Below are 56,545 nucleotides of genomic sequence, written 5' to 3'. Positions count from 1 at the left end.
ATGACGCCAAAGTCATGAAAACCGCCCACTTGCAAGCGGCCGAGGACTTCTTCGCGCGGCGTGGCGGCCCGGCCATCGTGCTGGCCCGCTTCGTTCCCGTGGTGCGGACGTTCGCCCCGCTGGCTGCCGGTGCTGCGCGCTATGGCTACAAGTCCTTCACCTTGTGGAACATTGCGGGGGCCGTGATTTGGGGAACATCCGTGACCCTGCTCGGCGCGTGGTTGGGCCACTTCGAGTTTGTCGCCAAGAACATCGACGTCATCGCCGTGATCATGGTCCTGGTCTCGGTGCTGCCGTGGGGAGTCGAGTTCCTGAAGCGCCGGAAGGCGGCTGCAGCGGCCGCTGCCGATACTGAAGACAACACCGTGGGCGCCGTGGACGGGCGTGCGGGCGAGTAGTCCCGCACGTCGGGGAAGAATGGACCCATGACAACAGCTGAGCGTCCTTCCATCCTCCTGGTTGAAGACGACGCCGCCCTGGGTCCACTCATCGCCGAACTGCTTGAGGACGACTTCTCGGTCCACCTTGCCGTCAACGGCCAGGACGGCCTCCACCTTGGCCTGACGCAGGTGTGGGACGCCATGGTCATAGACCGCGGGCTTCCCCTCCTGGACGGTATCGCGTTGGTGTCGGCCCTGCGGTCCAAGGGAATTGCCACCCCCATCCTCATCCTGACCGCCTTGGGCGCCACCGAGGAGAAGATCCGCGGGCTCGACGCCGGCGCGAACGACTACATGAGCAAACCGTTCGACGCCCTGGAACTGGCCGCACGCTTGCGCGCCCTCACCAGGACGTACGGCCGGCCGCCCGCGACCCTCGGCATCGGGGATTGGGAGTTCGACGCCGGTGCCCGCTCCATGCGCTCGACGTACGGTCCCGTAGTCACGCTGACGGCGAAGGAAGCGTCCCTGTTGGAGGCGCTGGCGAGCGAACCGGAGCGGGTCTTCACCCGCGAAGAACTCATCAGTACCCTGTTTCATCCGACGGACCAACCCGGCGTCATCGACACTTACGTCCATCATTTGCGCCGGAAAATATCCAAAGCGGTGATCCGCACCGTCCACGGCCTCGGCTACCAGATCGGCGAGCCCCATGACTGAGAACCTCCGCCATGAGTGAGAACACTGACCAGGTGACGCTCCGCAAGGCGTCACTGAAGATCGCCGCCCGGATCAGCGCAGCCTGCGCGGTCCTGGTGCTCATCCTGCTGGCGGCCGCCGCCATCTACCTCTTCAACAGGCCGCTCCAACCCGGAGTTCGCGGTTCCTCGGACCCCGACTCGGTCTATGCCTTCCTGGACACCAAGGACCTTTTGAAGGCCATGATCGTTGCGGGCGCTGTAGGGATTGTGCTCGCCGGCGCGATCGGTTGGCTCAGCGCACGGAGCGCCATCCGGCCCCTCGGTGACGCCTTGGCATTGCAACGGCGGTTCGTCCAGGACGCGAGCCACGAATTGCGCACGCCCTTGGCAATCCTCGACGCCCGCGTCCAACTCGCCCAACGCGGCACCGCGCCCGACTCCGCCACCGGACAGGCCCTCGCACGCATCCGCAGCGACACCGCCACCCTCACCGGAATCGTCAACGAGCTGCTCGTGGCCGCCACCGGTTCGCCCCGGGGAGCCGCGGTCGAGCCGAGCGATCTCGCCGCCGTCGCGTCCGCCGTCGTCGACAGTTTGCAGGAACTCGCGGGGGAGCAGGGCGTCAGCGTCACTCTGACGCAAACCTCGCGGCCGCTCGCGGCGATCGACGGCAGCGCGTTCAGGCGGGCGCTCCTCGCACTCGCCGACAACGCGCTCGCGCACACGCCGCGGGGAGGCCGGGTGGAAATCACGACGGCGGCACTCGGCAACAGGGCCGTGGTCACCGTCGCTGACTCGGGACCCGGCATCAAGGGAGTTGACCAGGCCCGGATCTTCGAGCGCTTCGTGCGGACGCCCAGGCCGGAAAGTTTGCGTGGCGAAGGCTCCCGCGGCCAACGCAGCTTCGGAATCGGCCTCGCGCTGGTCCGTGAAATCATCACCGGCGCCGGTGGAACCGTGGGCGTCGAGAAGAGCGGACCACGGGGAACCGTCATGAAGATTTCCCTGCCCCTAGCCGCATCCGGAGCGCCTCGAAAGGGAACGCCTCCAACAGGAGCAGCGTCGTCATGAATGCCGCTGCGGCAAGCCCCCGAGTATTACGGCAGCCGCGAGGGCCGAAGCAGCTTGGCCTCGCCCGCCTTCGCGGGTTCGAGGGGGACCGGGCTGATGAGTAACGCCGGACCGCGGTGGAGGACGCCGCTCGATAACGGTTGGCACCGCACACCTCCGCGTCCGCGCATGGCGGCGTGCGCTCCTGGGGCGAGGACTTGGTCCATCCAGGCACATGGGTGGGCAGGCCGACCGCCCCGCAACAGCACCCTGCTGCCTGGCCCGCCGCTCCCGGACTCCAGCGCGAATTCCTGCCCGACCAGCGGTGCCAGATGCGCGCCGCGGAGGACAATGTTGCGGCGGGTGAGCAACGGATCGAACGGCGCGGCGCCCAGCTCCGCCGCGATGGCTTCCAAGGCCTCGACGGCGAAGAGCGTCACCGCGGCATCCATGTGCGCGGCCTTCCCGAAGAAGCGGTCACCAACGATGCCCTTTCCCTGGACCACTTCCACACTCCCGGCATCGGTAGTGGGCACATCGGCAGCACCGTCGCGGGCGCGTCCGAAATACGCGTGACCTGGGGAGACGAGGAGGTGCAGTATCTCGACGTCGTAGCGATAGCTTTCCGTCATGCAACTACCGTAGTCCCGGCTTTGACGATTGCGCCTCCGCGACGAAGCCTGCTAGGCTCCAAGCGATCGTGATCCAGACGCAGGAGGTGAGACCCATGTACGCAGTATCCACAGTGGGCGCTCCCTCGAAGTCCACGGTCTCGCGACTGAAGTAGTCGCCATCGGGAGCGCCTGTCCAAAGGCAAATCGCGAAAGGCGACTCCCATGAACACAACTTCTTCTTCGAATCGGCGGGCCTTGGTGCTTGCCGGTGCCGGATCGTCAGGCAACGCCTGGGAAATCGGCCTCATCGCCGGCCTCTTCGATGGCGGCGTGGATGTGACCGAGGCCGACGTCATTATTGGGACTTCGGCAGGTTCCACGGTCGCGGCCCAAATAACCAGCGGAACGCCGCTGACGGAACTGTATGCGCCGATCCTCGCCGAGACGCCTCATCCGCCAGCCGGCAGCGCCGAATCGCGCCGGAGACCGGCTTCAAATGTTCCACCGCCAAACTACATGGACTGGTCGAACCGGATCATTGCTTCGGCCGTGGACGCGTCCGACATGAGACGCCGGATGGGTGCTGCGGCGCTCGAAATGGATGAGTCCAACGGGGCAAATGGGGTGCGCTGGCGGTCAGTCGTCGCCAGTCGGCTTCCCAGCCAGCACTGGCCGGCCCAAGCTGTCCTCATCACGGCGGTCAACGCCCGCACGGGAGAGCCGGTGGTGTTCGACAGCAGCAGCGGAATCGATCTTGTGGACGCCGTCGCTGCCAGCACGTCTTCGATGGCCCCGTACAGTATCGGTGAGAACCGTTACATCAACGGGGGCTACAGACGCAGTGAAAATGCCGATCTCGCTGCCGGATATGGACGGGTGCTGGTGTTGTCACCGTTTGGCGGCCGGACGCGCATGCCACTGGAGTGGGGCATGGATCTCGCCGCGCAAGTCCATGAACTGCAGGCGGGCGGCAGTGCGGTTGAAACCGTCTTCCCGGACAGTGATGCCGAGCATATGTTTGGCGCCAACGCGATGGATCCGACGCTGCGTCCGCCAGCCGCGCGGGCCGGTTACGAACAAGGCAAAGCTATCGCCGGACGTCTCTCCGCGTTCTGGGGCTGATTCGTCCACCAATGTGACGCCGGCTGGAAGCCAGGCCCCTCTACTCCTCCACGGGGAAAGCCACGCCTTCACCCACCACTCGGAGCGACAGTTCGGTGCCGGGGCGGGTGATGGAGGCGTTCCAGTGGCGGATGGTGATGACTTCGCCGCCGCCGGGGTATTCAACGGCGCCGGGGGTCGGAACGCGCGGGGCGAGCTTGATCCGCACGGTGGTCTCGGGGCCGAAGTAGTCTGTATCCACCACCACGCCCCGGATGGGCCCGTCCGGGGCGATCCGGATCTGTTCGGGCCTGAGCATCAATTGCACAAGGCCTTGGGCCGGGGGACGCCGCACAGGGATTCCACCCAGCGAACACGTGGCGAGGGAACCTTCCATCCAAGCGTCCAGGATGACCGCGTCGCCCAGGAATTCGGCTGTGGCGCGGTCGGCGGGACGTGTGTACACCACGAAGGGGTTGCCGATCTGGGCCAGTTTCCCACCACGCATGATGGCAACCTGGTCCGCGAAGGACAGTGCCTCGGCTTGGTCGTGCGTGACAAGGATGGTGGTCACCCCGGCCTCGCTGAGGACCTTCGCCACGGCGCGTCGGGTGGCAACGCGGAGGCCGGCGTCGAGGGCGGAAAACGGCTCGTCGAGCAGCATGAGCTCCGGCTCGCGGGCCAAGGCCCGGGCGAGCGCCACGCGTTGCTGCTGGCCTCCGGAAAGTTGGTGGGGGCGCCGCTTGGCCATGTCCGAGTCGAGCGAAACCATGTCCAGCAGTTCTTGGACCCTCGACTTAACGGCGCGCCGACCGCCGTCGAGCGCTGAACGGTCCAGCCCGAACGCAATGTTCTGCCCCACCGTCAGGTGCGGGAAGAGCGCGCCGTCCTGGGCCACGTACCCCACCTGGCGTTTGTGGGCAGGGACCCAGACGCCGTTGCCGGCCACGGTCTTCCCGTTGAGGCTGATCGAACCCGTGGCGGGGTGTTCGAAGCCGGCGATAAGCCGGAGCAGGGTGGTCTTACCCGAGCCCGAAGGACCCACGATGGCGGTGGTGCCGCCCTTGGCCACGGACAGGTTGACGCCCTTCAATACAGCCTGCGCACCGAAGTTCTTAGTGACCTCGGCGATGTCCAAATGGGGATTGGTGGTGGGAGCAACCGATGCCGCGATCCGCGGAGCCGGAAGCCTTGAAGGGGATTGTTCGGTCACTGTCCGGCTACTTTCTTGGACTGTTGGAAAAGCAAGTACGTCATGGGGGCGGACAGCAAGATCATCAGCAGCGCGTAGGGGGCCGCGCCTGAGTAGTCGATCTCGCTGCTCTTGCTCCAGAATTCGGTGGCCAGGGTGTGCGTGCCGTTGGGGGAGAGCAGCAGCGTGGCCGTCAGTTCATTGACGATGGCGAGGAATACCAAGGCGGCACCGCCGGCGGCCGCGGGCGCGGTGAGCCGGAGCGTGACCTTGAGGAAAGAGACGAGCGGGGCCTTGCCGAGCGATTGGGCGGCTTCGTCCAGTTCCTTGGGGGCCTGGGCAAGCCCGGAGCGGATGTTGACCAGGGCCCGCGGCAGGAACAGCAGCACGTAGGCGGCGATGAGCACGCCCGAGGTCTGGTAGATCCCCGGGACCAGGCGGATGCTCACGGTCACGAAGGCGAGGCCCACCACGATGCCGGGCAGGGAGCTGGTGATGTAGTTGGAAAGTTCCAGCATCTTGCTGAACCAGCTGGGGTGCCGCACCGCGAGATACGCCATGGGGAATCCGACGACGACCGTCGCCGCCGCGCCGACGGTGCCGTAGCCGAGGGTCTGGAGCAGTGCGGGAAGGAATTCATCCGCCGACCAGATTCCTGCGCCTCCCGCGAAAATCCAGCGGAAGACGAATAAGATCGGCAGTCCGAAGGCAAGGAGCGTCAGGGCCAACAGGGCAAGCTGGGACGGGATTTGGTAGTGGTGCAGCGCGAGCTTGGTGGGCCTCGCCTGGGCGCCCGAACCGACGCGGGCATAGCGTGCGGTGCCGCGGCTCCTGACCTCCACGAGCAACAGGATGAGGCAAAAGAACACCAGGACGCTGGCGAGCATGTTTCCGGCCGTGCCGTTGAACGTCGACTGGAACTGGGTCATGATCGCCGTCGTAAACGTATCGAAGCGGATCATGGCAAAGGCGCCGTACTCGGCCAGCAGGTGCAGGGACACCAGCAGTCCGCCACCGGTCATTGCGATTCGCAGTTGTGGCAGGACCACGCGGAAGAAGACCGCCCACGGACCCAAACCGAGGGACGCGGCCGACTGCTCAATGGCGGGGTCGAGGCGGCCCAGCGTGGCCGCCGCCGGAATGTAGACGAGCGGGAAATACGACAGCGTGGCAATGAGCACGCCGGACCAAATGCCCTCAAGCGACGGGACGGCAGACACCCACGCGTAGCTGTTCACGAACGCCGGGATGGCCAGCGGGGCAGCCAGCGCCACGGCCCACCAGCGGTGCCCGCGCAGCTTGGTGCGTTCAACAAGCCATGCGCCCCCGACCCCCAACACGAGGCATATGGGCACCGTGAACACCACCAGCATGATGGTGTTCAGGAGCAGCTCGCCGACGCGCGGCCGGAAGATGAGTGCGACGGCGGTACTCCAGCCGGTCGCGCCCGTCATGAAGGCGACGTACCCCAGCGGGACGAGCGCGAACAGCGCGATAAGCACCGCGAGGATGGATATAACGGAAACGCCGAAAGGCGGGCGGGGGCGCGTGCCCCTGCCCGCCGTCGTCGTGCTCTCCGATGTCGTTGAACGAACGCGAGCCGATAGATCAGTGGTCACAGATTTAAAGCAGTCCTGCCTTGGTCATCAGGTCGGTGACCTTCGAAGAGTTCAACTTGGCAGGATCCACGGTGGGAGCCTGCAGGTCTTTGATGGGAACGAGCTTAGCGTTCGAGTCTACGTTCGAGGCAATGGCGTATTCGTAGGAAGTGCCGTTCTTCAGGACTTCCTGGCCCGTCTTGCCGGTGATGAACTTGATGAAAGCCTGCGCGGCCGCGGCGTTCTTCGAGGACTTGAGCACGCCGCCGCCCGAGATGGACAGGAAGGCTCCAGGGTCCTGGTTCTTGAAGAAGTATGGCGTGACCTTGTTGGAGTTCTCGCCCGTCTTGGCCTGGTCGCCGTAGTAGTAATAGTGGTAGATCAGGGCTGCGTCCACTTCGCCGGCATTGACTGCCTTCATGGCCGTGCTGTTGCCCTTGTAGGCCTTGGAGTTGTCCTTCATTCCCTTGAGCCACTCAGTGGTGGCGGCTTCGCCCTTGAGTTCGAGCAGGGCGGCGACGATTGCCTGGAAGTCGGCGCCCGACGGGGAAGCAGCCCACCGGCCCTTCCATTCGGGCTTGGCCAGGTCAAGCATGGACTTGGGCAGCTTGTCTTCGCTGATCTTGTTCTTGTCGTACACCAGGACGGTGGAGCGGGCGGCGATGCCCGTCCACTTGTTGGTGGAGGGACGGAAGTCGGCGGGGACCTGGTCCACGGTGGCCTTGTCGATGTCCGCGAATAGTCCTGCGTTCTCGACCTGCGCCATGGCGGGGGAGTTCTCGGTGAGGAAAACGTCGGCCGGGGACGCCGCGCCTTCCTGGATGATCTGGTTGGAAAGTTCGGAGTCCGAACCCTGGCGGATCGTGACCTTGACGCCGGTTTCCTTGGTGAACGCGTCCACCCATTCCTTGGTCAGGGTGTCGTGCTGGGCGTTGTAGACCGTGATTTCACCGGAGACCTTCGCGTCTGCGGAGGAGGATGAGGGATCGGAGGCTGCGGAGGACCCGCCGTTGCCGCACGCGGCAAGGGTCAGGGCCGCGCTGGCGGCGATTGCTATGCCTGCCAGCGCGTTGGCGCGAATCTTCATGGGGAGCTTCTTTCTGCGAGCAAATCTAGGGGAGCCTCGCGAAAAGCGGCGGGCTCACAGCTTGAAACTTTAGGTTAGCCATACCTAAATTTCCATCCAGAATGGGGTTTGGTGACGCGAATCACATGCATTACGCAAGATTTACGTGACCTAATACAGGTTAGCGCCTCCCGGTCGAACACCCGGGCAGGCGGATAGTCTGGCTCCATGCCCGGTATTGCCGAATTCCTGCCGACCTTCCTTGGCGTCGGCATCCTCGTGGCAGGCACCCTGGCCCTCCTCATGGCATTCCGGGCTCCGCACCCGTTCGCTCCGGCATTGGCAATCCTCCGCGGTGCCGTGCAGCTCGCCGCGATCAGCTTCGTCCTCGGGGGAGTGATCACGAGCCCGCTTTGGGTCGGTGCCGCCTTGCTCGTGATGTTCGGCGTAGCCGCGGTGGTCGCCGCCCGAAGGATCGGCTGGAGCTTGCCGCATCTTGGCCTGGTAGCGGGTTCGATGGCAGGCGGGATCGCGACTACCCTCGCCATCATTTTCGCCACGGGAGCGATCTCCTTCACCCCGCGGTACGCCCTCGCGATCGGCGGAATCGTGATCGGGAACGGAATGACCATCGCGGTCCTGGCCGGCCGGCGCTTCAAGGAATCCGTCCACGAGCACTGGGAAGAAGTGGAAGGCTGGCTTGCCCTGGGTGCAACGCCGAGGCAGGCAACGCTGGACCTCGCGCGGCGGGCCGTCTATTCGGCGCTCATTCCGTCCACGGACCAAACGAAGACCACCGGGCTTGTCACCTTGCCCGGTGCGTTTGTCGGCGCCATTTTCGGCGGGGTCTCGCCCCTTGAGGCAGGACGCTTCCAAATCGTGGTGCTCGCTGCCATCATGGCCGCCGGTTCCATTACGGCCATCATGATCATCGGAATCCTTGCCCCGGTCCGGGTGCGGCCGGCCCCGCTGCGCTGACAGCCGCGCGCTGACGGTCGCCGGGGCGCGGGCGGGCAACGATCGATTCCGCGCCCGAGCTAACGCACAAACGCCCATGGCCGACAGTAAGGGGTGAACCGCTTTTCCACCAAGCAGCGCTTCACTACTCCGAGCAGAAACGGCCCATGCCCTGATTCCTGAGGCACTCAAGGCTCGCGCCGGCCAGTGATCCCGGGCAATGAGATGACGACGGCGGTCGGCGGCCGCCGTCCGTGGAAAAGCCTTGCTGCCCGCGGTACGCTCAAGGCATGACCCCGGAAGACCTCGCCAAGCTAACGTACTTGCGCCGGGCCCGTGACCTTATCGACCGCGAGTTCGCGAAGCCGCTGGATGTGCCCACAATGGCGAGCCACGCGTTCATGTCCCCGGCGCACTTTTCCCGGCAGTTCCGGGCGACGTATGGCGAGACTCCGTACAACTACCTCATGACCCGCCGGATCGAGCGCGCCATGGCCCTGCTTCGCGCCGGGATGAGCGTGACAGACGCGTGCATGGAAGTCGGTTGTACTTCCCTTGGTTCTTTCAGTTCGCGATTCACTGAAATCGTGGGGGAGACGCCCAGCGCTTACCGCGGCCGCGAGCACCGTGCCGTGGACTTGATGCCTCCGTGCGTGGCGAAAATCCGGACCCGGCCCTCGCGGTACGAAATGAGCAGGATCCAAGAAGCGCTCGCCATGGCCGCTGATTAGCGTTATGGCATGACCATTTCACTGCAGTACTCGCAAATCACTGTCAACGATGTCGATGAAGCCCTGGGCTTCTACCAAGGGGCCCTCGGACTCGAGGTGCTCAACGACGTAGCGCAAGGCGGTTTCCGCTGGGTGACGCTCGGCAGCACGGCGCAGCCCGGCGTCGAGATCGTCTTGTCCGAACCGCACGCCGGCCGTTCCCAGGCCGACGGCGATGCCCTCCAGGAGCTCGTCACGAAGGGCGTCATGGGCCCAATCGTCTTCCGTTCCGAAGATGTGGATGCCTTGTTCGAGAAGGTCCGGGCTTCCGGCGCGGAGGTCATGCAGGAACCGATCGACCAGCCGTGGGGTCCCCGCGACTGCGCCTTCCGCGATCCTTCGGGCAACATGGTGCGGATCAACCAGGCGCCGGCCGCCTAAGCAATCGTCAACGGACCCGGGGCGCCCAGGCCGGGCGTCCCGGGTCTGTTTTGTTTCCGCGGCAAACCACTTACGCCGGTTCTTTCCGTGCCGATAGTGCCAACCGTGAGTGAACAGGAAGATCAAACGGCTCCACGGCGCACCGTGGATGTCTACGACTTCCGCCGACCCACCACGTTGCCGCGCCAGCACAGCCGGGTGCTGGAGGTCGCGTTCGAGACGTTCGCCCGGCAATGGGGAACGCAGCTCACGGCCAAGGTCCGGGTGAAGTCCACCGTAACCTTGGAACAGCTCATCATGCAGAGCTATGACGAATACGCGTCGTCCCTCCCGTCGGCCTCCGCCCCCGGCAGCGCCAAAACACCCCACGCCAAACCAACGCCCCTAACCCCAACGCCCGCTCACGCCCGGCGGGTTTTTCCTGACGCTCGCGCAGGTCTGGCGGGTTTCTTCCTGACGCTCGCTCACATTACGCCCGTTTTTCCCTGACGCCCGCTCACATAACGCCCGTTTTTCCCTGATACTCGCGCAGGTTTGGAGGAACATCGGTCCTCCGGGAATCTGGCCTGTGGATAACTTTTCGACGCATTGCCGGTACTTCAGCTACCCTGATGCTCAGGCATACAACTATTGGGGGATAGCACGCCATGATTTCACGCACGTCCACTTCTTTTCGCGCCCGGTCCTTTGCCATTGCTGTAGTCGGGGTGATGTTTGGTCTTACTGGCTGTGCTCTTGACGGTTCATTGGGAGCATCGGGCGATCCTTCCGTCAGCGTCACGGCCACCCCGACGCCGACTGCGACAGCGGTCTACAGGCTCGCCGATGCCACAGGAAAGGCCCAAAATGTCCGGATTCCGATGCTGCCGGAGGAGGCCAATGCAAATAGCGAAGACGGCGTTGAGGCATTCGCTCGATATTGGTTCCAGACTCTTTCGTACGCCTATGAGACCGGGGACGTAACCGCATGGTCGGCCAACATGTCCCCGCACTGCAAGTTCTGTACTCGTCTGAAGGAAGGGTTGGATTCCGCCTATTCCAACGGCCGTTGGCTTGTTGGTGGCAAAATCCTGACTCCGTCAATCGAATCAAAATACAAACCTGAGGCTCCGACGCAGCAGGTGGTGATCAAGGTCGTCCAGGACAAGATTGATGTCCTTGAAGCCGACGGAAGCATTAGTCAACCGACAACCTCGGCGTCGAAATCCGAGTCAGTGATGATTGCTTCATTCGAATCAGGATTGTGGAAAGTCAAAGATCTTGGACTGATTCGGTAGCTCACCGTCTGGACGCTTTTTAGGTAGTTCACATCTGAAAAATATTGGGGGAAATAAAATTATGTATTTACTGATTTCTGGTTCATTACGTTCTCGCCTGACACTTGGCGCCGTCTTCGCAACAACGACGGCCGTCCTACTCGGGTGTTCTTCAGGGACGCAGGCCGGAGGGGGCGAATCGGTTTCGCCGAGTGCCTCGGTCAGTGCCTCTGTCACGCCAACTCCAACGCCGACACCTGTCTACAAGCGCGGGGACGCCACGGGGAAAGCGCAGAATGTCCCGATTCCCGTGCTGCCGGAGGCTGCAAAGGCGAACAGCAAGGAAGGCGCCGAAGCGTTTACGGCCTATTGGTTTCAAGTGATGGGGTACGCATATGAAACCGGTGACATTGGTCTGCTAACGAAGCTCACTGGACCGAATTGTGAGATGTGCGAGGGAGTGAAGGAGGTCGTTCCCAAAGCGTATGCCGGGGATCGTTGGCTCAGTGGTGGATCATTTTCGACTCCGACTTTCGAGTCCAACTTCACTCCGCATAATGACGGTAGGATCCCCGTGATTGTTCAGGTTATCCAGAGTGAGATTCGCTATTGGGGACCCGGAGGGATTGAATACCGACAGCCCGGCGAGGAGACTAACACTGCGAATGTCGCCTTCTTAAGGTTTATTGACGGTGCATGGATGCTTGACTCAGTTAATCCACTGGCATGAGCAACGAACGTTGGCTCTCGCGCTTTTCCCTGATAGGAGTTATTTTCCTTTTGACGAGCCTTTGTGGACCGCCTGCGTCGGCTGCCACCGAAAATGGCGAAGCGCGTTGGAGTAATACGGGGGTAAAGCCGCTTATCTATATTCGTGATGGGGAATCGGGTGGTCTTGTTCGAGCCGCCCCCGGTGTCGTCAATGATGACCCGAACCAGTACAAACCGGTTTTGCAGTGTCAGGTCGGGGACGACTTGGATAAGAAGTGTCTTCCGGGTCAGTTGCAGTGTCCGCCGCGGGAGCCGGGCGGGAAGCCCGGTTCGGCGGTGATCTGGAAGGTCGCTCCGCGCGCGCTGGAGAATCCGACCTGGACCGATTGGAAGTCACCCAGTGATGGTCCGTCGTGCTTGTACGACCAGAAGCCGGAGGATCTGTTGGCCAGGCTCGCCGGGAGGATTCTGTCGGATTTCCGGACTCTTCCTATCAAGCCGGCCGCTCTGGGTATTCAGCCGAGTCCGCACACTCTCAGGGGTGCTGAGACGAACGTGTTCGCTGATGCGGTGGAGCAGCGGTTCGATGTGGTGATCCTCGGTCAGAAGGTGCGTGTGGTGGCGACCCCGACCGATTACACGTACGGGTATGGGGATGGCGGTGGTTTGGGGCCGACGATGTTTGCCGGTGGTCCGCTGCCGGAGGAGCGGTGGGGTGAGAAGACGCGTACGAGCCACGTGTACAAGCAGACCGGTGATTTCCAGGTGTCGGTCTCGACGATGTTTCGTGGCACGTATTCGGTGAATGGTGGCCCGGATTTGCCGATCCCGGGCACGGGGGAGTTCGCTTCCCCGGCGCAGACTGTGAGCGTGTGGCGCTCGGTCACGCGCAACTATGCCGATAACTGCCTCCAGAACCCCCAAGGCGAAGGCTGCCCCGGCGTGCCCTCAAAATAGGACCCGCGAATTCACCAAGCCACGCCGACACCCGAAACCCAAAAACCCAACCAGCCCTAACCCAGCCCCAGGAACTCTTCGAGCAACGGCAGCGAGCAATCCCGCGTCGCAGCCAAGGCACGTTCGATGTTTGCGCTCCCGGCTAGGAACATCACGTCGTCCTCAGTCGAGGGGTCGCGCGGCGGGACGACCACTGCAACGCCGTCGCCGGTAAGTGCACCGTTAGGCAATGGGTCGCCGGTCCTTTGTTGGCCCACGGACAACGCTTCGATGTTGGCCGCGGCCGTGACCTCAACACGCTTGACCAACTCGACCAAGGCTTCATGGTGTTGCCGGAGCAGGTCTTCCCAGAGGCCGGATGACGCCACCGAGATGATCATTGGCAGGGTGGAGCTGGCGGGGAGCCTCCATTCGACGGCTACGGCCGAAGATTCGATGTTCCGGGCAAGGGTATCGAACCGCAGGTTTTCGAGGACGCCCTCAATGTCGGCGGCCGTGAACTTCAGCCACTGCCAATTGCCGGCCCGCACATGCAGCAACTGCGATTCGAGCCGGAACAACAACAGTTCCAGCTGTTTCCGTTCACGCCACAGCGTTGCCGATAACTCGTCCGCCCCCACGGTTCCCCAATCCACGGTTCGACCTCCGAAAATGATTCCGCGGCCCGTTTTTAGATCTTTTTCTTGAGCGTACACGGATTGTTAGCTACTAGGTGGTGTGTTCACTCAATACACGTCTGTACCAGGCAACTTTTGGCAAGCTGAAGGGTCTCTGCAGCTTGCCGCTCGTTTGCGCGCGGGGGTCACATTTGTCACGCGACGATTTCGCGTCGGTAGGGTCCGTGGCGCTCATTACGTCCGCTGATTCCTTCGACCCGGATCTCGGAGTCCCCTTCGGTGCCTTTGCGCGTCGCCGGATCGTCGGAGCCTTCGCGGACGAGATGCGTTCAAGCGACTGGGCCACGCGTTCAGCCCGCAAGCGCATCAAGGAAACCATGTCCGTCCAGGAAACGCTGGCCGGCGTCCTGGGCCGCACGCCCACAGTGTCAGAGACGGCGTCGGCACTGGGCGTCGAACGCAGCGTCGTGGAAGCCGCCTTGGCGGACGCCGCACGCACGCTCACCCCGCTCGACGACGTCGTGGTTGATACCGTCGCCGCGGAAACCGTCTCCCCGGAGCACTCAGTCCTTGCCGACGAGCGCATTAAGTACCTTCGAGCCGCAGTCCGGCATCACCGCCCGACGCCGGCACGACTACCTCTCGACACTCGCCACCGCGACGTTGGGCGGCATCACCCGCGGATTCGCGGCCCATGATCCGGCCCTTAACCAGGCGGTCTAGGGAAATACTTACCGGCGCCTCAGGCGACGGACGACGGCGACACCGCCGGCGGCGAGCGCGGCCCCCATCGCGATCCCGACGGCGGTCCTGACCTTCGATGGTCGGGCGGACGACGCTTCCGGCGGCTCCTGTGCGTCGATCTTGAGCGTGACTGTGCCTGCATCGCCGTCGACCCGGATCAGCTGCCCGCTTTCGATGCGGCTCGTCGCGACAGCGGTGCCCAAGACCGCCGGAATGCCGTATTCGCGAGCGACGATCGAACTGTGGCTCAGCGGCCCTCCGACGTCGGTGACCACAGCGGAAGCCATGGCGAACAACGATGTCCAGGCCGGCGTCGTCATGCGCGCCACAAGGACGTCGCCGGGTTCCATCCGGTCGAAGTCGGCTGGTCCGCCAAGGACCCGGGCGGGGGCCGTGACCTTGCCGCCACTCGCGCCGACGCCGGTGATCGTGTCGCCCGACTGCTCGCGCGAGTTCGCGGGCATCATGCTGCCGAATGCCCGGTTCGCCCACGTGATCTCGGGCAACATCTGGGGCGGGTTTGCCTTGCGTTGTCCCCGCCACGCCATTTTTCGCTGTTCGACGGCGTCGGCGAGAGAGTCGGCGAGGGAGCCGGCGAGGGAAGTGCGGGCAGCGGTGACCTCCTGGGTGCGAAGCCAGAAGACGTCGTCGGGCGCAGCGATCACTCCGGCTTCTGTCAGCCGCCGGCCCAATTCGAGGAGCACCCGGCGAAGGAGCGGCCACGCGAGGCCGATATCGGCAAGGGCATCTTCCCGGACCGGGACGGTGGCTTGGGCCCAGCCCAAAAGGCGGTCGAACGCGGCGCGGCGGGCGGGGTCGAGCCTGCGCCGGACGATTCGCGTTTGTTCCTCGCGCCGATTCTTCGCCTTTTCCTGGCGTTCGTGCGGATTGTTCCCTTGGCCGCGCAGGTAGAACTTCAAGGTGCTGAGCAGGGGAGATGGGTCGTCTGCGGGGACAGGGTTGAGGAAGTCCAGGTTGAAGACGGCGTGGCCGTAGCGGTCGAGGTGGGTATGGAATTTTGCGGACCATTCCTGCCACAATTCAGGGTCCGCGCCTGGAATCCCGACGTCGGATCCCTCGCCGGTGCGCGTGAGCGCTCGGGCGATGGCCTGGATCGGAGCCGAGGTGATCGCACCGGCAAGCCCGGGGTGTTTCCTGGTCCACGTCGCGAGGTCGTAGAGCGATTTTTCGGCGCGGATCGGCTCGCTGTCGAATCCCAGGAGGAAGGTCAGGGCAGGCGGGTCGCCGGCACGGCGCACGAAGGTTTCGTAGTACCGCCCGAAGACGATCTCGCTTGTCGCCGCGAGCGGAATGACGGACTGCACCGCTGTGTAGTAGACGGTACCGCCGTCGAGTAGTTGTGAGACGCCGTCGAACAGTTCAGCGTTCGAGAGCTCACTGAGATTCTTCGCCGACCAGTCGCGGACGAGTTTCGCGTAGAGGGGATGGGAGTATTCCCGCCATCCCTGGACGCCCATGTGTGCCTGGCCGCGGGCGAGGGAAACCATGGCGCCGGGGAACTTGGCCATGACCCGCCACATGCCGGAGTTCCGGTAGTAGTAATAGGCGTAGCCGTTGATGGTGGGCAGCGCCACGTCGCCTTCCCGCACGGCCTTGCCCTTGAAGGCCTCGCCGAGGAGTTTGGTGATGGACTTCGAGACCGAGCCGTCAATCATGTCGGCGAACAGGGTCGAGAGCGGGTCCGGCAATTGTTCGACGATGCTGGCCCGGAAATACAGCCCGTCCGGGTAGGGCACGGTCCAGTCTGTGGGGGCATCGCCGGCGGGTTCGGGCAGGGCTGTGATCGGCCGGGATTGGACAACATGGACATGTCCCGAGGCCAAAGCCCATTCGATGTCTTGGGGAGCGCCGAAATGGTCTTCGATCTCTTTGCCAAGCGCGGATAGTTGGGTGAGTTGTTCGTCGTCGAGGGCAGCGCGCCGGCGTTGCGCATCCGGAACAGGATGTTCGGCGGTACCGCCGGGAGTGCTGTCCGGCGTGCCGGTGGCATAAACGGTCATCACGTCCTTGTCCGCGATGAAACTCGATTTCGCCTTCGCCGACGATTTGTCCACTACGTAGTCGTCAGTGCTGACAGCGCCGCTGACCACGGATTCCCCGAGCCCCCATGCGGCGCTCACCATGATTTCCTCGCGGCGCCCGGTGCGCGGATTGGCCGTGAACATGACCCCGGAAACCTCGGACTCGACCATCACTTGGATCACCACGGCGAGGCTCAACCCCTCCGTGCCTATTGCCCGGCGCGCCCTGTAATCCATGGCCCGCGCCGTCCACAGGGAAGCCCAACAGTCCTTGATGGCGCCTTCGAGGCCGGCGGGATGGATATTCAGATAGGTATCTTGCTGGCCCGCGAAACTGGCGTCGGCCAAGTCTTCGGCCGTGGCGGATGACCGCACGGCGAAGGTCGCCTCAGGCCCGGCGCCCAGGCTGAGCAGCGCCGCCTGGATCTCTTCCGAAATCCCTTCCGGAACGACGCCGGAACGGAACAGGGCGCGGATCTCCCGTTCGGCGTCGTCGGAGGATCCTCCACCGGCCAGTTCCGCCACGCGGGCCGTCAACCCGTTGGACTCCAGGAACGCCACATAGGCGTTCGTGAGGATCACGAAGCCCGGCGGAACGGGGAACCCGGCGCGGGTCAGCTCGCCCAGGTTCGCACCCTTGCCGCCTGCGCTCGCGACGTCTCCGCCGTCGATCTCCTCAAACCGTTGCGTGAAAACCATCGCCGATGCTCCCTCGATCCAGTTTCCTGTGCTCATGTGGGCCGGTGCCGCATCACACGCTACGCCGGGCATCTCCTGAGCGAAAGGCACAAGCCCATTGACTTCGCAACACTTAAGCAGATACTTAAGTGTGTGCCTAACAATCAATCCGGCGTGGACCTCGATTCCGTCTTCCACGCCCTCGCAGACCCGACGCGACGGGCGATCGTCGCCCGGCTATGCGAGGGGCCGGCGTCGGTCTCGGAACTGGCGAAGCCCTTCGCCATGAGCCTGCCGGCGATTGTCCAGCACCTCCAGGTCCTGGAGAGCAGCGGGCTGGTCCGTAGCGAAAAGATCGGACGGGTCCGCAGTTGCAGCGTAGTTCCGGGAACGGTCCGCGAGGCGGAGGCCTGGCTGGGCCTTCGCCGCACCTCGGCCGAGCGGCGCCTGGACCGCTTGGAGAATTTCCTCAACCACAAACCCGAGCAGGAGTAGCCATGAGCAGCACCCCCATCACCCACGCAAGCTTCACCCTTGAGCGCAAGCTCGACGCGCCCGTGTCCCGCGTCTGGGCGGCGTTTTCGGACTACGGCAACAAGAAGAAGTGGTTCCACGGTCCGGACGAGTGGACGCAGGGCGAATCCAGCCTCGACTTCCGTGAAGGCGGCACGGAGACCGATACTGGCGGTCCCGAGGGCGGATTCGTGTCCACGATGAAGTCCGTGTACCACGACATCGTCGAGAACGAACGGATGGTCTACACCTACGAGATGTATCTCAACGGCGAGCGGATGTCCGTCTCCCTGTCCACCATCGAATTGGAATCCGACGGTGATAGCACCCGGCTCACGCTCACCGAGCAGGGCGCCTACTTCACTGCGGAAGACCACGTCGAAGGCCGCAAAGAGGGCACCGAAGGACTCCTCGATGCCCTGAAGGCCTTCGTGGAAGGCAACTGAACGGCTACTTCGCAGCCGGTATCCGGCGGAGTACGACGGCGGCAAGGACCGCCGCTCCTGCCATCAGTACCAGCCCGATCGCCGCGGTGATGTGCACGCCGGATTCAAAGGCGGAACGCGCCGCGGCGGTCAGGGCTTCGGCCATCGGCTGGGGGAGTGTCGCAGCGGTATCCACTGCTCCGGCAAGGGTTTCGCGGGAACGTTCGGCCGAGTGTCCGGACAAGCCGCCAGGCAGCAGGAGGTGCTGCTGGTAGGACGCCGTGAGGATCGAGCCAAGCACAGCCGTCCCGAGGAGGGATCCAAGTTCGTAGCCGGTCTCGGAGATCGCCGAGGCCGCACCGGCCTTGTCTGCGGGCACGGCGCCGAGGATGAGGTCGTTGGAAATGGTCTCGGACGAACCGACTCCCACGGCGAGCAGCAAGAGCGCGGTCAATAGGTATCCCGGCCCTTGGCCATGGTTCCCGACAGCCGCCACGAGGTAGCCCACCGCGTTCAGGGTCAGGCCTGAAGCGACCACCAGTCCCGGCCGGATCTTCTTGACCACGGGAACCACCACGAGCCCCGCGAGGATCGTCGCGAGCAGCGCGGGGACCATCGCGATTCCGGCCTCCATGGGAGTCTGTCCCTCCACAAGCTGCAAGTGCTGCGCGAAGAAATAGATGAAGCCCGTCATGGAAAACAAGGACAAGATGTTGGCGGTAATCGCCGTGCTGAATACCTTGTTCCTGAACAGCCGCACGTCCAACATGGGCGAAGCCAAGGAGCGCTGCCGGCGGACAAAGACGACTCCCATGGCCAGGCCGAACACGATGAACGCCGCAGGGCCGGGGCCGAAACCGTGCACGGCGGCTTCCTTGATGCCGTAGACAACGGGCGCCATGGCCAAGATGGACAAAGCGACGCTTGGGACATCGGCTTTGCCTGGATTGCTGTCCTTGGATTCCGGGATGAGGAACGGGCCAAAGGCAAGCAAAGGCAGCAGGAGCGGCACGGCCACAAGGAATACGGCTCCCCACCAAAAGTGCTCAACGAGCCAGCCGCCGAAGATCGGGCCGAGCGCCGCACCACCCGAGAAGCCGGCAGCCCAAATTGCGATGGCAAGCCGACGCCGGTTGGGGTCCGGGAAGATGTTGCGGATCAGGGACAGCGTTGACGGCATGAGCATGGCACCGAAAATGCCCAATCCCGCACGGCCCGCAATGAGCCATTCAGGCGATGGCGCGAACGCCGAGGCCGCGGAGACGGCAGCGAAGCCCGTGCTTCCGAGCAACAACAGTCGACGGCGGCCGATCCGGTCGCCGAGATTCCCCATCGAGACCAGCAATGCCGCCAATACGAGCGCGTACGAGTCCACGATCCACAGCAACTGGACGCCCCCGACGTCGAGCTTCCTGGCGATTTCCGGCAAAGCGAAGGTCAGCGCGGTGTTGTCCACCGCGACCAGCAGTACCGGAAACATCAAAAGGGCCAGGGCTGCCCAATCGCGCCACGGCGCAGTGTTAGGCGCGGAGGGAGTGCGGGAGAGCTGGGTTGTGGACGGGCTGAACATGGAAATAACTGTACCGTCTGGACGGTATAGTTTCAATTGACATCGAGACCTAGGGAAAGATGGACACCATGCCTCGAAAACCTGTTGCCCGGGACGCCGTCCTGGACGCCTATGAAGCCCTGTTGATCGACGTGGGGGAGCGGGGGGCAACGCTGGACGCCGTCGCCAAGCAAGCGGGGGTGTCCAAAGGCGGCCTGCTTTACCACTTCCCCAACAAGGAAGCGCTGATCGCGGCCCTCCTGGAGCGCATGGATACCTTGGCCGCGAAGGACGTCGCGGAAATGAAGGCCGCGCCCGAAGGACCCGCGGCTTTCTTCATCAAATCTTCCCTGTGGGCGAACTCTCCCTTGGATAGGGTCTTCGTGGCCGCCGCCCGCCTTGTGGAAGTCGCCCACGAGGAAACGCGCAGGCGCTTTGCCGGGATCCAACAGCAATGGCTCGATCTGCTCGCCGAAGAAGTGGGGCCGGAGATGGCACGTGCGGTGCGGTACATGGGCGATGGGCTGTATTTCAACGCGATGCTGGAAGGTGGGGCCGCCGGCGGTGAAAGCAAGGCCGACGAGAGAAGTGCCGACGTCGCAGCGCTGCTTGCCGCCGTCGAACGCCTGCGCAACTGAAACACGTGTGCAACTGAAAAACCTGGCGCCCTACCCAAATGGTGACCCCATTTGCGGAGCGGCTCCGGACATAGGAGAATTGAACCTTGTGGGAGCTGTCACCGGCTTCCGCGATCTGACTCACACAACTGAATACGCCTTTGACCTGCGGCGGGAGAGTCCTGCAAGCAAGTGATGCAGGCGCCGTAGGAGCAAACCCTCCCCAGGAATCTCTCAGGCCAATGCACCGCCGCGGCAAGGCAACTCTGGAAAGCAGCAAGCCGTCCCATGGTCCCGGAAGTTCCCGGAACCGCGAACAGGATGTGCCGTGCTCACCGACGGTGCAAGCGGGCAATCATGCCTGCGGAAACTCTCAGGTCCAATACAGAGCGGGGAGGAACCCGAATAGCTGTGGCGTACCTTGCGCCGCCTTAGTAATGGAGTTCCTTCGTGACGGTTAGTTCCACCTCCGCAACGTTTGTTGACCGGCATATCGGCGCCCGCCGCCAGGCCGATATTGACATCATGCTCAAGGCTGTCGGTTATGACAGCGTCGATTCGCTCGTTGATACCGCGGTTCCCAACGACATCCGCCAGGACGTCGCACTGACTCTCCAGAACGCGCTGAGCGAGGTTGAGGTCCTCGCCGAGCTGCGCAAGCTGGCGTCCAAGAACAAGACCGCGGTCCAGATGATCGGGCAGGGCTACTACGACACCGTGACGCCCGCGGTCATCCGCCGGAACATTCTTGAGTCCCCGGCCTGGTACACCGCGTACACGCCGTACCAGCCCGAGATTTCCCAGGGCCGCCTCGAAGCCCTGCTGAACTTCCAGACGATGGTCCAGGACCTGGTGGGCCTGCCGATCGCGAACGCGTCGCTGCTGGATGAAGCCACGGCCGTTGCCGAGGCTGTGCTCATGATGCGCCGGGCCAACAAGAACAAGACGGCCCACGACGGCAAGACCGTCCTTGACGCTGATTGCCTGCCGCAGACCATCGCGATCGTGAAGGGCCGCGCCGAGGCGCTGGGCTTCGAGGTCGAGATCGCTGACCTTTCGGCCGGTCTGCCCGACGGCGACATCAACGGTATCGTGCTGCAGCAGCCGGGTGTTTCGGGCCGGGTGTTCGACCACTCCGCCGTGATCGCCGCCGCAAAGGAACGCGGTGCGCTGGTCACGGTCGCCGCTGACCTGCTTGCGCTGACGCTGATCACGCCTCCGGGTGAGCAGGGCGCCGATATCGCCGTCGGTTCCACCCAGCGTTTCGGCGTGCCATTGTTCTTCGGCGGCCCGCACGCGGCCTACATGGCCGTGCAGAAGGGCCTCGAGCGGTCGATGCCGGGCCGCCTGGTGGGTGTGTCCAAGGACGACGCCGGCACCCCGGCCTACCGTTTGGCGCTGCAGACCCGCGAGCAGCACATCCGCCGCGAGAAGGCCACCTCGAACATCTGCACCGCGCAGGCTCTGCTGGCCATCGTCTCCTCGATGTACGCCGTCTACCACGGCCCCGACGGGCTGAAGTCAATCGCCGAAACCGCCCACAAGCACGCCCGCACCCTTGCAGCGTCACTGACGGCTGCCGGCCTTGAAGTCCTGCACGGCAGCTTCTTCGACACCGTCACCGTCCGCGTCCCCGGCAAGGCAGCAGACGTCGTCGCGGCCGCGGAAGCCAAGGGCATCAACCTGCGCGGCATCGACGCCGACACTGTCGGCATCTCGGTCGACGAGACCACGACGCCGGCGATCCTCGCCGACGTCGCAGCAGTCTTCGGTGCGACGCTGCTTGACTCGATCGAGGGCTTCGGCCTGGACTCCGCCGTCGGACGTACCTCGGATTACTTGCAGCACCCGGTGTTCAACACCCACCGTTCCGAGACCCAGTTGCTGCGTTACATCCGCAAGCTCTCGGACCGTGACCTCGCGCTGGACCGCACCATGATCCCGCTGGGCTCGTGCACTATGAAGCTGAACGCAACGGCGGAGATGGAAGCCATTTCCTGGCCTGAGTTCGCCTCGATCCACCCCTTCGCCCCGGATTCCCAGACCGTGGGCTGGCGCGAACTGATCGCCGACTTGGAAGCCCAGCTGACCGAGATCACGGGCTACGACCAAGTCTCGATCCAGCCCAACGCCGGATCCCAGGGCGAGCTGGCCGGCCTGCTGGCGATCCGCGGCTACCACCTGTCCCGGGGCGATGAGCAGCGCAATGTCTGCCTGATTCCGGCGTCCGCCCACGGCACGAACGCGGCGTCGGCGGTGCTGGCCGGCATGAAGGTCGTCGTCGTGGCTACGGCAGCCGACGGCACGATCGACCACGCGGACCTGCAGGCCAAGATCGAAGCCAACCGCGACGTTCTCTCTTGCATCATGATCACCTACCCGTCCACGCACGGTGTCTACGACGCCGACGTGCGCGAGATCTGCGACTCCGTCCACGAGGCCGGCGGGCAGGTCTACGTTGACGGCGCGAACCTGAACGCCTTGGTGGGCCTGGCACAGCCGGGCAAGTTCGGCGGCGATGTCTCGCACCTGAACTTGCACAAGACCTTCTGCATCCCGCACGGCGGCGGCGGACCCGGCGTGGGCCCGGTCGCGGCCAAGGCCCACCTGGCACCGTTCATGCCCGGCGACGCGAACAAGGCCGCACACGAGGACGGACACGGCGTGGCAATCTCCGCGTCCCGGTTCGGTTCGGCCGGCGTGCTGCCGATCTCCTGGGCCTACGTGAAGCTGATGGGCGGGGAAGGCCTGACCGAAGCCACCAAGTCCGCGCTGCTGGCTGCGAACTATGTCGCGTCCCGCCTGAACGAGCACTTCCCGGTCCTGTACACGGGTGAGGGCGGCCTCGTGGCCCACGAGTGCATCCTGGACCTGCGCGAACTGACGCACAAGACCGGTGTCACGGCCGAGGACGTGGCCAAGCGCCTCATCGACTTCGGTTTCCACGCCCCCACCCTGGCGTTCCCGGTCGCCGGCACCTTGATGGTTGAACCGACCGAGTCCGAGGACCTGGGCGAGATCGACCGCTTCATCGAGGCCATGATCACCATCCGCAAGGAAATCGAGCAGGTCGCCAACGGTGACTTCACCGTGGAAGAGTCCCCGCTGCGCCACGCACCCCACACGGCTGCCGCCGTCGTGAGTTCCTCCTGGGACCGTGCGTACCCGCGTGAGCAGGCCGCGTTCCCGGTCCACCACCTCGCCCAGGACAAGTACTTCCCGCCCGTCGGCCGCATCGACGGCGCGGCAGGGGACCGGAACTTGGTCTGCTCCTGCCCGCCGCTTTCCGAGTTTGAAAACTAAAGGATCCCGATATGTCTGAGAACTACACCGCGCTCTATGAAGAGCACAAAAAGCTCGGCGCTTCCTTCACCGATTTCGGTGGCTGGCAGATGCCCTTGAAGTACTCCTCGGAACTGGCCGAACACCACGCCGTCCGGCAGTCCGCTGGCCTGTTCGACCTCTCCCACATGGGCGAAGTCTGGGTGACCGGCCCGGACGCCGCTGCGTTCCTGGACTACGCCTTGGTGGGCAAGATCTCCGCCATGGCCGTGGGCAAGGCCAAGTACTCGCTGATCTGCCAAGAAGACGGCGGCATCATCGATGACCTCATCACCTATCGCCGCCCGTCCCCGGCGGACGGCAGCGACAAGTTCCTCGTGGTCCCGAACGCGGGCAACGCCAAGGTGGTCGCCGCGGCCTTGGCCGAGCGTGCCGCCGGCTTCGACGTCGTCGTGGAGGACGCCTCCGCGGCGACCTCGCTGATCGCCGTGCAAGGCCCCAAGGCCGAGGCGATCCTGCTCCGCCTGGTCCCGGCCGCGCAGCACGAGCTCGTGACCGGGCTGAAGTACTACGCCGCCGTCGAGGTGCCCTTCCTCGTGGCCGGGAAGACCACCGAACTGTTGCTTGCCCGCACCGGGTACACCGGCGAGGACGGCTTCGAGATCTTCGTGGACAACGACTCCGCCGCAGCCCTGTGGGAAGCCATCACGGCCGTGGCCGAAGACGGCGAACTCATCCCAGCCGGCCTGGCCTGCCGCGACTCGCTGCGCCTGGAAGCCGGCATGCCCCTCTACGGCAACGAGCTCTCCCGCGAGACCAACCCCTTCGCTGCGGGCCTGGGCCCGGTGGTTTCGCTCGCCAAGGAAAGCGACTTCGTGGGCCGGGCCGCCCTGGAAACCCTCAAAGCCGAAGGCGCCGGAACCAGCACGGGCCGTAAGCTCGTTGGCCTCAAGGGCCTCGGCCGCCGCGCGGGACGCAGCCACTACCCGGTCCTGAAGGACGGCGTCGTCGTCGGCGAGGTGACCTCGGGCCAGCCGAGCCCCACGCTCGGTTACCCGGTCGCGTTGGCGTATGTCGACGTCGAACACTCCGAACTGGGCACCGCCCTGGACATCGACCTGCGCGGCAAGGCCGAACCCTTCGAGGTCGTCGCCCTGCCCTTCTACAAACGCTAAAACCACAGCACCCCACTGGAGTTTGTGTACAGGTCACACCCCTTAAGAACGCTTTTAGAGGGCATGATCTGTACACAAACTCCATCAGACCAAAGAGTTTCAAACGTAAAGGAAAAGCGCATGGCAAAAGTTGCACCTGAACTGCAGTACTCCGACGAACACGAGTGGGTCTCCCGCGAAGACGGAAACCTCGTGTCCATCGGCATCTCGGCCATCGCCACCGATGCCCTCGGCGACATCGTGTACGTCGACTTGCCCGAGGTAGGCGCCGCCGTGACCGCAGGGGAAACCTGTGGCGAAGTCGAATCCACCAAGTCCGTCTCGGACCTGTACTCCCCGGTCACGGGCGAAGTCACCGAAGTGAACTCCGCCGTCGTCGACGACCCCGCACTGATCAACAACGATCCCTACGGCGCCGGCTGGCTGTTCAAGGTCGCCGCGGAATCCGATGGTCCGCTGCTCTCCGCAGAGGAATACGCCTCCAAGAACGGTGGCGAACTGTGAGCGCCGCAACGGGAACCGCGTTCGAGCAGGTCGTGTCGCCGTCGCTGGACGCGCAGCTCTCCGAGCTGGACCCGGAGATCGCGGCAAAGATCGACGACGAACTCGGCCGCCAGCGCGGCGGACTGGAAATGATCGCCTCCGAGAACCACACCGCCGTGGCTGTCATGCAGGCGCAGGGTTCCGTCCTGACCAACAAGTACGCCGAAGGCTACCCGGGCAAGCGGTACTACGGCGGCTGCGAACACGTTGACGTGATCGAGCAGCTGGCCATCGACCGTGTGAAGGCCCTGTTCGGCGCCGAGTACGCGAACGTCCAGCCCCACTCGGGCGCCCAGGCGAACGCTTCGGTGATGCACGCGCTGATCAAGCCCGGCGACACGATCATGGGCCTGAACCTCGCGCACGGCGGTCACTTGACGCACGGCATGAGGATCAACTTCTCCGGCAAGCTGTACAACGTGGTCCCGTACGGGGTCCGCGAGGACAGCCACACCGTGGACATGGCCGAGGTTGAAGCATTGGCCTTGGAGCACAAGCCCGCGCTGATCGTTGCTGGCTGGTCCGCGTACTCGCGCCAGCTGGATTTCGCCGAGTTCCGCCGCATCGCGGACCTTGTGGGCGCCTACCTCATGGTGGACATGGCGCACTTCGCGGGCTTGGTTGCCGCGGGTCTGCACCCGTCGCCGGTCCCGCACGCGCACGTCACCACGTCCACGACGCACAAGACCCTCGCGGGTCCGCGCGGCGGCATCATCTTGTCCAACGACGCCGAGATCGCCAAGAAGATCAACTCCGCCGTGTTCCCGGGCCAGCAGGGCGGCCCGCTCGAGCACGTGATCGCCGGGAAGGCCGTGGCCTTCAAGATCGCGGCTTCGGAAGAGTTCAAGGAGCGCCAGCAGCGCGTCCTCGCCGGAGCCCGGATCCTGGCGGAGCGCCTCGTGCAGGACGACGTCGTGGCCAAGGGGATCTCAGTTGTTTCGGGCGGTACCGACGTGCACCTGGTGCTCGTGGACCTGCGCAACTGCGAGCTTGACGGGCAGCAGGCCGAAGACCGACTCGCCGCGATCGACATCACCGTCAACCGCAACGCTGTCCCGTTCGACCCGCGCCCGCCGATGGTCACCTCCGGCCTGCGGATCGGCACGCCGGCCTTGGCGACGCGCGGTTTCAGCGAAGCCGCGTTCCGCGAAGTCGCCGACGTCATCGCCGAAGCGTTGATCGCCGACGCCGGTGCCGACCTTTCCGGTCTGCGTCACCGCGTGGAGGCCCTCGCCGCCGCGCACCCGCTCTACCCGGGCGTAGCAAACCTGGGCTGATCTTGGTGGCCCGTTGGGGCCGACATCCTCCGCGTGCTCGGTCGCGAAGACGCCCGCTGAGCGGACGTGACGCTCTCTTAGACGCACGCTTCCGGATGTTGGCCCCAAAGGGGCCATCCCGGCGGGACTGTTTGCCCGGGCCCGGATCCTCGGGTCCCCGCCGTATCCGAATTAAATTAGTTAGGAACCACCATGGCTGTTGGCGTCTTCGATCTTTTCTCGATCGGGATTGGTCCGTCGAGTTCGCATACCGTCGGGCCGATGCGGGCGGCTGCCGTGTTCGCCGGCGAAATCAAGGATTCGGGCGCCTTGGACAAAGTGTCGTCCCTGCGGGTGGACCTTTACGGTTCGCTTGCCGCCACCGGTCGCGGCCACGGGACCATGACGGCGGTCCTGCTGGGACTCGAGGGCTACCACCCGGAGCTGATCCTTCCGGATGAGGTGGAGGCGCGGCTCGCGGCAATCGCCGAGACCGGCACGCTTAACCTGGCCAGCGCTGGTGTTCCCGGTGCGGGCAAGCAGCTTCAGTACGGGGAATCGGACATGGTCCTGCACCCGCTCACTGTCCTTCCCCGGCACACCAACGGAATGAAGGTCTCGGTGTCCGACGCCGATGGCGAGGTCCTGCACGAAGCAACCTTCTTCTCCGTGGGTGGCGGCTTCATTGTTCGTGAGGGCGAGGAGGAAAGCGCCCGGAAGGAACTGGAGGAGTCGAAGAAAGAACTTCCCCTGCCGTTCCGCACCGCTGCTGAAATGCTGGGGCGTTGCGCTTCGAAGGGGCTCAGCATTTCGGACATCATGCTGATCAACGAGCGTGCTTCGAGGAGCGATGAGGAAATCCGCGAAGGGCTCCTGCACATCTGGTCTGTCATGGAAGGTTGCGTCGAGGTCAGCCTCAAGCGCGAAGGCGTGCTGCCCGGCGGACTGAAGGTCCGCCGTCGGGCCCCCGACTGGCACGAGCGGCTCCTGAAGGAAGACAAGGACCGGGACCCGAAGTACTGGCAGGAATGGGTGAACCTCATCGCGCTGGCCGTCAACGAGGAAAACGCCTCCGGGGGGCGGGTTGTCACCGCACCCACGAACGGGGCCGCCGGAATCATTCCGGCCGTGCTCTATTACGCCTTGCACTACGCTCCCGGGATGGACAACGCCTCGCAACAAGACCGCGACGACGTGGTGGTGAAGTTCCTCCTCGCAGCGGGTGCGATCGGGGTCCTCTACAAGGAGCAAGCGTCCATTTCCGGCGCTGAGGTCGGCTGCCAGGGCGAGGTGGGCTCTGCGTCCTCGATGGCGGCCGCGGGTCTGGCGGAAGTCATGGGCGGCTCTCCTGCCCAGGTGGAAAACGCTGCCGAAATCGCGATGGAACACAACCTCGGCCTGACGTGCGATCCGATCGGCGGCCTCGTGCAGATTCCCTGCATCGAACGCAACGCGATCGCCGCGGCGAAGGCCATCAACGCCGCCAAAATGGCGTTGTGGGGCGATGGAACCCACCGCGTCTCCCTCGACGAAGTCATCGTGACCATGCGCGAAACCGGCAAGGACATGTCCGACAAATACAAGGAAACCGCTATGGGAGGCCTCGCCGTCAACGTCGTCGAGTGCTGACGGCAACCCTATGGCGTGCCGGCGCGTGAGCGGGAGCGGGCGGCCACGCCGGGCCGAGCAAGGCCGCGGACGCCATGGCCGCGATCGCTGACCAAACGCTGTTGCCGCGACCGGCAGTGAGCGGCGGAATGGGGCGGTAGGCGATCATCGGATCCTCCAGGTTCGGTTAGTGGTATTACCACTGTGCACTGGCGTGCTGGCTGGGGACTTTGGGGAATCTTTGCCTAGGCTGTGAAGCCGTGGCTGCTATTGCCCGCGCCGGGCTTTGGCGGCTCCGGGGGCCGATAGACTTGAGGGTGAACGCCTGCGCCGCCCAGCGGTGCCTGCTGCCTCACGTACGCAACTGATTGGACACGGCCCCCTTGCGAGAATTCACCGCGCGCTTTGCCACCTCCGAGGAAATCGAACACTGGGACAAACACGTCACGGCCAACCCCAACGGCGGAAACCTCCTCCAATCCGAGGCCTTCGCGGAGGTCAAGCAGCATTTCGGCTGGAAGCCCTTGCACCTGGTCTATGAGACGGCGGACTACAGCAGCTTCAACCTGGTCTTGGAGAAATCCTTCCCGCTGCTGGGCAAGCTCTGGTACCTCATCAAAGGACCGGACGTCGCCGGGGTCGAGGACATTCCCGGGATCATCAAGGCCAACCAGGAATTCGTGAAGCGCGCCAAGCTGGGTGTGTTCGCCATCAAGATCGAACCGGACATCATCTTGGAAGACGACGCCAAGGCCACCATCGAAGCCACCGGCGTGGTCAAGACACCCAACCTGCAACCCAACGACTCCACCGCGCTGCTGGATATTTCTCCCGAGGAAAACCAACTGCTGCGAAACCTCCATTCGCGTGGCCGCAATGCCGTTCGGCGCGCCATCCGCGAAGGAGTCGAGGTCCACCCGATGGAGCCGACAGAAGAGAACTTCCGTTCAATGTATGCGCTCATGACCAACACCGTTGAGGCGAAGTCCCAGGTGCGGGTGCGCGAATTCGATTACTACCGCCGGTTTTGGACCAATTTCATGGACCGCGGCCAGGGCAGGCTCCTGTTTGTCTTTGAAAACGGTGTTCCCAGCGTGGGCGCGTTCGTGATCAACTACGGCCGGAAGGGCACGTACAAGGACGGCGGCTCGTTGCAAAAACGCGGGCAATACGGGGATTCGCACTTGGTCCAGTGGACAGCCATCAACGAGGTGAAGGAGCTGGGCTGCACCGAGTACGACTTCTGCGGCACCCCTCCGGCTGACCGGCTCAAAGACACATCCCACCCCTTCCACGGGTTGGGCCTGTTCAAGACGAGCTTCAGCAAGACCGTCACCGACTTCGTAGGCTGCTACGACCAAATCATCAGCCCGCTGAAATACAAACTGTGGACCGTCGCGGGGGAGCGCATCGCCCGGCAGCTTTACACGCGCCGCACGGGCAAACAGTTCTACTAGGAGTACACCCGTGACTGACCGCCCGGACCACAGGCCCATCACGGACGGATTGCCCAAGACGCAGCCCCTCAAGCCCTCGCAGGTGCGCCAGAACGCCAACGCAAGGCGCATGCTCCGCCGGCTCGTCCAGGGCGAGAACCCTCCCACCGCGCCGTTGAGCATCGTGGATCGCTTGGCCGGCAGCCCCTACGCCAACCCCACCATCCAGGTGAGCGGCGTGGATGCGTCGGCCCGCAAGACGATCGATTTCGCGCTCCACATGGCCGAGACGATGTTCCGTTACGGCGCAGGCGCCTTGGAAGTCGAAACCAGCATTATCGCCGTCACGGCCGCGCTTGGCCTGAAGTACATCGAAGTGGACATCACCAACCAGTCGGTGGCGATCAACTACGCGCCCAAGGACCAGACTCCCATTACCTTGCTCCGCGTGGTGCGGTCCTGGACAAACAACTACGCCGGCCTGGCGCAGGTTCACCAGCTTGTCACCGACATCGTGGCCGGGGGAGTGGGCCGCGCCGAAGCCGTGAGCCGCCTGGACGACATCATCCGGAAGAGCAAACCCTTCCCGCGGTGGATGGTGACCATTGCGTTCGGTGTGTTCGCCGCGGTCTTCGTCGGTGTGTTGGGCGGCGGACTCGGAGCTTCGGCATTGGCCTTTGCGTCCAACTTGCTCGTGAACCTCGTTGCCCGGCAATTGGGCAAATGGCGTACCCCTGACTTCTTTGTCACGGCTGCTTGTTCGTTCCTGGTGACGTTCATTGCGTTGATGCTTCGCTGGGCGGGAGCGGAAATTCCACCGTCCATCGTGGTGGCCGGTGGGATCCTGTTGTTGCTGCCGACTGGACGGTTGGTCTCGTCGGTTCAAGACGCCATCAACGGCTTCCCCGTGACGGCGGCCGGAAGGTTCCTGTCTACCATCCTGACGTTTGGTGCCATTGTTGCCGGGATCGCCGTGGCCGTGGTGGTCGGCGACCTGGTCGGCAGCGCCAAGATCGACGTCACGCAAACATTCCCCGAGGCGTATCCGTTGTGGGGCCAGGCGATTCTGATCGCCATCGCCGTGATTGCCATCGGGATCACGGAACAGACCGAGCTAAAGCTTTTGCTCCCGACGGCGGCAGTCGGCATTGTGGGCTACTTCGCCTTGTGGGGGGCGGGCGCTTTGGGCTTGGGCGACCGGCTGTCACCGGCGATTTCCGCCGTCGTGATCGGCTTGTTGGGCCGGATTGTGGCCCTCAAGCTCGGCGCCCCGCAGCTAGTGGTCGCCGTGCCCGCAGGCCTCATCCTGCTCCCCGGACTAAAGATATTCCGCTCCATGTATATATTGACGGTCCAGGAAGCTGACATCCTTTTGGGTTCAGGCGGCATGCTCAACGCCGGAGCGATCGTGCTGGGCGTCGCGGCGGGAATCGTGCTTGGCGACAACCTCGCCCGGCCGCTGACCAAGGGCTTGGCGAGCAACGAGCGTCGGCGCGTGCGGAGGCGCTAGAGGTGCCTGCGCTAGATTTGCCCGATGGGCAGCTTCTTCTCGGCTTGGAAGTCGTCTTCAACACGGCCTTGCGCCCAGTATCCGGAGAGCGAAACCTGTGAACGCTCCAGCCCGTGCTGCTTGAAGAAAATGTCCCGCAGTCCCTTCATGTAGCCGCGCTCACCGTGCGCGAACACGTCGACCCGTCCCTCCGGCCACTCGGCATCGCCCACGGCATCGGTCAGTAGGGACGACGATCCAGCCGGTACGCCCGAGCGGAACAGCCAGCGCACCTCAACACCTGCCGGCGCCGCAATGTCCACGACGTCCGATTCGTTGTCCACCTCGAGGAACGCCAAGCCCTTGGCCTGCATGGGAAGCGCCTCGATCGACGCAGCGACTGCCGGCAGAGCGGCGTCGTCGCCCGCGAAAAGGTACCAGTCGGCGTCGGGGGCCGGGTTGTAGGCGCCACCGGGGCCGGTGAAGACCAGCGCGTCGCCCGGTTGTGCCGCCACGGCCCACGGCCCTGCAAGACCCTCGTCGCCGTGGACCACGAAATCGATGGCCAATTCCTGGGCGGCTTCGTCCACCCAGCGGACCGTGTAGGTGCGGGTGTAAGGCCACTGCTCGCGGGGCAGGGTTTCCCGGATAGCCCACAGATCCAGCGGCTGCCCGTAATTCACGCCTGGCTGCGGGAACACGATCTTCACGTACCTGTCCACGAAATCGTTGTTCGCATAACCGTCAAAGCCGGGACCGCCTGCGATGATCCGCACCATGTGGGGTGAAAGCTGTTCCTTGCGCAGCACCGTCAGGTTCACCTGCGGACGGGTTTTGCGGGAGGCAGACGAGGCGGCTGGCAAAGAAGTCATGTAGGCAAGCCTAGCTAAGGGAGCGGGGGAAGTTCCCAGTTGACGGGATTGGCGCCTTGCTCGGCCAGTAATGCATTCGTCCGGCTGAAAGGCCGCGAGCCGAAGAACCCGCGCGAAGCGGACAATGGGCTGGGATGTGCCGAAACGATCGCAGGAGCGCCATCCAACAGCGGTTGCACGGCTTCGGCGTCCTTCCCCCAAAGGATCGCGACAAGCGGGCTTTGCTGCCCCGCACTTGTGCGGCGGTCGGCGACGGCGGTGACGGCCGCCGTCGTGATGGCCTCCCAACCCTTGCCCCGATGCGATCCGGCCTCCCCGGCGGCGACGCTGAGGACCCTGTTCAGCAAGAGCACCCCTTGGCCGGTCCACGCGGAGAGGTCGCCGTGGATCCGCGGCGGCAGGCCGAGATCCGATTCCATCTCCCGATAGATGTTCGCGAGGCTGCGGGGGATGGGCCGGGTTTGGCCGGAGACCGCGAAGGAGAGCCCGACGGCGTGTCCCGGCGTGGGGTACGGGTCCTGGCCGAGGACCAGGACTTTTACGTCCGCGAGCGGTTGCTGGAACGCTCGAAGGATCCGCGTCGCCGCCGGCAGCACGTGGGTACCGCGGGCAACCTCGTCCGCCACGAAAGACAGGACAGAACGCAACTCGTCCTCGACGCCCGCCAGGGCTTCAGCCCAATCCGGTGCCATTAGGGCTTCCAAGGGCGCCTCCGGCAGTGCCGCGAATTCCGGCGATTGGTCCTCGGATCCAAACTCAAACAATGCTTCGTCTGCCATCCGGCCATTCTCCCCTCAGGGAGCTCCGACGTGGCAAACAACAGCCCTGTTATTCCACCGGTACCATTGGAAGGGACGAATTTCGGTTTTGCGGTGAAGGAGTGTGTCGTGGCAGAACCCGCACGGGAACCGTTGGCGGCCGGAGCGACTGGACCGTCGCTTGATGAACTGAATGCCGGGATCCGCAGTGATTCGCCCCTGGGCGAGCGCGAACAGCAGATCCTCGCCTTGGAAAGGCAATGGTGGAAGTACGCCGGCGCCAAGGAACAGGCCGTCCGGGAGCTTTTCGACCTTTCGGCGACGCATTACTACCAACTCCTCAACGCCCTTATCGACACCGAGGAAGCGCTGGCGCACGATCCCATGCTCGTCAAGAGATTGCGTAGACTACGTACGTCACGTCAACGGGCCCGCACGGCCCGCCGTCTCGGTTCCGACGCATAGAAAACCCCCGCTGTACCACAGCAAGAAAAGCAGCAAGGACAAGGCCTCACCATGACCAAATATGCCCGGGACGAATTCGACCGTGTCCCGCAGAGCTCATCGCGCCAAGGTGTGCACCGGCTCGTCGCGTCAGCGTCACGCCCTGTTTTGTGGCCCGTCCTGGTCATGGGCGGCATCGCGTTGGCGGTAGGCCTGGTTGCTTTCCTGATCCTGCCGAAACTGGGGGCGGCCCCGACGGTGGTCCCGCAGGCGGTTGCGGCCGCTGACGCCACCAAGGCCGCGGCCGCGCCTTCGGCGAGTGCTTCGCCTTCTGCCAGTACCGCTCCCCAGCCGTCGAGCGAGCCAAGCCCCAGCACCACGCCGTCGAGCACCCCGACGCCGACTACCGCGCCGGTGGACATGACCGCCGCCGTCGCCGTCTACAACGGCACCACCACCAGCGGGCTCGCCGCCCGGGTGGCCGGCCTTGTACAGGGCAACGGATGGCCGCTGTCCACGGTCGCGAACTGGGGCGGCATGCCCCAGCAGACCTCGTCCGTCTTCTACAAGGGCGAAGCCCAAAAAGGCAACGCCGAAGCCCTTGGCAAGCTGCTGGGCATCGCGAACCTTGTGGATAGCGCCGAATTCCAGCAGCCCGTGGTGGTCATCCTGGGGCCCGGCTACCGCTAAGCCGGTTACGCCTCAATAACATTGCGGCCAGCCTTACGGCTCATTGCGCCACAGCATCGTGACTGTGGTTACAGTAGTTGGGAGCCGGACAGGGGAACCCCCGAACGGCTACCGCTAGTTGAAAGTGTGGGGAACATGGCTTTGGGGACCGTTAAATGGTTCAACGCCGAAAAGGGCTACGGATTCATCACCGTGGATGATTCCGGCGACGACATCTTCGTGCACTGGTCTGCGATCCAGATGGATGGCTTCCGTGCGCTCGAAGAAGGGCAGCGCGTCGACTTCGAATTGGGCGAGGGCCAGAAGGGCCCGCAGGCAGAGAGCGTCCGGCTTATCTAGTGGGTATTGCGGCAAGGCAGCTTTCACGGCCCTCCAAGGCGGGCCCGTCCAGGTCACTTCCACCCGTACCCGCCCTTCTCGCAAGCTGTGCCGTCCTTGCCCTCGGGCTCTCCGGATGCGCCGCGGCCGGTGGAAACGCCAGGCTCGATTCGGTCGTTCCAAGTGGTGACGGCGTCCTGCGCGTCGGGGTCATCCTCGACAATACGGGCGATTCTGCGTTCCTGAACGAATCCGAACTGGCTGCGGCCAAGCTTGCGGTGAAGCAAATCAATGATGCCGGAGGCTTCAAGGGGCATCCGGTCGAGTTGCTTCCCGCGGCGGCGGGTGCGAGTGCTGTTGTCAGCCCGAGTGCGACGGCCAGCGCGAGTGCGACGGCCAGCGCGATCGCGAGTGCGTCGGCGAGCCCGAGCGCCAGCCCGTCGGCGAGTTCCAGCCCGAGCCCGACCGCTAGCAGCACCCAATCAGCTATTGCCCCCAACGATTCCGCCTTCACCGCTGACACCGCGAGCCAGGCCAAGGCGTTATTGGCCGCCCACGCGGACGTTGTCATTGGACCGACGGATTCAAGCCATGCCCCCGCCGCGATCGATGTCCTCTCTCCGGCTCACGTACCGCTCATCTCGCCGGCGAACACGGCGTCGGGGCTGAGCTCCTACAAAAGCGGCGGGTTCTACTTCCGCACCTCCGCCGCCGACGCCGCCCAAGGCAGTGTCCTGGCAAAGCTGGCCCACGACGCCGGTGCGAAGCGGCTTTCGGTCCTCCACGAGGCCGGCGATTACGGCACTCGGGTTTCGGGAGCGGTCATGGACGCGGCGCGCGGACTTGGCATGGATGCCGCGAACAATGTGGAGTTCAGTGCGGGCAAAGCAGCCCCGGCTGTTGCGAGCATCAAAGCGGCGGCGCCGGACGCCGTCGTCGTGGTTGCCCGTGACGGCGCCCAGGGCGCCCTGGCCGAATTGCTCAACGCGGGACTCGGCGGCAACAAGCTGTACTTGAGCGACGGCGCTGTTCGGCAGTACGGGACAGAGCTCGGCGCGGGCGGCCTCAATGGGGCGCACGGAATTCTCCCGGGTGTCTTCCCGACCGTCGAATTCCAGACCGCGCTGACAGGCATCGATCCGGGCCTCAAGGACACGACATACGCCGCCGAGACGTTCGACGCCGTAACTCTCGCCGGCCTTGCCGCCGCCGCTGCGGATGACGACGCCGGGGGATCGATCGCCGCCTGGCTCACTACGGTTTCCGGTGGAGTGCGTCCGACGTCCGGTACTGGAGCCGGGAAGGACCGCGCAAACTGTACGACGTACCAGGGTTGCCTCGACGTGCTGAAGGAAGGGAAGCTACCCGATTACGACGGCGAGTCCGGCACCATCGGATTCGACGCGAACGGTGACGTCACGTCCGCCAATTACATGGTCTTCAGCTACGGAGCCGACAACACCGCCCGCGTGAGCGGCAAGGAGACTACCTCCAAGGCGCAGTGACGCCACTGTGCCGATAGCGAAACCGCAGGCGTGGCGGGCGGTTTATGGGACGCGCTGCTTGCACTCTCCTCGGTCGAGTGCTAATTATTGATTAGCACTCTCAAGCACCGACTGCTAATTGTTCGTGCGGCCCCGGCCGCATGGGAATGGCGCTGGTGCGTGGGGGACCAAGAACACCTTGCTGGGGTGAGATCCGGACCGCGCGGCATACAGAGGCCGCAAGCGAAGGATCGTCCGTCGCGGGCACCACAGTGAAGGCACCTTCTTAACGACTGTCCCGGAAGGACTACCGCCGTTATGGCCAAGATCATTGCATTTGATGAAGAGGCACGCCGCGGACTCGAGCGGGGTCTGAACACCCTCGCCGACGCCGTCAAGGTCACCCTCGGCCCGCGTGGACGCAACGTCGTCCTCGAAAAGAAGTGGGGCGCCCCCACGATCACCAACGATGGCGTTTCCATCGCCAAGGAGATCGAGCTGGACGATCCTTACGAGAAGATCGGCGCCGAGCTGGTCAAGGAAGTTGCCAAGAAGACGGACGACGTCGCAGGCGACGGCACCACCACGGCAACTGTTCTGGCCCAGGCTCTGGTCAAGGAAGGCCTGCGCAACGTTGCTGCCGGCGCCGACCCGCTGTCCCTCAAGCGCGGCATCGAGAAGGCTGTTGAAGCCGTCATCACCGAACTGCTCGCCTCCGCCAAGGAGATCGAGACCAAGGAAGAGATCGCAGCCACCGCATCGATCTCCGCCGGCGACACCGAAATCGGTAGCCTCATCGCCGAAGCCCTCGACAAGGTCGGCAAGGAAGGCGTCATCACGGTCGAGGAGTCCAACACCTTCGGCCTGGAGCTCGAACTCACCGAAGGCATGCGCTTCGACAAGGGTTACATCTCCGCCTACTTCGTCACCGACGCAGAGCGTCAGGAAACGGTCCTCGAAGACCCGTACATCCTGATCGTCAACTCCAAGATCTCCAACGTCAAGGAACTTGTTGCGGTCCTCGAGAAGGTCATGCAGTCCAACAAGCCGCTGCTGATCATCGCCGAAGACATCGAGGGCGAGGCCCTGGCCACCCTGATCGTCAACAAGATCCGTGGCACCTTCAAGTCCGTCGCCGTCAAGGCTCCGGGCTTCGGTGACCGCCGCAAGGCCCAGCTCGCCGACATCGCCATCCTCACCGGTGGCCAGGTCATCGCCGAGGAAGTCGGCCTGAAGCTGGAGAACGCAACCCTCGAACTGCTGGGTAACGCCCGCAAGGTTGTTGTCACCAAGGACGAGACCACCATCGTTGAAGGTGCCGGCGACGCCGACGCCATCGCCGGTCGCGTGGCCCAGATCCGTGCCGAAATCGAGAACTCGGACTCCGACTACGACCGCGAGAAGCTGCAGGAGCGCCTTGCCAAGCTGGCCGGCGGCGTTGCAGTCATCAAGGCCGGTGCCGCAACCGAGGTTGAGCTCAAGGAACGCAAGCACCGCATCGAGGACGCAGTCCGCAACGCGAAGGCTGCCGTTGAAGAAGGCATCGTCGCCGGTGGTGGCGTTGCCCTCATCCAGGCCGGTGCCAAGGCATTCGCCAACCTGCAGCTCGAAGGCGACGAAGCAACCGGCGCGAACATCGTCCGCGTTGCCATCGACGCTCCGCTCAAGCAGATCGCTTACAACGCTGGCCTCGAGCCGGGCGTTGTTGTCGACAAGGTCCGCGGCCTGCCTTCCGGCCACGGCCTGAACGCTGCAACCAACGTGTACGAGGACCTGCTGGCTGCCGGCGTCAACGACCCCGTAAAGGTCACCCGCTCGGCCCTCCAGAACGCTGCCTCCATCGCTGGTCTATTTCTGACTACCGAAGCCGTTGTTGCCGACAAGCCGGAGAAGAACGCTCCTGCTGTTGGCGGCGGCGACGACATGGGCGGCATGGGCGGCTTCTAGTCCCCGCGCCGGCATACTAGCCAAACGCACGACGGCGGTCCCCACCTCAGGTGGGGACCGCCGTCGAGGTTTAACTGTCGGGGGCGTCTGGCAGGATGGAAACCATGACGATTATTGCTGCCGCCGATGGTTCCGCCCTCGGCAATCCCGGGCCCGCCGGTTGGGCTTGGTACGTGGACGACTCGTGCTGGAGGGCCGGAGGTTGGCCGCACGGAACCAACAACCAGGGTGAGCTTATGGCCGTCCTGGACCTCTTCCGGTCCACTGCGCATGTTCCGAACGAAGAGTTGAAGATCCTGTGCGACAGCCAATACGTCATCAACTGCATTACCAAGTGGATGCAAGGCTGGAAACGCAAAGGCTGGCGCAAGGCTGACGGGAAACCGGTACTGAACGTCGACCTGCTTAAGGACATCGACCAAGCCATTGTTGGCCGGAAATACTCGTTTGAGTGGGTCAAGGGTCACGCTGGTCACGATCTCAACGAGGCGGCAGACGATCGGGCACGGGCAGTTGCCAGCGCATACCAGCAAGGCACTGCCGTTTTGAGCGGACCGGGGTACCCGGGGAACCGGCTCGGAAACGGGGAAGCAGCCGTGCCCACGTCCCTGTTTGGGGACGCCGACACCCAGGACGCCGACTCGCAAGACGAGGACCTAACGCTTTTTGGCGGGCAAGACAGTTTCGCGGAGCCCACCCTCTTCACCGAATTTGAGGAAGAAGCTGTCAACGGCGAGAGCGGACAGCAGTCCGACGAGGACGCCGTCATTCAGCTTGAAAAGGAGCTCTTGACACCCGAAGTCAGGGGCGACGTAGGGCGTACCGGCTTTTTGCTCCACCCGGATTTCACCGAGATTGGAAGCTCCGGACGGATCTGGTCGCGCGACGAATTGATGATGGCGCTGGAGGACAACCCCGGGACCACGGCGGAGCTCGAAGTCATCTCGGCGGATCGGATTTCCAAGGACACGATTCTGCTGAACTACCGGAGCCACGGATGGAACGGTTCGGCGCTTCGCAGTTCGGTCTGGTTGTTCGACGACGGACGGTGGCGTCTGCGCTTCCACCAATCGACCCCGGAGAAATAGACGGGACATCCTCAGGGACATCCGGCCGGGGCCTGCATTGGGCCCCGGCCGGATGCCGCGCCGGCTAGTAGCTGAACCTCTGGGTGTTGCCTTGCTCGGTCTGGAGGTAGCTTGCCGCGGCCGAAGACAGCGCGAGGTTGATGGAAGCGAGTGACGCCTCGACCTTGTTTTGGGTCATTGTCCACTCCGCGATCAGGGCTTGGAAGTTGTTGGCTGCCGATCCCTTCCACGTGGCTTGGAGCTCGTCCAACCCGCTTTTCATGGCCTGCACGTCGGCGCTGATGCGGTCCACGGTGGCCTTGACGTTGGCGGACTTGAGCTGGAGGAGTTCGGTATCGACGGAAATGACGCTCATAGGGCGTTGCCTTTCGACTGGCGGTGTCCGCAGGGTGCGGCTGACTTGTGGTCCACACCAATGAGCCTAGGAGCCGCTGAAGGGCACCTGCCAGGGTCGAATCGCGCTATGTGGACAACTAGTCGGCGAAGTCCGCCTCCGTGATGCCCCGGGCGTCCGTGACGCTTCCGCCGTCCGGTCCGTACCCGTCCGGCCCGTCGCCGTCAGGCCCGTCCTCGGCTTCCGGGACCTCAGAGATCGCGTCGTGGAACGGGAGGCTGACAACCAAAGTGGCGCCGCCGCCGTCGGTCTCTTGGACCCGGACGGAACCACCGTGGGAGCCGACGATAGCAGCCACGATGGCGAGACCCAGGCCGCTGCCGCCGGTTTCACGCGTCCGCGAGGTATCGGCCCTGTAAAAACGCTCGAAGATCCGCGGCAGCTCGTCTTCGGGAATCCCGCTTCCGTGGTCGCGCACTTCCATGACCGAGAACAAGCCCGCCTCGGTGTTCCTGACCCCCACGGCCAGCTCGATCGGCGTCCCGTCGGGGGTGTAGCGGAGGGCGTTGCCCACCAGGTTTCCCAGGACTTGCCGGAGCTTGGCTTCGTCTCCTTGGACGGGCGCGGGGGCCGCGGCCCCGCCGTCGAGTCCTGTCAGTGAGAACTTCCTGGTGCTGGAGGTCGCGAGCGAATCCACTACGGCGTCGTTCGCGAGCAGTTGCAGGTCTACGGGTTTTCGCTGAAGGGGCCGCTGTTCGTCCAAGCGCGCGAGGAGAAGCAAGTCTTCCACCATGGAGCCCATGCGTTTCGCTTCGCTCTCGATCCTGCTCATGGCAGTGCCCACGTCTTCGGGGGTTGCGAGGGCGCCGTGCCGGTAGAGCTCGGAGAAGCCGCGGATGGTGACCAAGGGCGTGCGCAGCTCGTGGGAGGCGTCGGCCGCGAATCGACGCATGCGGGCTTCGGAGGCTGCCCTGGCCGCGAATGAAGATTCGATGTGGGAGAGCATGGCGTTCAGGGATGCACCGAGCCGGCCCACCTCGGTGACCGGGTTTTCGATCTCGACACGGCGTGACAGGTCACCGGCCGCAATGGCCGCGGCAGTCTTTTCCACCCTCGCCAAGGGGCGGAAGGACCGCGCGACGGTCCATGTGGCGATGAAAAACGCGAGCACCAAGGTCAAGAGCCCGACGCCGACCACCACGAGAGTGGCGTGTTCCATCACCCTGTCCACCGGCGAGAGCGGCAGCCCTACGATGACGACGGCGTTTTGCGCCGTCCGGTTGTCGACTACCGGTACCGCGACAACGCGCCAGTTACCGCCTACGGTGCCGCCTACCTGGAAGGGGACGTAGTTGCGGTCCCGGGCCTCGGCAGGCGTGATGCTGCTGATGTTCGGGCGGTCGCTCTTGCTCCCGCCGAAGGGGTAGGGCTGCTGGCCCTGCACGAACAACGTGAGGGAATAGTCCGTGGGCACCGTGGGAGTGGACTCGGACAACCTGTCGAAAGATTGTTGCTGCTGGGCGAGCTGGACGGCGGCCCTCAGCTTTTCATCCACTTGTCCTTGGAGGTAGCTCCGGACAAGGGTCAGCGTCCCGGCTCCGGTTGCGGCCAGGGCGAGGAGCAGCAGTCCCATGATGATGGCGACGAGCTGCGACCTGAGGGACGCCGACTTCCAACGGTTATACAAGGTCAGCGCTTCTCGGCCGTCCGCAGTACGTAGCCCACGCCGCGCTTGGTCTGGATCAGTGCGGCAGCGTCCGGATCGATGTCTACCTTGCGCCGGAGATAGGAGATGTACGATTCCACGATCGAGGCGTCGCCGTTGAAATCATATTCCCAGACGTGGTCCAGGATCTGCGCTTTGGAAAGCACGCGGTTGGGGTTGAGCATGAGGTAGCGCAGGAGCTTGAATTCCGTGGGCGACAACTCGATGATGGTGCCGCCGCGGCGTACCTCGTGCGCGTCGTCGTCGAGTTCGAGGTCATCCACGCGGATGACGGCGTCGTCGTCTTCCATGGGCTGTGTACGGCGCAGCACGGCGCGGATCCGCGCCACTACTTCGTCCAGGCTGAAGGGCTTGGTGACGTAGTCGTCCCCGCCGACCGTGAGGCCGGTGACTTTGTCTTCGGTATCGTCCTTGGCGGTCAGGAACAGGACGGGGAAGTGCTTTCCGGCAGCCCGGAGGCGGCGGGTCACGGTGAACCCGTCCATGTCCGGAAGCATGACGTCCAGCACGGCAAGGTCCGGAGCGTGGGTGTCGGCCGCCGCGAGGGCCTCGCGACCGTTCGACGCCGCGACGACCTCGAAGCCTGCGAATCGCAGCGAGGTGGAGAGCAGCTCACGGATGTTGGGTTCGTCATCGACGACGAGGAGCTTGGCTTCGGGGCCGTTCTTTTTCATACCATTCATGATGCTCCCAGTTTCTGGGAGTTGACTGGATGCTTGTTGGGAGATTTATCCAGATGTCGCCCACGCCGCCAGTGCGGGTCGACTGCCCGTCAACTACCGAGGGCCAGTCCGACGCCGAGTCCCACCATCGTGACCGCGACGCCGCCGTCGAGGAACCGCCAGGAGGCCGGCCGCGCAAAGAACCCGCGCAACAGTTTCGCCCCGAATCCGAGCGAGCAGAACCACAGGACGCTGCCCACCATGGCTCCGGCGCCGAACCACCATTGCAGCCCGGCACCTTGCGCGTTCGCCACCGAGCCCAGGAGCAGCACAGTATCCAGGTAGACGTGCGGATTGAGCCACGTCAGCGCGAGGCTGGTGGCCAGCGCCGCTGCCAGTCCGCTCCGCGAACTACCCGAAGCGTCGGCGGAGACCAGCGCTTTCGGCGAGAGGATCCGTTTCGCCGCCATCACGCCGTACGTCACCAGGAAGGCCGCGCCGACGTAGCCGAGGACGACGACGGCGGCAGGCGCCGCGGCGAGCAACGCACCTGTGCCGAGTACCCCGGCCGCGATTAGCACGGCGTCCGATAGTGCGCAGACCGCAACGATCGCGCCGATGTGCTCACCACGGATTCCTTGCCGAAGGACGAAGGCGTTTTGGGCGCCGATGGCAACGATGAGGGCCAAGCCGGTGCCAAGGCCCAGTCCGGCGGCGTGGAAAGCTTCAGGAGAGATCATGCTTCGAGGCTAAGTAGGACCTCCATCATTAGTCCAGCTAAAGATTCTTAGCCAAGATAAGATCTTCTTATGTCGAGATTTTCCTCCGAACAGCTGCAGACGTTCGCCGCCGTCCTCACTGAAGGCACGCTCGAGTCCGCAGCCCGGATGCTGAACATCACGCCGTCGGCCGTGTCGCAGCGGCTCAAGGCCCTTGAGCAGGCAGCCGGAAGGGTGCTGCTGCAACGCAGCAACCCGGTCCAAGCCACCGAGTCCGGACAGGTCGTGCTCCGGCTCGCCCAACAGTTCGCACAGTTGGAAGCCGATGCCGGACTCGAACTGGGGTTTCCCGGCGAGTCGCCCAGGGTATCCGTGCCGATTGTGGTCAACGCCGATTCCTTGTCGGTCTGGTTCCTGGGCGCGCTGACGAGGATTCCCCCGGAGCTGAACGCGGTTTTCGATTTGCACCGGGACGACGAGCAACATTCCACGTCCATGCTGCGAGCCGGAACCGTGATGGCCGCAGTGACGGCAACGCCTGAACCGGTCCAGGGTTGCCGGGTGGAACCGCTCGGCAGCATGCGGTACCGCGCAGTGACCACTCCCGCATTTCGGACCCGGTGGCTCGCCGATGGTGTGGACTACGACGCCCTGCGTGCAGCCCCGGCCGTCGATTTTGACCGCAAGGACGAGTACCAGCATCGCTTCCTTGGGCTCATCGGCGGCGGCGCGGGCGTGGCGATACCGCCTGGCCCGCGGCACTATGTCCCGTCCAGCCAGGAGTTTGCCGAGGCCATCCGCTTGGGGCTCGGCTGGGGGCTTTTGCCGGAAGCGCATTGCCTTCCGGATATCGACGCCGGACGCCTCGTGGAGCTTGCGCCGCACCTGCCGATGGACATCCCTTTGTACTGGCAAAGATGGCGCAGCGCCTCGCGGATCCTGGACGCCGTCACTGAGGCGGTGCGCGGCGCGGCAGCGGAGTTCCTGCGTCCGGCCTGAGACACATTTGAAGCCGAGGGTCCCGTGAATCCGAGGAATGCGCGGGCCGAATTGCCAACACGCCGGAAGCACAGCCTTATATTGTCATAGCCCCGTCCCACACTGGAGCCATGGAAAACACACAAGCAGCACTGGACGCCATCGAGTTCCGCGTCAGCTACCTGGACCCGCACTCCGAGCACGTCATGGAGGAACAATTCGGCAACCTGGCCGCGGCAGAGCGGTTCGCCAATGCCCAGCTCAAGGATGCCGATTCATGGGCCATTGTGGACGCCGTCGCAGTGGAAACCGCAGTCTCCGGCAGCACACCGGGGCGCACGCAGCAGCTGGTCGCCTAGCCTGCCGCCACGTCCTTCGCATCCATGATCCGGTACGCATAACCCTGCTCCGCGAGGAACCGCTGCCGCTTGGCTGCGAAGTCTTGGTCGAGCGTGTCACGGGCTACCAGCGAGTAGAAGCGTGCCGCGCGGCCGTCTTGCTTCGGCCGGAGCAAACGGCCAAGCCTCTGTGCTTCCTCCTGCCGGGATCCGAAGGAGCCGGACACCTGGATCGCCACCGATGCCTCGGGAAGGTCGATAGAGAAATTGGCTACCTTGGAAACAACAAGGGTCTTGATCTCGCCCGCGCGGAAGGCGTCGAACAGTTTCTGCCTTACCCTCACCGTTGTGTCGCCCTTGATCACCGGGGCATCGAGGCGCTCGCCGATTTCGTCCAATTGGTCAATGTATTGGCCGATCACCAGCAACTGCTCGCCCTTGTGCAGGCCAACCAGTTGCTCCACCAAATGCGTCTTGGTTTCGGACGTCGAGCACAAACGGTACTTGTCCGCGTCTTCGGCCATCGCGTAAGCCACCCGTTCGTCCTTGGGCAGGTCCACGCGGACCTCCACGCAGTCCGCTGGCGCAATGTAGCCCTGGGCTTCGATGTCCTTCCAGGGCGCGTCGTAGCGTTTGGGACCGATCAGGCTGAATACTTCGCCTTCGCGGCCGTCCTCGCGCACCAGGGTTGCCGTGAGCCCCAGCCTCCGCCGGGCCTGCAGGTCAGCGGTCATCCGGAAGATCGGGGCGGGCAAAAGATGGACTTCGTCGTAGATGATGAGTCCCCAGTCGTGCCCGTCGACGAGCTCGAGGTGCGGGTAGATGCCTCCGCGCTTGGTGGTGAGGACTTGGTAGGTGGCGATCGTGACCGGCCGGACTTCCTTGACCGAGCCTGAGTATTCACCGATCTCGTCCTCTGTCAGGGAAGTCCGCCTGAGGAGCTCGTCTTTCCATTGCCGGGCGGCCACCGTGTTGGTGACGAGTATCAGCGTGGTTGTGGAGCCGGTGGCCATGGCAGCCGCGCCCACCAGGGTCTTTCCCGCACCGCACGGCAGGACGACGACGCCGCTGCCGCCGGCCCAGAAGTTCTCCGTGGCGAGCTTCTGGTAGGGCCGCAGGTGCCAGCCGTCCTCGTTGAGCGCGATGAGGTGCGGCGTGCCGTCCACGTAGCCGGCGAGGTCTTCTGCGGGCCAGCCGATCTTGAGCAGGAGTTGCTTGAGCTGGCCGCGCTGGGAGGAATGGACCACAACGGTTTCCCCGTCGATCCGTGGACCGAGGAGCGGGGCGATCTTCTTGGCCCGGATCACTTCCTCAAGCACGGGGTAGTCGTTGGTCCGCATGACCAGGCCGTGCTGCGGGTCCTTTTCCAGCCGCAGCCGCCCGTAGCGGGACATGGTCTCTTCGATGTCGATCAGCAGGGCGTGCGGCACGGGGAACCGCGAGTAGCGCAGCAGCGTGTCCAAGACCTTTTCCGCGTCGAGCCCGGCCGCCCGCGCGTTCCATAGTCCCAAGGGCGTGAGCCGGTAGCTGTGGACGTGTTCGGGCGCGCGTTCCAGTTCGGCGAACGCCGCGATGGCGTGCCGGGCCTCTGTGGCGAGTTCGTGGTCGACTTCCAGAAGGATGGTTTTATCGCTTTGTACGATCAGCGGACCGTCGCTCACTATGGCTTCCTCACTTGCGCGGTTCGCCCGCGGGTTCCACATCGATAATGCGGTGGATGGACAAGACTCTTTCGGTGTCCTTGGCGGCGTCGAACACCCGCACGCGCCCGCCGGATACTGATACGGGAACAACGGTCTCGGTGTTGGAATTCCCCAAACCGTCCACGACGTTCATGGTGACTGCCTGCTTGAGCCGGATGGCCTTCTGGAGCGTTTCGAGCCCCAATTGCGTAGACGCCTCACCTGCCCCTTCGCCATGGCTCGCGCGATGGCGCCGCAGCACGGCGAGCTGGTCTTCGACGTCGTCCTCCGGTGGAGCGAGCCGGGGCGCCGTGTAGACGGGACGCGCATTGCCGGGCACCGCCGTCGTCCTCTTGTAACGCACGACGGCGGGTTCGGCCTCTTGGACGGCAGGCGAGAGTCCCAGCTCGCGCAGCACACGTGCGGTCTCCCGGGGGCTCGCCGCGGACGTCAGGACCGTGGGGGCGATCCGGACCAGTCCGAGGCTTGCGGCTCCGGGTTCGCGGAAGAGTTCCGAGATGGCCGTTTCGTCGTCGCTTTGGATGAAACTCGCGCTGCTCGCGACCCGAAGCTTGCCGTGCCGGGACGCAATGTCCTTGACCAGGTATTCGAGCGGTTGCGGGACATCCGTGGCGGAATGCGTGCGCAGGAACGTGAGGATGGATTCGGCGTCTTGGCCTGAATCCAAGGCGCGCCGGATCGAATCGCTGGAAAAACGGAAGATAGTGGCCGGGCCCTGGCCTTCGGCGTCGGCCATCGCAAGCAGCTTTTCGCCAAGTTCGGGTGCGAGATATCCCGGGGCGACCGCCGTCAGGTCCGCTTGGAGCAGGACGTGGTTGACGGCTGCCGGCAAGTGCTCGCCGAGGATGTCGAGGGCGCGTTCCGGTTGTTCGGCGGCGATCGCCGAACCGAGCTGGGTGAGGGCACCGGACCCCATGAGTCCCAGGAGTTCGGCTTCGCCCAGGATGCCGCGGACCAGGGAACTGAACCGCCGTGCCATCCGGGGCTGGGCCCATTCCGCGCGTTCCATGACGGCTTCGGCGTCCAGCACGGGAGCCTTGCCGTCCGGAGCTTCAGCCTCGCGGGTGAGCTCGTCGAGGATCTCGAGGATCCGCTTGCGCACCAATGGGGCGTCCGGGCGTTGTGCCTCGGCCGACAAGGCGTTGATGGAGTTTCCCGCGGCGCCGGACCGGGACGCCGTGGCGGCAGCCCCAGGAAGGGCCTGCCCCACAAGCGAGGGGGCGCGTTCGCTCGCGATCCAAGCGTGGACCAGCCATAGCCACTGTTCCTGCCGGGGGAGCGTCAACCATTCCAGCGCCGGCGGCTGGATCCAGGTGGAACTGTCCACGTCGAGGCGAAGCAATCCGGAGAGGGCGCCGAGCTCAAGGATCAAGGCGGCCTCGGGCAAGTCCAAACGGAGGGCATCGGCCACGCGTTTGAGTTCACGCACTCCGACTCCGCCGCTTCGCAGGGTTGCCACGGGCTGTTCCCGGACCGCGTGCAGGAGCTCGCCCACAAGTCGCAGGAGCTCGGCGATCGCACCGAGAGCGGCGTTCCTGCGCAAGGCCGCGCTGGTCTGGCCAAGCTCAGGGACAGGCGGACGCAGAGTGAAGTGGTCCACGATCGCGCCGCCGCGCAAGGACAAGCCGACGCTGTGCGGCAACTCGACGTGGTTGGCGTCCAGGGGAACCAGCAATCCGCGCGCCAGCAACCAATCGACAGGGCCGACGTCGTCCCCTTCATGGAGCACGGACGCCTTGCGCTGGGCTTGCGGCACGGCCCCCATGGCCCAATTGCCGAACTTGTTCAAGAGCGGGCGCGTACGGGCCGGCGCCTCGGACAAAATGTGTTGCAGGTTCTCCGGCGTCGATGTCCACCGCTGGAGGGCCAAGGCCGCGTCCATGGGGGTGGCGGCGGGCTGGACGTTCGCGCCGCTCTGGTGGAGTTCCGCGACGAGGTGGACCACCCGCTGGGCGAAGGCGGGCTGGAGGCGCACCAGTTCCGTGTAGCTGCGGCCCAAGCCTGCCGGATAGATCCCGATGACGTCCTTGAGGCTTCCCACCGGCAGGTAGAAACGTTGGCGGCCCGGATTGTGCATGGAGGCGGGCGGATCGGCCCGGTGGATGAGGGCCAACTCCTGCAGCTTGTTCAAGATCGGCTCTAGCGCCGCCAGCGTTGAGCTGTTGATGCACTTTTTCAAGCCCGCGGCAGAAACGCTGTGGCCGGTGTCCGCATTAGTCGAGAGGTGAAGGGTCTCCAACACCTGCATTTCGGGTTTGTTGAGCCGCTCGAGTGCCCTCTGCACGCTGACCCGTGCGCTGGCCCTTGCTGCGAGTGCCGGAAAGTCCGGAGCGATGGGGGAGATGAGGTCCGGCCGCGCGGCAAACAGGGCCCGCAGCGATTCGTCGCTGCGCGCTTCCAGTTCGTTGCTGAGCGCGCGTATGAGGGACATCAGTTCAACGTTACCGCCAGCTTCGCCCGCCGTCGGGCTTTCGCCCCGCTCATTGGCGGCGGCGCGTCCACATGGAGTCCACGATGAGCGCAGCCATCAGGATGAATGCGAGGGGCAGCCCGTAAAGGGCCGTCGATGTCACCCAGACCGGCGGCACGCCATTGGCGAAAGCAACCGCCATGACCACGCCGACGGCGGCCAAGGAGAAGACCGCGACGACGGCGGCAACAATCGTGAGCGCGCGGCGGTAGCCAGGGGGAATCATGGAAGTAACGCTAACAGCCCCGAAGGGTTCGAGAAGGGTTCGAAAGGTCCGCGCGGTCTCAAAGCGGGAATCCCCGGCCGGGCACGATAACCTTGGATCAATAGACCAACGCGCACCACGCCGTTACCCCTGTTCCCGCAGTACCCTGCGGATGCGGTCGCGAGCGGGTCGTGTCTCCCAAAGAACGAAGAAGGTTGATTAAGTGCCTACCGGCAAGGTCAAGTGGTATGACAAGGACAAAGGCTTCGGATTCCTCGCGGCAGAGGACGGCCAGGAAGTATTCCTGCCTAAATCCGCCCTGCCCGAGGGCGTAGCGGACCTGAAGGCAGGCACCCGGGTTGAGTTCGGCGTCGCCGACGGGCGCCGGGGCGCGCAGGCACTCGGAGTCCGCGTGCTGGAGAAGTTGCCGTCCATCGCGAAAGCAAAGCGCATGAATGCCCGCGAACTCGCGCCCCTGGTGCAGGACCTCGTATCCGTGCTGGACAACCTCTCCGGAACGTTGTCGGCCGGAAAGTACCCGGAAGGTGCCAAGGGCAAGGCCATCGCGGCGGCCCTCCGCAAGGTTGCCAACGAGCTGGAAGCCTAAGCGGGCCATGACATCGGAATCCGCAGGGACCAACCCTGGAGAAAACGGTGATGGCACCGCTCCAGCAACGGCAGGAGCTGTCGCGGCAGGACCTGCCGTATCCGGTTCCGGGCGGAAGCCGGCAGCGGTGAAACCACGTGCCGGGATCCCCGTGTGGCGCGTCGGCAAGCCGGACGCGTTCCTCGCGTCCGCCGTCGACGTCGCCCGCGCGGCCGTGGAAACCATCGCCAAGCCTGCCGAGATCGGGCCGCATATCGCGGCCCGTTCCGAAGGCGAGCGCGTGGTCACGCACTTGTTTGAGTCCCGGCTCGCCGGTTACGGAGGCTGGCAGTGGTACGCGGTGGTCACTCGCAACTCGCGCTCCAAGGTGGTGACGGTCAGCGAGCTTGGGCTCCTGCCGTCGGAGGACTCGATCCTCGCTCCCGAGTGGGTGCCGTGGGCAAAGCGCGTCCGTCCCGAAGACGAAGCGGCTGCTGCGGAACTGGCGGCGGCCGAGGCCCTGGGCGCCGACGCCCCGGACGAGGACGACGACCAGGACGACGACGGCGACACCTCCGCGGCGGACGACGAGCAGGCCGTGGTTGCGGACCAGGACGAAGTGCACGACGCCGACGAGTACGACGAGGAAAGCTTCGACGACGAAATCGAGGCTGACTAACCTTTGACCAACCCGGCGAGCGAACCTGTTGAAGGTGGAAGCTGATGTCCACCTTCAAATCGCTGGGTGTCCTTAATTACCGTATTTGGTTCATCGGTGCCCTCATCTCCAACGTGGGCACGTGGATGCAGCGTACGGCCCAGGATTGGCTGGTCTTTGCGCACTTGAGCAACCAGGATGCCGGTGCAATGGGTGTCACCATGGCGCTTCAGCTCGGACCGCAATTGTTCCTGGCACCGTGGGCCGGCCTGCTCGCCGACCGCTACAGCCGGCGCAGGCTCTTGGTGGTCACCCAATCCGCCATGGCGCTATTGAGCGCGGGACTGGGATTGCTGGTTTTGAGCGGGGCAGCGCAGTTGTGGCACGTCTATGTGTTCGCCTTGCTCTTGGGCGTCGTGTCCGCCCTCGACGCACCTGTCCGGCAGACGTTCGTCTCAGAACTGGTCAAAGAGGACTACCTCGCCAACGCCGTGGCGCTGAACAGTGCATCTTTCAATGTCGCCCGCATGATCGGTCCCGCTATCTCCGGCGTTCTGACGGTGGCCATCGGGCCGGGCTGGGTCTTCATGATCAACACCGTGACCTTCGTTGCGATGCTTGCCGCGATCCGGGCCATCCCGGCGTCGACCTTGCGGGCGCAGCCGCGGGCAGCCAGCGGCAAAGGGCGCATCCGCGAGGGTTTCCGGTACGTGCGCAACCGGCCGGACATCATCGTGGTCCTTGTGGCGGTCTTCATTATGGGCACGTTCGGGCTGAACTTTGTCCTCTTCATCGCGGCGATGGTGGGTACGCAATTCGGACTGGACGCGGGCGCGTTCGGCCTCCTGAACTCGGTCATGGCCATCGGCTCCGTGGCGGGAGCGCTGCTGGCGGCCCGACGCGGAAGGCCACGGTTGCGGCTTATCTTCGCCGCGGCCGGAGGATTCGGCATCGCCAGCGGATTGGCTGCGCTCGCACCGAACTACACAGTGTTCGCCATCACCCTGGTTCCCTGCGGCCTGTTCGCCTTGACCATGGTCACCAGTGCCAACGGGTATGTGCAATCCACCACCGATCCCGCGGTGCGGGGCAGGGTCATGGCCTTATATATGGCCATCTTCATGGGTGGAACACCTATTGGCGCGCCGTTTGTCGGTTGGGTATCCAACGTTGCCGGCCCGCGATGGGCCGTCGGCGTGGCAGCGGCCGCGGGAATCATCACCGCGGCCGTGGGCCTCGTCTGGATTGTCAGTGCCGGGCAGCTCCGTCTCCGCTTCGACCGGAGCGCGCGCGGACTCCGGTTCCTCCGGATCGAGGCGCAGCGGCCGGGCGAGTTCCAGCATCCCGCCGGGCCCGCGGACGCTGACGGTCATAAGGCCCCAACCGACGTCGACGGCGTTAAAAGGTCCGGCGCCGCCCGGGATCCCCACCCGGACGACGCCGATAACTCCTGACCACCAGAAGGCGGCGGATAAATTACTTCTTCAGTTCACCCACGACGAAGTCGATGCTGGCCAGCAACGCAGAGACGTCGTCCGGTTCGATCGCGACGAAAGTGGCGATGCGGAGCTGGTTGCGGCCAAGCTTCCGGTAGGGCTCGGTGTCCACGATTCCGTTGGCGCGAAGTACCTTGGCCACGGCCGCGGCGTCGATCGAATCGTCGAAGTCGATCGTGGCGATGACGTTGGAGCGATCTTCGGCCTTGGCAACGAACGGAGTAGCGTACTCGGAGGCCTCGGCCCAGCTGTACACGCGGCCGGCGGAGTCCGCGGTGCGGCCGGAAGCGAAGTCCAGGCCACCGTTGCTGTTTAGCCACTGCACCTGGGCGTCGAGCGTTACCAGGGTGGAAAGCGACGGAGTGTTGTACGTCTGGTTGAGCTTGGAGTTGTCGATCGCGGTCTGCAGGTCCAGGAAATCGGGGATCCACCGGCCGCTCGCTTTTACCCGGGCCGCGCGCTCGATGGCCGCGGGGGAGAACAGGCCAAGCCACAACCCGCCGTCGGAAGCGAAATTCTTCTGCGGAGCGAAGTAGTAGACGTCCGCCTCGGCGACGTCCACGTCCAGTCCACCGGCCGCGGAGGTCGCGTCGACGAGGACGAGGGCGCCGTCGTCGGCACCATCCACGCGCTTGACGGGGGCAGCCACACCGGTGGAGGTTTCGTTCTGCGGCCATGCGTAGACATCGACGCCCGCTTCGGCCTTGGGGGACGGGCGGGTCCCGGGCTCGGAGGTGATGATGGAGGAAGCCTCAAGGAACGGCGCCTTGTTGGTGGCTGAAGCGAACTTCGAACCAAACTCCCCGAAGGAGAGGTGCTGGGCCTTCTTCTCCACGAGACCGAAGCTTGCGACGTCCCAGAACGCGGTGGAGCCGCCGACGCCGAGGATCACCTCGTAGCCCTCAGGCGCGCGGAAGAACTGGCTCAAGCCTTCGCGGACGGAACCCACCAGGTTCTTGACCGGCGCCTGGCGGTGCGAGGTACCGAGGATCTTTGCCGAGGCGGCGGACAAGGCCTCGATCTGTTCGGGGCGGACCTTGGAGGGCCCGGCGCCGAAACGGCCGTCCTTGGGCAGCAGATCGGCGGGGATGGTGATGCTGTTGTCGCTCACGGGATGCTCCAATGGTGAAGTAGCGGCCTAGATGGGTCGTGGCAGGTGGCAACCATGCCCCTTTGACTTCCCAATTCTGCCTGACGCCGGATGCGGGTGGAGAACCGAAGGTGTCATAGTCCGCCACGTGGAAGCTTCTGCCCGGCCTGGGAATTATCCGGAGTAATTCCAAATAAGCTAAGCTTGGAGCTGGCGCCGGTACTTGGGGCGACCGGTCGATCCTTTGCCCGGCCGGCTGCGGCACGGTGGAAACCACACTAGATACTGCGCTCGAGGAGCTGAGCTGGATGACGGATCTGATCGATACCACTGAGATGTATCTTCGGACCATTTTGGAGCTTGAGGAAGAGAACATCGTGGCTCTTCGCGCACGCATCGCCGAGCGCCTGCGGCACTCGGGTCCCACCGTTTCCCAGACCATCGGACGCATGGAGCGCGACGGCCTGGTCATCGTTTCCAATGACCGCCACCTTGAATTGACCGAGTTCGGCCGCAAGCGCGCCACCGAGGTCATGCGCAAGCACCGCCTCGCCGAACGGCTCCTCGCCGACGTCATCGGCCTGGACTGGGCCTACGTCCACGACGAAGCTTGCCGCTGGGAGCACGTCATGAGCGAGCGTGTGGAAAGGCGCCTTTACGAGCTCCTGGACCACCCCACCGAGTCTCCCTACGGCAACCCGATCCCTGGGCTCGAGGCCTTGGGCGGAACGGCGTCCCACGCCTTCGCCGACGGCGTCGTCAACCTCCTGGACGCGATGGACGACTACTCGCCGGACAACCGCGTTACGGTCAGTCGCCTGGCCGAGCCCATCCAGGTGGAACCGGAGCTCCTGGTCCAGCTGGACGAGGGCGGAATCCGGCCCGGGGCCAGGGTTTCCCTGGAGCGCGTTGGCGAATACATTTCGGTCCGCGTTCCCAACATCGACGGCGCCCTCGAGCTGCCGCCGGAGGTTGCTTCGCACGTCTTTGTCACGGTGGCTTAGCGCGCCTGCAGAGCTGTCGCCGGACTCCTCGCCGGACCTCTGCCGGGAAGATAACGAAATTATTACTACAGGGGTTAATCCCCTATAGTTAACGACTAGCGCCGATACCAAAGCGTTACCTGATCCGGAGCCTAGTTCTGCCAGCGGATCAGCTGGATTAGTCCATTCACTGGCAGAAGCGGGGGAACCATCAGCGGTTGCCGAAATGCAGCCTTGGGGTGAAGTCCGCAGCGGAGAGCAAATCGCGGGACCCTTGATCGGGCTGCCCGCGTTCCGTGCCTCTCTACGCGGACCGGGTCTTCGAACTCTCTGACCCGAATCCGACAGCTAACTTCGCAGGCTTGTCAGAGAGGAAAATCTTGACCACGCAGACCACCAGGGGCCGCAGACGCGCGTCCGGGCCTACTGCTGAGCTGCGAACCGCTAACGTTCCCGCGCCAGGCCGCCCACGGGATTCGCAGCGCGAAGTGCGCCGACGCAAGGGTCCCTTGCGTCAAATGGCCGAGTTTGCGGCAGCCAGCGGAGTGGGCCAAAAGGCTGGCGTGGCCCTCGCGGTCACGGGCCTCGTCCTGACTGTAACCATGCCAGGCACCGGCGCCCTGACTGCCACGTCAGAGTCGGGCCAGGCCTCGGCCGCCGTGGGAACGCAGCCCGAGATTCCAGCGTCCGCCAGCGCCACCATCGACTTCAGCCGCGCCGCGGTTTCGACGACGGCGGACCCGGACAGCAGGCTCAAGCAGCTCTTGAGCGCGCAATCCGTCGGCTCAATCCAGGTTTCCTCTTCAAAGGGCACCTTGGGTGCCCCCTTGGATACCTTGGTCGCGTCGTCGCCTTTCGGCTATCGCGTGAATCCCATTACGGGTGCCGTGGGGGAATTCCACCGGGGCCAGGACTTCGTGGCCCAGTGCGGGACCCCTGTGCACGCCGCTGCGGCCGGGAAGGTAACGTTCGCCGGCTGGCACCCCTATGGCGGCGGAAACCGCATTGTGGTGGATCACGGTAACGGCCTGGAAACGACGTATAACCATTTGTCGTCGTTCAACGTCCAGGTGGGCCAAACGGTCAGCCGCGGAGACGTCGTCGCCTTGAGCGGAACCACGGGTGCCTCGACCGGTTGCCACCTGCATTTTGAAGTGATGGTCAATGGCGATGTCGTTGACCCAATGGGCTGGCTGTAGCCAATCCGATGGTCGTCTATCGCATGATTGTCACGCTCCGTGACCTGAATGTGACTTTCGCTCCAAACTCCTGTACCGTCTAACTCGCATCAACTTTTAGAGAGTTGATGCACCCGGGTGGATTGCCTAGCTCTGCCACTGCCCGGGTCTCCGTTCGCAAAACATCGTCTGGCAGAGGCGGGGGACCCACTTTTGGTCATCTTCACGGATGGCCTTGGGGTTAAGTCGTGCGCGATTCCGAAAGGAAGAGCGTGCGGCCGGATGACTCCCATCCGAATCCGACAGCTTACCTCGCGGGCATAGGGAGAGGCCTTTCACGTGTCTTCACGCTCTACTCTTGCGCGCCACCGTGCCGCGGTCACTAAGACCAACTCGCTTGCCGTTATCGCCAAGACGGTCGGCAGCAACGCCGGTGGCGTAGGCCGTCAGGCAGCCGTTATCGCGGCTGCGTCCGGACTGGTCCTTACCAGCGGTATCGCAGCAAACGCTGCCGAAACCAACGTCCCCCGCGAATCCACTGCGACCTCCACCCTGGAAGTCCAGTCCGTCGCCCAAGCCAGCATCGCAGCCGACTCCTCGGTTGCCATCAAGTACGAGCGCCCGGTTGTTTCCACCGAAGCCGCTCCTGTCGCCCAGGCTCCGGTAGCCGTCCAGGAAGCAACTCCTGCGACGCAGAACGACGCTACCGCCACCACTGGCGGCGTCACGGCAACCCTGGCCGTTTCCACTCCTTCCCCTGCTGCGAAGCTTGCCAGCGGCCAGGGTGCAGCAATTGCCGCCGCTGCCTACGCACAGCTCGGCGTTGCCCAGGACTGCACCGCCCTGGCCACCAACGCACTCGCTGCCGTCGGTATCCACTTCCACGGCTGGCCGGCCGACTACCTCTCCCTTGGCCGCACGGTCAGCGCCGCTGAAGCTCAGCCGGGCGACCTCGTCTACTACCAGAACGGCGGCATGGGCATGCCCCACATCGCTGTTTACGTCGGTAACGGCATGGCTGTCCACGGTGGCTGGAACGGTGGCACCACCGCTCTGTACAGCGTCAACGTTGGTTCGGGCCCGGTCTTCATCCGCGTCGGCGGCTAATCAGCTTTTTACAACGTCCCCGTTGCCTTTCGGCAGCGGGGACGTTGTCTTTAATCGCGCCTTCACGGGTTCCCCTGCCCGTGCCCGCCGCATGTACGGCACGTGAACATTGCCCTACAGTCTTCCGGAACCGGCCTGTGGATTCGTTGATTTGGCAATTGACTGCTTACTCTTGTCATGTCGATCCACAGCCCGTACATGCAGAGGGCAGCCGGCCCTCGCGCCCCTGACGGGTGCGGCCGTGAAGAGGTACGTGCATGCGCACACTCGTTCTGAATGCTGGATATGAACCGCTGGCGGTAGTAACCTTCCGCCGGGCGCTGGTCCTTGTGCTTACGGGAAAAGCGAGCGTAGTGGCTGAAGGCGACGAGCCTGTCGTCGGGCCACAGGAGATTCTCGGACGACCCTCCGTGATTCTTCTCAATCGCTACATCCGCCCGAGGTACAACCGGGTCACGGCGGTCACTCGCCGCGGCGTGCTTCGCCGCGACGGACACCGTTGCGCCTATTGCGGGAAAGCAGCCCACACTATTGACCACGTCCACCCCAAATCCAGGGGCGGCGCGGATTCCTGGGAAAACCTCGTGGCGGCGTGCCTGCGGTGCAACAATGCCAAGAGTGACCACACACCGGCCGAGATGGGCTGGAAGCTGAGGTTCACTCCCGCGCCACCCACTGGGACAATCTGGCAAATCAAAGAGCTTGAGAAACCTGCGCCTGCATGGGATCCCTTCCTCTTGCCCGAATCGGCGGCCTGATCCGGAGATGAGGCTGCCTGCCGGGTAATCTGGACGGGTGGACTTCGATGCGGTGATTTTGGCGGGCGGCAAGTCCTCCCGTCTAGGTGGCGTGCCCAAAGCCCAGTTAAAGTACGACGGCGACACCCTCCTTGGGCGCGCCTTTGCGGCTGCGCGCGGGGCCGGGAGGGTCGCCGTCGTCGGGCCTGATCCCGGCACCCTGCCGGCGGGAACGCTGACCGCCCGGGAGGATCCGCCGTTCGCCGGGCCTGCCGCCGCGATCGAAGCGGGGTTGCTCGCTTTGGATATGAACGCCGAAGGCGGCGCCCCGTGGATCCTCGTGCTGGCTTGCGATATGCCCCATGCCGGCGATGCCGTTCCGGTCCTGCTGGCGGAACTGGCGCGCAATGCCGATACCGAAAACACGGGTACCGAAGGGGCCATGGCTGTTTCGCCTGACGGCCGGAAGCAGCCTTTGCTCGGAATCTACCGTTTGTCCGCCCTGCAGCGGGAAGTGCGCGCCGCGGCCGGGCAAGGCGGCCTCGCCAACGCTTCGGTCTTCCGCCTGCTTGCTAGTCTTGATCTGCTGGCGGTACCGGTCCCGGAGGGCTCCACGGATGACGTGGACACCTGGGACGATGCGGCGGCGCTCGGAGTGAACGGCGACCTGCCGTGAAACTGCTGGACAGGGACTGTGGAGGCGGATCGTGAAGACCCAGGAAGAAACGCTTGAGGAATGGTGCCGGAGCCTGCTGCAAGCATTCGAGCTTGAGAACGTTGAACTCGATATCAACGAGATCCTGTCCTTGGCCGGGGTAGCTGCCCACTCGGTTGTCCGTCCGGCAGCACCGTTGACTACCTTCATTGCAGGCCTGGCTGCCGGCCTTGCCGCGGGCTCGGGCCAGGCAACCCAAACCGCGTCGGTGGACGCTGCGTTGGGCCTGGCACGCACGCTCGCCAAGGACTATACCCATGAGGAAACCGACGCCGGATGACGGAAGGCCCCCCGCAAGGCGCAGATCATCCCCAGCCGGATAGCGATAACGAAGATCACGGGCACGGCCACCACGCCGACCATTTGTGGGCGGAAGCCCGGCAACTCGCCTTTGACTGCGCGACGCCCATTCCGTCCGGTCCGGCCGCGTTAAAGGACTCCCTCGGCAGGATCCTCGCGTCTGATGTCCATGCCCTCCAGGATCTGCCGCACTACGCCTCGTCGGCCATGGACGGTTGGGCCGTCAACGGAAGCGGGCCGTGGATCCTCGT

At 64.4% G+C, this 56,545-nt stretch carries 57 protein-coding genes and 3 riboswitches (2 of these 60 only partly in view); of the genes, 40 read left to right on the top strand and 17 right to left on the bottom strand.

Annotation, left to right across the window (positions count from 1 at the left end):
- The 3 genes in view from E1809_RS05695 to E1809_RS05685 are tightly spaced (at most 27 nt apart) and all read left to right on the top strand, a layout consistent with a single transcriptional unit that may run on beyond the window.
- Positions 1–398, top strand: partial view of a DedA family protein gene (locus E1809_RS05695; protein ID WP_133203252.1) — the 3' portion only. It extends 256 nt beyond the left edge of the window; the window shows 398 of its 654 coding nt (coding positions 257–654); the start codon falls outside the window, past its left edge; its stop codon occupies positions 396–398.
- Between the two features lie 27 nt (positions 399–425).
- The gene (locus E1809_RS05690) at positions 426–1,100 is read left to right on the top strand and encodes a response regulator transcription factor (protein ID WP_133203251.1); all 675 of its coding nucleotides are present in this window, start codon (positions 426–428) and stop codon (positions 1,098–1,100) included.
- Positions 1,101–1,111: 11 nt separating this feature from the next.
- Positions 1,112–2,152 (top strand): sensor histidine kinase, encoded by a 1,041-nt coding sequence (locus E1809_RS05685; RefSeq protein ID WP_133203250.1) that lies wholly within the window; start codon positions 1,112–1,114, stop codon positions 2,150–2,152.
- Between the two features lie 26 nt (positions 2,153–2,178).
- Here E1809_RS05685 and E1809_RS05680 read toward each other — a convergent pair whose 3' ends face one another.
- Complete coding sequence (locus E1809_RS05680; RefSeq protein WP_133203249.1) at positions 2,179–2,763, bottom strand: MOSC domain-containing protein; 585 nt, start codon at positions 2,761–2,763, stop codon at positions 2,179–2,181.
- Between the two features lie 204 nt (positions 2,764–2,967).
- Here E1809_RS05680 and E1809_RS05675 point away from each other — a divergent pair, with 204 nt between their 5' ends.
- A complete protein-coding gene (locus E1809_RS05675; protein WP_133203248.1) occupies positions 2,968–3,867 on the top strand; it encodes a patatin-like phospholipase family protein in 900 nt (299 codons plus the stop codon).
- A 40-nt stretch (positions 3,868–3,907) separates the two neighbouring features.
- Here E1809_RS05675 and E1809_RS05670 read toward each other — a convergent pair whose 3' ends face one another.
- Genes E1809_RS05670 through E1809_RS05660 form a run of 3 tightly spaced genes read right to left on the bottom strand, consistent with a single transcriptional unit; the run spans position 3,908 to position 7,723 of the window.
- Positions 3,908–5,059, bottom strand: coding sequence for an ABC transporter ATP-binding protein (locus E1809_RS05670; protein WP_205754104.1), 1,152 nt, complete (start codon positions 5,057–5,059; stop codon positions 3,908–3,910).
- Positions 5,056–6,657: an ABC transporter permease gene (locus E1809_RS05665; protein WP_133203247.1), complete on the bottom strand. Its 1,602-nt coding sequence runs from the start codon at positions 6,655–6,657 to the stop codon at positions 5,056–5,058. The genes E1809_RS05670 and E1809_RS05665 overlap by 4 nt, the downstream gene beginning before the upstream one ends.
- A gap of 4 nt (positions 6,658–6,661) precedes the next feature.
- Positions 6,662–7,723: an iron ABC transporter substrate-binding protein gene (locus tag E1809_RS05660; protein ID WP_133203246.1), complete on the bottom strand. Its 1,062-nt coding sequence runs from the start codon at positions 7,721–7,723 to the stop codon at positions 6,662–6,664.
- Positions 7,724–7,930: 207 nt separating this feature from the next.
- On the opposite strand from E1809_RS05660, the gene E1809_RS05655 reads away from it, so the two are divergent.
- From E1809_RS05655 to E1809_RS05630, 7 genes are all read left to right on the top strand, one after another.
- On the top strand, positions 7,931–8,680 hold the full coding sequence (locus E1809_RS05655) for an ABC transporter permease (protein WP_133203245.1): 750 nt from the start codon (positions 7,931–7,933) through the stop codon (positions 8,678–8,680).
- A 269-nt stretch (positions 8,681–8,949) separates the two neighbouring features.
- Complete coding sequence (locus E1809_RS05650) at positions 8,950–9,390, top strand: helix-turn-helix transcriptional regulator (protein WP_133203244.1); 441 nt, start codon at positions 8,950–8,952, stop codon at positions 9,388–9,390.
- Between the two features lie 9 nt (positions 9,391–9,399).
- Positions 9,400–9,810 (top strand): VOC family protein, encoded by a 411-nt coding sequence (locus tag E1809_RS05645; protein WP_133203243.1) that lies wholly within the window; start codon positions 9,400–9,402, stop codon positions 9,808–9,810.
- Positions 9,811–9,915: 105 nt separating this feature from the next.
- The gene (locus E1809_RS27330; RefSeq protein ID WP_235835466.1) at positions 9,916–10,299 is read left to right on the top strand and encodes a flagellar motor switch protein FliM; all 384 of its coding nucleotides are present in this window, start codon (positions 9,916–9,918) and stop codon (positions 10,297–10,299) included.
- 158 nt (positions 10,300–10,457) lie between these two features.
- On the top strand, positions 10,458–11,087 hold the full coding sequence (locus E1809_RS05635) for a DUF6318 family protein (RefSeq protein WP_133203242.1): 630 nt from the start codon (positions 10,458–10,460) through the stop codon (positions 11,085–11,087).
- Positions 11,088–11,148: 61 nt separating this feature from the next.
- Positions 11,149–11,796, top strand: coding sequence for a DUF6318 family protein (locus E1809_RS27965; RefSeq protein ID WP_374102654.1), 648 nt, complete (start codon positions 11,149–11,151; stop codon positions 11,794–11,796).
- The gene (locus E1809_RS05630; RefSeq protein WP_235835465.1) at positions 11,793–12,734 is read left to right on the top strand and encodes a hypothetical protein; all 942 of its coding nucleotides are present in this window, start codon (positions 11,793–11,795) and stop codon (positions 12,732–12,734) included. Before E1809_RS27965 ends, E1809_RS05630 begins: the two co-directional genes overlap by 4 nt.
- A gap of 56 nt (positions 12,735–12,790) precedes the next feature.
- Here the strand turns inward: E1809_RS05630 and E1809_RS05625 are convergent, their stop codons facing one another.
- Positions 12,791–13,369 carry a hypothetical protein gene (locus tag E1809_RS05625; RefSeq protein ID WP_133203241.1) on the bottom strand — a complete coding sequence of 193 codons (579 nt, stop codon included), beginning with the start codon at positions 13,367–13,369 and terminating at the stop codon, positions 12,791–12,793.
- A gap of 173 nt (positions 13,370–13,542) precedes the next feature.
- Here E1809_RS05625 and E1809_RS05620 point away from each other — a divergent pair, with 173 nt between their 5' ends.
- On the top strand, positions 13,543–14,049 hold the full coding sequence (locus E1809_RS05620) for a sigma-70 family RNA polymerase sigma factor (RefSeq protein ID WP_235835464.1): 507 nt from the start codon (positions 13,543–13,545) through the stop codon (positions 14,047–14,049).
- 33 nt (positions 14,050–14,082) lie between these two features.
- Here the strand turns inward: E1809_RS05620 and E1809_RS05615 are convergent, their stop codons facing one another.
- Positions 14,083–16,872 carry a PEP/pyruvate-binding domain-containing protein gene (locus tag E1809_RS05615; RefSeq protein ID WP_235835463.1) on the bottom strand — a complete coding sequence of 930 codons (2,790 nt, stop codon included), beginning with the start codon at positions 16,870–16,872 and terminating at the stop codon, positions 14,083–14,085.
- Positions 16,873–16,968: 96 nt separating this feature from the next.
- Between E1809_RS05615 and E1809_RS05610 the strand changes: the two genes are divergently transcribed.
- Entirely contained in the window at positions 16,969–17,310 is a 342-nt protein-coding gene (locus E1809_RS05610; RefSeq protein WP_133203240.1) for an ArsR/SmtB family transcription factor, read from the top strand.
- 2 nt (positions 17,311–17,312) lie between these two features.
- Positions 17,313–17,774, top strand: a complete 462-nt coding sequence (locus E1809_RS05605) for an SRPBCC family protein (protein ID WP_133203239.1) — start codon at positions 17,313–17,315, stop codon at positions 17,772–17,774.
- Positions 17,775–17,778: 4 nt separating this feature from the next.
- Here E1809_RS05605 and E1809_RS05600 read toward each other — a convergent pair whose 3' ends face one another.
- Positions 17,779–19,323, bottom strand: coding sequence for an MFS transporter (locus tag E1809_RS05600; RefSeq protein ID WP_133203238.1), 1,545 nt, complete (start codon positions 19,321–19,323; stop codon positions 17,779–17,781).
- A gap of 68 nt (positions 19,324–19,391) precedes the next feature.
- On the opposite strand from E1809_RS05600, the gene E1809_RS05595 reads away from it, so the two are divergent.
- From E1809_RS05595 to E1809_RS05560, 8 genes are all read left to right on the top strand, one after another.
- Entirely contained in the window at positions 19,392–19,940 is a 549-nt protein-coding gene (locus E1809_RS05595) for a TetR/AcrR family transcriptional regulator (protein ID WP_133203237.1), read from the top strand.
- A 141-nt stretch (positions 19,941–20,081) separates the two neighbouring features.
- Positions 20,082–20,179: riboswitch (glycine riboswitch) on the top strand.
- A 190-nt stretch (positions 20,180–20,369) separates the two neighbouring features.
- Complete coding sequence (gcvP, locus tag E1809_RS05590) at positions 20,370–23,222, top strand: aminomethyl-transferring glycine dehydrogenase (RefSeq protein ID WP_133203236.1); 2,853 nt, start codon at positions 20,370–20,372, stop codon at positions 23,220–23,222.
- 11 nt (positions 23,223–23,233) lie between these two features.
- Positions 23,234–24,376 carry a glycine cleavage system aminomethyltransferase GcvT gene (gene gcvT, locus E1809_RS05585; protein WP_133203235.1) on the top strand — a complete coding sequence of 381 codons (1,143 nt, stop codon included), beginning with the start codon at positions 23,234–23,236 and terminating at the stop codon, positions 24,374–24,376.
- A 120-nt stretch (positions 24,377–24,496) separates the two neighbouring features.
- A complete protein-coding gene (gene gcvH / locus E1809_RS05580; protein WP_133203234.1) occupies positions 24,497–24,880 on the top strand; it encodes a glycine cleavage system protein GcvH in 384 nt (127 codons plus the stop codon).
- Positions 24,877–26,196 (top strand): serine hydroxymethyltransferase, encoded by a 1,320-nt coding sequence (gene glyA, locus E1809_RS05575; protein ID WP_133203233.1) that lies wholly within the window; start codon positions 24,877–24,879, stop codon positions 26,194–26,196. The genes gcvH and glyA overlap by 4 nt, the downstream gene beginning before the upstream one ends.
- 192 nt (positions 26,197–26,388) lie before the next feature.
- Positions 26,389–27,804 carry an L-serine ammonia-lyase gene (locus E1809_RS05570; protein WP_133203232.1) on the top strand — a complete coding sequence of 472 codons (1,416 nt, stop codon included), beginning with the start codon at positions 26,389–26,391 and terminating at the stop codon, positions 27,802–27,804.
- A 362-nt stretch (positions 27,805–28,166) separates the two neighbouring features.
- Positions 28,167–29,240: a lipid II:glycine glycyltransferase FemX gene (locus E1809_RS05565; protein ID WP_133203231.1), complete on the top strand. Its 1,074-nt coding sequence runs from the start codon at positions 28,167–28,169 to the stop codon at positions 29,238–29,240.
- 10 nt (positions 29,241–29,250) lie between these two features.
- Complete coding sequence (locus E1809_RS05560) at positions 29,251–30,729, top strand: threonine/serine exporter family protein (RefSeq protein ID WP_133203230.1); 1,479 nt, start codon at positions 29,251–29,253, stop codon at positions 30,727–30,729.
- 11 nt (positions 30,730–30,740) lie between these two features.
- Here the strand turns inward: E1809_RS05560 and E1809_RS05555 are convergent, their stop codons facing one another.
- A complete protein-coding gene (locus tag E1809_RS05555; protein WP_133203229.1) occupies positions 30,741–31,580 on the bottom strand; it encodes a siderophore-interacting protein in 840 nt (279 codons plus the stop codon).
- A 14-nt stretch (positions 31,581–31,594) separates the two neighbouring features.
- Complete coding sequence (locus E1809_RS05550) at positions 31,595–32,359, bottom strand: uracil-DNA glycosylase (protein WP_133203228.1); 765 nt, start codon at positions 32,357–32,359, stop codon at positions 31,595–31,597.
- Between the two features lie 108 nt (positions 32,360–32,467).
- On the opposite strand from E1809_RS05550, the gene E1809_RS05545 reads away from it, so the two are divergent.
- The 6 genes from E1809_RS05545 to E1809_RS05520 all read left to right on the top strand — a co-directional run bounded on the left by E1809_RS05545 (position 32,468) and on the right by E1809_RS05520 (position 38,309).
- Positions 32,468–32,803 carry a DUF3263 domain-containing protein gene (locus E1809_RS05545; protein WP_133203227.1) on the top strand — a complete coding sequence of 112 codons (336 nt, stop codon included), beginning with the start codon at positions 32,468–32,470 and terminating at the stop codon, positions 32,801–32,803.
- Between the two features lie 51 nt (positions 32,804–32,854).
- Positions 32,855–33,472 (top strand): LytR C-terminal domain-containing protein, encoded by a 618-nt coding sequence (locus E1809_RS05540; protein ID WP_133203226.1) that lies wholly within the window; start codon positions 32,855–32,857, stop codon positions 33,470–33,472.
- 135 nt (positions 33,473–33,607) lie between these two features.
- Positions 33,608–33,811 (top strand): cold-shock protein, encoded by a 204-nt coding sequence (locus tag E1809_RS05535; protein ID WP_133203225.1) that lies wholly within the window; start codon positions 33,608–33,610, stop codon positions 33,809–33,811.
- Between the two features lie 5 nt (positions 33,812–33,816).
- Positions 33,817–35,295 (top strand): ABC transporter substrate-binding protein, encoded by a 1,479-nt coding sequence (locus E1809_RS05530; protein WP_133203338.1) that lies wholly within the window; start codon positions 33,817–33,819, stop codon positions 35,293–35,295.
- Between the two features lie 297 nt (positions 35,296–35,592).
- On the top strand, positions 35,593–37,221 hold the full coding sequence (groL, locus tag E1809_RS05525; protein ID WP_133203224.1) for a chaperonin GroEL: 1,629 nt from the start codon (positions 35,593–35,595) through the stop codon (positions 37,219–37,221).
- 104 nt (positions 37,222–37,325) lie between these two features.
- Positions 37,326–38,309 (top strand): ribonuclease HI family protein, encoded by a 984-nt coding sequence (locus E1809_RS05520; protein ID WP_133203223.1) that lies wholly within the window; start codon positions 37,326–37,328, stop codon positions 38,307–38,309.
- A 64-nt stretch (positions 38,310–38,373) separates the two neighbouring features.
- Here the strand turns inward: E1809_RS05520 and E1809_RS05515 are convergent, their stop codons facing one another.
- The 4 genes from E1809_RS05515 to E1809_RS05500 form a co-directional block, all read right to left on the bottom strand.
- Positions 38,374–38,664 (bottom strand): WXG100 family type VII secretion target, encoded by a 291-nt coding sequence (locus tag E1809_RS05515; RefSeq protein ID WP_133203222.1) that lies wholly within the window; start codon positions 38,662–38,664, stop codon positions 38,374–38,376.
- Between the two features lie 118 nt (positions 38,665–38,782).
- Complete coding sequence (locus tag E1809_RS05510) at positions 38,783–40,330, bottom strand: sensor histidine kinase (RefSeq protein WP_205754103.1); 1,548 nt, start codon at positions 40,328–40,330, stop codon at positions 38,783–38,785.
- Positions 40,331–40,332: 2 nt separating this feature from the next.
- Positions 40,333–41,043, bottom strand: coding sequence for a response regulator transcription factor (locus E1809_RS05505; RefSeq protein ID WP_133203336.1), 711 nt, complete (start codon positions 41,041–41,043; stop codon positions 40,333–40,335).
- Positions 41,044–41,141: 98 nt separating this feature from the next.
- Positions 41,142–41,771, bottom strand: coding sequence for a LysE/ArgO family amino acid transporter (locus tag E1809_RS05500; RefSeq protein ID WP_133203221.1), 630 nt, complete (start codon positions 41,769–41,771; stop codon positions 41,142–41,144).
- Positions 41,772–41,840: 69 nt separating this feature from the next.
- Here E1809_RS05500 and E1809_RS05495 point away from each other — a divergent pair, with 69 nt between their 5' ends.
- Both E1809_RS05495 and E1809_RS05490 read left to right on the top strand, forming a co-directional pair.
- A complete protein-coding gene (locus E1809_RS05495; RefSeq protein ID WP_133203220.1) occupies positions 41,841–42,749 on the top strand; it encodes a LysR family transcriptional regulator ArgP in 909 nt (302 codons plus the stop codon).
- A 110-nt stretch (positions 42,750–42,859) separates the two neighbouring features.
- Complete coding sequence (locus E1809_RS05490) at positions 42,860–43,087, top strand: hypothetical protein (RefSeq protein WP_133203219.1); 228 nt, start codon at positions 42,860–42,862, stop codon at positions 43,085–43,087.
- Here the strand turns inward: E1809_RS05490 and E1809_RS05485 are convergent.
- From E1809_RS05485 to E1809_RS05475, 3 genes are read right to left on the bottom strand one after another with little or no spacing between them, the layout of a single operon-like run.
- Positions 43,084–44,727, bottom strand: coding sequence for a DNA repair helicase XPB (locus tag E1809_RS05485; protein WP_133203218.1), 1,644 nt, complete (start codon positions 44,725–44,727; stop codon positions 43,084–43,086). The two genes, E1809_RS05490 and E1809_RS05485, sit on opposite strands and share 4 nt — an antisense overlap.
- 10 nt (positions 44,728–44,737) lie before the next feature.
- Entirely contained in the window at positions 44,738–47,200 is a 2,463-nt protein-coding gene (locus E1809_RS05480) for a helicase-associated domain-containing protein (RefSeq protein ID WP_133203217.1), read from the bottom strand.
- A gap of 49 nt (positions 47,201–47,249) precedes the next feature.
- Positions 47,250–47,465, bottom strand: coding sequence for a hypothetical protein (locus tag E1809_RS05475; RefSeq protein ID WP_133203216.1), 216 nt, complete (start codon positions 47,463–47,465; stop codon positions 47,250–47,252).
- Between the two features lie 202 nt (positions 47,466–47,667).
- Between E1809_RS05475 and E1809_RS05470 the strand changes: the two genes are divergently transcribed.
- Genes E1809_RS05470 through E1809_RS05460 form a run of 3 tightly spaced genes read left to right on the top strand, consistent with a single transcriptional unit; the run spans position 47,668 to position 50,142 of the window.
- A complete protein-coding gene (locus E1809_RS05470; RefSeq protein ID WP_133203215.1) occupies positions 47,668–48,051 on the top strand; it encodes a cold-shock protein in 384 nt (127 codons plus the stop codon).
- Between the two features lie 7 nt (positions 48,052–48,058).
- Positions 48,059–48,709: a DUF3027 domain-containing protein gene (locus E1809_RS05465; protein WP_133203214.1), complete on the top strand. Its 651-nt coding sequence runs from the start codon at positions 48,059–48,061 to the stop codon at positions 48,707–48,709.
- Between the two features lie 44 nt (positions 48,710–48,753).
- Positions 48,754–50,142: an MFS transporter gene (locus E1809_RS05460; protein WP_133203213.1), complete on the top strand. Its 1,389-nt coding sequence runs from the start codon at positions 48,754–48,756 to the stop codon at positions 50,140–50,142.
- Between the two features lie 22 nt (positions 50,143–50,164).
- On the opposite strand, the gene serC is transcribed toward E1809_RS05460, so the two are convergent.
- Positions 50,165–51,295: a phosphoserine transaminase gene (serC, locus tag E1809_RS05455; protein WP_133203212.1), complete on the bottom strand. Its 1,131-nt coding sequence runs from the start codon at positions 51,293–51,295 to the stop codon at positions 50,165–50,167.
- A gap of 287 nt (positions 51,296–51,582) precedes the next feature.
- On the opposite strand from serC, the gene E1809_RS05450 reads away from it, so the two are divergent.
- From E1809_RS05450 to E1809_RS05425, 7 genes are all read left to right on the top strand, one after another.
- Positions 51,583–52,278: a metal-dependent transcriptional regulator gene (locus tag E1809_RS05450; protein WP_133203211.1), complete on the top strand. Its 696-nt coding sequence runs from the start codon at positions 51,583–51,585 to the stop codon at positions 52,276–52,278.
- 140 nt (positions 52,279–52,418) lie between these two features.
- Positions 52,419–52,635: riboswitch (cyclic di-AMP (ydaO/yuaA leader) on the top strand.
- 2 nt (positions 52,636–52,637) lie between these two features.
- The gene (locus tag E1809_RS05445) at positions 52,638–53,456 is read left to right on the top strand and encodes a M23 family metallopeptidase (RefSeq protein WP_133203210.1); all 819 of its coding nucleotides are present in this window, start codon (positions 52,638–52,640) and stop codon (positions 53,454–53,456) included.
- Between the two features lie 145 nt (positions 53,457–53,601).
- A riboswitch (cyclic di-AMP (ydaO/yuaA leader) is annotated at positions 53,602–53,770 on the top strand.
- Between the two features lie 4 nt (positions 53,771–53,774).
- On the top strand, positions 53,775–54,542 hold the full coding sequence (locus E1809_RS05440) for an NlpC/P60 family protein (protein ID WP_133203209.1): 768 nt from the start codon (positions 53,775–53,777) through the stop codon (positions 54,540–54,542).
- 257 nt (positions 54,543–54,799) lie between these two features.
- Positions 54,800–55,300: an HNH endonuclease gene (locus E1809_RS05435; RefSeq protein WP_133203208.1), complete on the top strand. Its 501-nt coding sequence runs from the start codon at positions 54,800–54,802 to the stop codon at positions 55,298–55,300.
- A 37-nt stretch (positions 55,301–55,337) separates the two neighbouring features.
- Positions 55,338–55,955 (top strand): molybdenum cofactor guanylyltransferase, encoded by a 618-nt coding sequence (mobA, locus tag E1809_RS05430; protein WP_165962210.1) that lies wholly within the window; start codon positions 55,338–55,340, stop codon positions 55,953–55,955.
- A gap of 31 nt (positions 55,956–55,986) precedes the next feature.
- Positions 55,987–56,274: a DUF6457 domain-containing protein gene (locus E1809_RS26550; protein WP_165962209.1), complete on the top strand. Its 288-nt coding sequence runs from the start codon at positions 55,987–55,989 to the stop codon at positions 56,272–56,274.
- Positions 56,271–56,545, top strand: the 5' portion of a protein-coding gene (locus E1809_RS05425) for a molybdopterin-binding protein (RefSeq protein WP_133203207.1). It continues 1,099 nt past the right edge of the window; the window shows 275 of its 1,374 coding nt (coding positions 1–275); its start codon is at positions 56,271–56,273; its stop codon lies off the right edge, out of view. The genes E1809_RS26550 and E1809_RS05425 overlap by 4 nt, the downstream gene beginning before the upstream one ends.

Source organism: Arthrobacter terricola (assembly GCF_004354015.1).
GTDB classification, from domain to species: domain Bacteria; phylum Actinomycetota; class Actinomycetes; order Actinomycetales; family Micrococcaceae; genus Arthrobacter; species Arthrobacter terricola.
The sequence above is the reverse complement of the archived record's forward strand: the minus strand, read 5'-3'. Positions and strand labels throughout refer to the sequence as shown.

What these genes read in the sequence shown, in the direction of transcription:
- E1809_RS05690 (WP_133203251.1), top strand. Translation starts at nt 426, where the DNA reads ATGACAACAGCTGAGCGTCCTTCCATCCTCCTGGTTGAAGACGACGCC.
- E1809_RS05685 (WP_133203250.1), top strand. Translation starts at nt 1,112, where the DNA reads ATGAGTGAGAACACTGACCAGGTGACGCTCCGCAAGGCGTCACTGAAG.
- E1809_RS05680 (WP_133203249.1), bottom strand. Translation starts at nt 2,763, where the DNA reads ATGACGGAAAGCTATCGCTACGACGTCGAGATACTGCACCTCCTCGTC.
- E1809_RS05675 (WP_133203248.1), top strand. Translation starts at nt 2,968, where the DNA reads ATGAACACAACTTCTTCTTCGAATCGGCGGGCCTTGGTGCTTGCCGGT.
- E1809_RS05660 (WP_133203246.1), bottom strand. Translation starts at nt 7,723, where the DNA reads ATGAAGATTCGCGCCAACGCGCTGGCAGGCATAGCAATCGCCGCCAGC.
- E1809_RS05655 (WP_133203245.1), top strand. Translation starts at nt 7,931, where the DNA reads ATGCCCGGTATTGCCGAATTCCTGCCGACCTTCCTTGGCGTCGGCATC.
- E1809_RS05650 (WP_133203244.1), top strand. Translation starts at nt 8,950, where the DNA reads ATGACCCCGGAAGACCTCGCCAAGCTAACGTACTTGCGCCGGGCCCGT.
- E1809_RS05645 (WP_133203243.1), top strand. Translation starts at nt 9,400, where the DNA reads ATGACCATTTCACTGCAGTACTCGCAAATCACTGTCAACGATGTCGAT.
- E1809_RS05635 (WP_133203242.1), top strand. Translation starts at nt 10,458, where the DNA reads ATGATTTCACGCACGTCCACTTCTTTTCGCGCCCGGTCCTTTGCCATT.
- E1809_RS27965 (WP_374102654.1), top strand. Translation starts at nt 11,149, where the DNA reads ATGTATTTACTGATTTCTGGTTCATTACGTTCTCGCCTGACACTTGGC.
- E1809_RS05630 (WP_235835465.1), top strand. Translation starts at nt 11,793, where the DNA reads ATGAGCAACGAACGTTGGCTCTCGCGCTTTTCCCTGATAGGAGTTATT.
- E1809_RS05615 (WP_235835463.1), bottom strand. Translation starts at nt 16,872, where the DNA reads ATGAGCACAGGAAACTGGATCGAGGGAGCATCGGCGATGGTTTTCACG.
- E1809_RS05605 (WP_133203239.1), top strand. Translation starts at nt 17,313, where the DNA reads ATGAGCAGCACCCCCATCACCCACGCAAGCTTCACCCTTGAGCGCAAG.
- E1809_RS05600 (WP_133203238.1), bottom strand. Translation starts at nt 19,323, where the DNA reads ATGTTCAGCCCGTCCACAACCCAGCTCTCCCGCACTCCCTCCGCGCCT.
- E1809_RS05595 (WP_133203237.1), top strand. Translation starts at nt 19,392, where the DNA reads ATGCCTCGAAAACCTGTTGCCCGGGACGCCGTCCTGGACGCCTATGAA.
- gcvT (WP_133203235.1), top strand. Translation starts at nt 23,234, where the DNA reads ATGTCTGAGAACTACACCGCGCTCTATGAAGAGCACAAAAAGCTCGGC.
- gcvH (WP_133203234.1), top strand. Translation starts at nt 24,497, where the DNA reads ATGGCAAAAGTTGCACCTGAACTGCAGTACTCCGACGAACACGAGTGG.
- E1809_RS05570 (WP_133203232.1), top strand. Translation starts at nt 26,389, where the DNA reads ATGGCTGTTGGCGTCTTCGATCTTTTCTCGATCGGGATTGGTCCGTCG.
- E1809_RS05555 (WP_133203229.1), bottom strand. Translation starts at nt 31,580, where the DNA reads ATGACTTCTTTGCCAGCCGCCTCGTCTGCCTCCCGCAAAACCCGTCCG.
- E1809_RS05550 (WP_133203228.1), bottom strand. Translation starts at nt 32,359, where the DNA reads ATGGCAGACGAAGCATTGTTTGAGTTTGGATCCGAGGACCAATCGCCG.
- E1809_RS05540 (WP_133203226.1), top strand. Translation starts at nt 32,855, where the DNA reads ATGACCAAATATGCCCGGGACGAATTCGACCGTGTCCCGCAGAGCTCA.
- E1809_RS05535 (WP_133203225.1), top strand. Translation starts at nt 33,608, where the DNA reads ATGGCTTTGGGGACCGTTAAATGGTTCAACGCCGAAAAGGGCTACGGA.
- groL (WP_133203224.1), top strand. Translation starts at nt 35,593, where the DNA reads ATGGCCAAGATCATTGCATTTGATGAAGAGGCACGCCGCGGACTCGAG.
- E1809_RS05520 (WP_133203223.1), top strand. Translation starts at nt 37,326, where the DNA reads ATGACGATTATTGCTGCCGCCGATGGTTCCGCCCTCGGCAATCCCGGG.
- E1809_RS05515 (WP_133203222.1), bottom strand. Translation starts at nt 38,664, where the DNA reads ATGAGCGTCATTTCCGTCGATACCGAACTCCTCCAGCTCAAGTCCGCC.
- E1809_RS05505 (WP_133203336.1), bottom strand. Translation starts at nt 41,043, where the DNA reads ATGAAAAAGAACGGCCCCGAAGCCAAGCTCCTCGTCGTCGATGACGAA.
- E1809_RS05500 (WP_133203221.1), bottom strand. Translation starts at nt 41,771, where the DNA reads ATGATCTCTCCTGAAGCTTTCCACGCCGCCGGACTGGGCCTTGGCACC.
- E1809_RS05495 (WP_133203220.1), top strand. Translation starts at nt 41,841, where the DNA reads ATGTCGAGATTTTCCTCCGAACAGCTGCAGACGTTCGCCGCCGTCCTC.
- E1809_RS05490 (WP_133203219.1), top strand. Translation starts at nt 42,860, where the DNA reads ATGGAAAACACACAAGCAGCACTGGACGCCATCGAGTTCCGCGTCAGC.
- E1809_RS05480 (WP_133203217.1), bottom strand. Translation starts at nt 47,200, where the DNA reads ATGTCCCTCATACGCGCGCTCAGCAACGAACTGGAAGCGCGCAGCGAC.
- E1809_RS05475 (WP_133203216.1), bottom strand. Translation starts at nt 47,465, where the DNA reads ATGATTCCCCCTGGCTACCGCCGCGCGCTCACGATTGTTGCCGCCGTC.
- E1809_RS05465 (WP_133203214.1), top strand. Translation starts at nt 48,059, where the DNA reads ATGACATCGGAATCCGCAGGGACCAACCCTGGAGAAAACGGTGATGGC.
- E1809_RS05460 (WP_133203213.1), top strand. Translation starts at nt 48,754, where the DNA reads ATGTCCACCTTCAAATCGCTGGGTGTCCTTAATTACCGTATTTGGTTC.
- E1809_RS05450 (WP_133203211.1), top strand. Translation starts at nt 51,583, where the DNA reads ATGACGGATCTGATCGATACCACTGAGATGTATCTTCGGACCATTTTG.
- E1809_RS05435 (WP_133203208.1), top strand. Translation starts at nt 54,800, where the DNA reads ATGCGCACACTCGTTCTGAATGCTGGATATGAACCGCTGGCGGTAGTA.